At 62.1% G+C, this 57,671-nt stretch carries 44 protein-coding genes and 1 pseudogene (1 of these 45 only partly in view); 25 read left to right on the top strand and 20 right to left on the bottom strand.

Annotation, left to right across the window (positions count from 1 at the left end):
- Positions 1-325: the 5' portion of a serine hydroxymethyltransferase gene (gene glyA, locus PSH78_RS02400; protein WP_030139294.1), read on the bottom strand. It extends 929 nt beyond the left edge of the window; the window shows 325 of its 1,254 coding nt (coding positions 1-325); its start codon is at positions 323-325; the stop codon falls past the left edge of the window.
- Between the two features lie 301 nt (positions 326-626).
- Positions 627-1,331, bottom strand: a complete 705-nt coding sequence (locus tag PSH78_RS02395; protein WP_305498309.1) for a TraX family protein — start codon at positions 1,329-1,331, stop codon at positions 627-629.
- Positions 1,332-1,525: 194 nt separating this feature from the next.
- On the opposite strand from PSH78_RS02395, the gene PSH78_RS02390 reads away from it, so the two are divergent.
- Positions 1,526-2,566, top strand: coding sequence for a low specificity L-threonine aldolase (locus tag PSH78_RS02390; RefSeq protein WP_305498307.1), 1,041 nt, complete (start codon positions 1,526-1,528; stop codon positions 2,564-2,566).
- 181 nt (positions 2,567-2,747) lie between these two features.
- Here the strand turns inward: PSH78_RS02390 and gbcB are convergent, their stop codons facing one another.
- Entirely contained in the window at positions 2,748-3,848 is a 1,101-nt protein-coding gene (gene gbcB / locus PSH78_RS02385) for a glycine-betaine demethylase subunit GbcB (protein ID WP_305498306.1), read from the bottom strand.
- Positions 3,849-4,130: 282 nt separating this feature from the next.
- On the opposite strand from gbcB, the gene gbcA reads away from it, so the two are divergent.
- Positions 4,131-5,426 (top strand): glycine-betaine demethylase subunit GbcA, encoded by a 1,296-nt coding sequence (gene gbcA, locus PSH78_RS02380; protein WP_305498304.1) that lies wholly within the window; start codon positions 4,131-4,133, stop codon positions 5,424-5,426.
- Between the two features lie 120 nt (positions 5,427-5,546).
- Here gbcA and PSH78_RS02375 read toward each other — a convergent pair whose 3' ends face one another.
- From PSH78_RS02375 to PSH78_RS02335, 9 genes are all read right to left on the bottom strand, one after another.
- Positions 5,547-6,791, bottom strand: coding sequence for a metallophosphoesterase (locus PSH78_RS02375; protein WP_305498303.1), 1,245 nt, complete (start codon positions 6,789-6,791; stop codon positions 5,547-5,549).
- 27 nt (positions 6,792-6,818) lie between these two features.
- A complete protein-coding gene (locus PSH78_RS02370; RefSeq protein WP_305498301.1) occupies positions 6,819-8,687 on the bottom strand; it encodes a hypothetical protein in 1,869 nt (622 codons plus the stop codon).
- A 155-nt stretch (positions 8,688-8,842) separates the two neighbouring features.
- Positions 8,843-12,295: a GMC oxidoreductase gene (locus PSH78_RS02365; RefSeq protein WP_305498300.1), complete on the bottom strand. Its 3,453-nt coding sequence runs from the start codon at positions 12,293-12,295 to the stop codon at positions 8,843-8,845.
- A gap of 1,134 nt (positions 12,296-13,429) precedes the next feature.
- Positions 13,430-14,200, bottom strand: coding sequence for an electron transfer flavoprotein subunit beta (locus PSH78_RS02360; protein ID WP_305498298.1), 771 nt, complete (start codon positions 14,198-14,200; stop codon positions 13,430-13,432).
- Between the two features lie 15 nt (positions 14,201-14,215).
- Positions 14,216-15,436 carry an electron transfer flavoprotein subunit alpha/FixB family protein gene (locus tag PSH78_RS02355; protein WP_305498297.1) on the bottom strand — a complete coding sequence of 407 codons (1,221 nt, stop codon included), beginning with the start codon at positions 15,434-15,436 and terminating at the stop codon, positions 14,216-14,218.
- A complete protein-coding gene (gene dgcB / locus PSH78_RS02350) occupies positions 15,436-17,385 on the bottom strand; it encodes a dimethylglycine demethylation protein DgcB (RefSeq protein WP_305498295.1) in 1,950 nt (649 codons plus the stop codon). Before dgcB ends, PSH78_RS02355 begins: the two co-directional genes overlap by 1 nt.
- A gap of 163 nt (positions 17,386-17,548) precedes the next feature.
- Positions 17,549-19,609 carry a dimethylglycine demethylation protein DgcA gene (dgcA, locus tag PSH78_RS02345; protein WP_305498294.1) on the bottom strand — a complete coding sequence of 687 codons (2,061 nt, stop codon included), beginning with the start codon at positions 19,607-19,609 and terminating at the stop codon, positions 17,549-17,551.
- 15 nt (positions 19,610-19,624) lie between these two features.
- Entirely contained in the window at positions 19,625-20,155 is a 531-nt protein-coding gene (locus tag PSH78_RS02340) for a DUF5943 domain-containing protein (RefSeq protein WP_018612374.1), read from the bottom strand.
- Between the two features lie 79 nt (positions 20,156-20,234).
- Positions 20,235-21,212, bottom strand: coding sequence for a dipeptidase (locus tag PSH78_RS02335; RefSeq protein WP_305501166.1), 978 nt, complete (start codon positions 21,210-21,212; stop codon positions 20,235-20,237).
- Positions 21,213-21,444: 232 nt separating this feature from the next.
- On the opposite strand from PSH78_RS02335, the gene PSH78_RS02330 reads away from it, so the two are divergent.
- The 4 genes from PSH78_RS02330 (at position 21,445) to PSH78_RS02315 (ending at position 22,987) form a co-directional block, all read left to right on the top strand.
- The gene (locus tag PSH78_RS02330; RefSeq protein ID WP_305498293.1) at positions 21,445-21,846 is read left to right on the top strand and encodes a lysozyme inhibitor LprI family protein; all 402 of its coding nucleotides are present in this window, start codon (positions 21,445-21,447) and stop codon (positions 21,844-21,846) included.
- Positions 21,847-21,939: 93 nt separating this feature from the next.
- On the top strand, positions 21,940-22,194 hold the full coding sequence (locus PSH78_RS02325; RefSeq protein ID WP_305498292.1) for a type II toxin-antitoxin system RelE/ParE family toxin: 255 nt from the start codon (positions 21,940-21,942) through the stop codon (positions 22,192-22,194).
- Positions 22,178-22,501: a helix-turn-helix domain-containing protein gene (locus PSH78_RS02320; protein WP_305498291.1), complete on the top strand. Its 324-nt coding sequence runs from the start codon at positions 22,178-22,180 to the stop codon at positions 22,499-22,501. Before PSH78_RS02325 ends, PSH78_RS02320 begins: the two co-directional genes overlap by 17 nt.
- Positions 22,502-22,570: 69 nt before the next feature.
- On the top strand, positions 22,571-22,987 hold the full coding sequence (locus PSH78_RS02315; RefSeq protein ID WP_305501164.1) for a DUF3010 family protein: 417 nt from the start codon (positions 22,571-22,573) through the stop codon (positions 22,985-22,987).
- Between the two features lie 184 nt (positions 22,988-23,171).
- On the opposite strand, the gene PSH78_RS02310 is transcribed toward PSH78_RS02315, so the two are convergent.
- Complete coding sequence (locus PSH78_RS02310) at positions 23,172-24,131, bottom strand: GlxA family transcriptional regulator (RefSeq protein WP_305498290.1); 960 nt, start codon at positions 24,129-24,131, stop codon at positions 23,172-23,174.
- Positions 24,132-24,324: 193 nt separating this feature from the next.
- On the opposite strand from PSH78_RS02310, the gene PSH78_RS02305 reads away from it, so the two are divergent.
- From PSH78_RS02305 to PSH78_RS02280, 6 genes are all read left to right on the top strand, one after another.
- Complete coding sequence (locus PSH78_RS02305) at positions 24,325-25,269, top strand: choline ABC transporter substrate-binding protein (protein ID WP_305498289.1); 945 nt, start codon at positions 24,325-24,327, stop codon at positions 25,267-25,269.
- A gap of 71 nt (positions 25,270-25,340) precedes the next feature.
- Complete coding sequence (locus tag PSH78_RS02300; protein WP_305498288.1) at positions 25,341-26,228, top strand: 3-keto-5-aminohexanoate cleavage protein; 888 nt, start codon at positions 25,341-25,343, stop codon at positions 26,226-26,228.
- A 143-nt stretch (positions 26,229-26,371) separates the two neighbouring features.
- The gene (locus PSH78_RS02295; protein ID WP_305498287.1) at positions 26,372-27,337 is read left to right on the top strand and encodes an L-carnitine dehydrogenase; all 966 of its coding nucleotides are present in this window, start codon (positions 26,372-26,374) and stop codon (positions 27,335-27,337) included.
- Positions 27,338-27,470: 133 nt separating this feature from the next.
- Complete coding sequence (locus PSH78_RS02290; protein ID WP_305498286.1) at positions 27,471-27,947, top strand: thioesterase family protein; 477 nt, start codon at positions 27,471-27,473, stop codon at positions 27,945-27,947.
- Positions 27,948-27,969: 22 nt separating this feature from the next.
- Positions 27,970-29,133 carry a gamma-butyrobetaine dioxygenase gene (locus tag PSH78_RS02285; RefSeq protein WP_305498285.1) on the top strand — a complete coding sequence of 388 codons (1,164 nt, stop codon included), beginning with the start codon at positions 27,970-27,972 and terminating at the stop codon, positions 29,131-29,133.
- Positions 29,134-29,514: 381 nt separating this feature from the next.
- On the top strand, positions 29,515-29,778 hold the full coding sequence (locus PSH78_RS02280; protein ID WP_305498284.1) for a hypothetical protein: 264 nt from the start codon (positions 29,515-29,517) through the stop codon (positions 29,776-29,778).
- Between the two features lie 127 nt (positions 29,779-29,905).
- Here the strand turns inward: PSH78_RS02280 and PSH78_RS02275 are convergent, their stop codons facing one another.
- Together PSH78_RS02275 and PSH78_RS02270 are read right to left on the bottom strand one after the other, a co-directional pair.
- Positions 29,906-31,009 (bottom strand): GlxA family transcriptional regulator, encoded by a 1,104-nt coding sequence (locus PSH78_RS02275; protein ID WP_003177576.1) that lies wholly within the window; start codon positions 31,007-31,009, stop codon positions 29,906-29,908.
- A 565-nt stretch (positions 31,010-31,574) separates the two neighbouring features.
- Positions 31,575-32,951: an L-serine ammonia-lyase gene (locus PSH78_RS02270; RefSeq protein WP_305498283.1), complete on the bottom strand. Its 1,377-nt coding sequence runs from the start codon at positions 32,949-32,951 to the stop codon at positions 31,575-31,577.
- 434 nt (positions 32,952-33,385) lie between these two features.
- Here PSH78_RS02270 and PSH78_RS02265 point away from each other — a divergent pair, with 434 nt between their 5' ends.
- From PSH78_RS02265 to choV, 3 genes are all read left to right on the top strand, one after another.
- Positions 33,386-34,333: a choline ABC transporter substrate-binding protein gene (locus PSH78_RS02265; RefSeq protein ID WP_305498281.1), complete on the top strand. Its 948-nt coding sequence runs from the start codon at positions 33,386-33,388 to the stop codon at positions 34,331-34,333.
- Between the two features lie 64 nt (positions 34,334-34,397).
- A complete protein-coding gene (choW, locus tag PSH78_RS02260) occupies positions 34,398-35,243 on the top strand; it encodes a choline ABC transporter permease subunit (RefSeq protein WP_305498280.1) in 846 nt (281 codons plus the stop codon).
- Complete coding sequence (gene choV, locus PSH78_RS02255) at positions 35,240-36,418, top strand: choline ABC transporter ATP-binding protein (RefSeq protein ID WP_305498278.1); 1,179 nt, start codon at positions 35,240-35,242, stop codon at positions 36,416-36,418. Before choW ends, choV begins: the two co-directional genes overlap by 4 nt.
- A 233-nt stretch (positions 36,419-36,651) precedes the next feature.
- Here choV and PSH78_RS02250 read toward each other — a convergent pair whose 3' ends face one another.
- On the bottom strand, positions 36,652-38,187 hold the full coding sequence (locus PSH78_RS02250; RefSeq protein WP_305501163.1) for a BCCT family transporter: 1,536 nt from the start codon (positions 38,185-38,187) through the stop codon (positions 36,652-36,654).
- Between the two features lie 364 nt (positions 38,188-38,551).
- On the opposite strand from PSH78_RS02250, the gene betI reads away from it, so the two are divergent.
- The 9 genes and pseudogenes from betI (at position 38,552) to yccS (ending at position 52,849) form a co-directional block, all read left to right on the top strand.
- Complete coding sequence (betI, locus tag PSH78_RS02245; RefSeq protein WP_305498277.1) at positions 38,552-39,172, top strand: transcriptional regulator BetI; 621 nt, start codon at positions 38,552-38,554, stop codon at positions 39,170-39,172.
- Positions 39,173-39,251: 79 nt separating this feature from the next.
- Positions 39,252-40,724 (top strand): betaine-aldehyde dehydrogenase, encoded by a 1,473-nt coding sequence (gene betB / locus PSH78_RS02240; RefSeq protein WP_305498275.1) that lies wholly within the window; start codon positions 39,252-39,254, stop codon positions 40,722-40,724.
- A gap of 141 nt (positions 40,725-40,865) precedes the next feature.
- Positions 40,866-42,570 (top strand): annotated as a pseudogene (gene betA / locus PSH78_RS02235) (choline dehydrogenase).
- A gap of 407 nt (positions 42,571-42,977) precedes the next feature.
- The gene (locus PSH78_RS02230) at positions 42,978-44,420 is read left to right on the top strand and encodes a TldD/PmbA family protein (RefSeq protein WP_305498273.1); all 1,443 of its coding nucleotides are present in this window, start codon (positions 42,978-42,980) and stop codon (positions 44,418-44,420) included.
- The gene (locus PSH78_RS02225) at positions 44,420-45,757 is read left to right on the top strand and encodes a TldD/PmbA family protein (RefSeq protein WP_305498271.1); all 1,338 of its coding nucleotides are present in this window, start codon (positions 44,420-44,422) and stop codon (positions 45,755-45,757) included. Before PSH78_RS02230 ends, PSH78_RS02225 begins: the two co-directional genes overlap by 1 nt.
- Positions 45,758-45,965: 208 nt before the next feature.
- The gene (gene mdtD / locus PSH78_RS02220; RefSeq protein WP_305498269.1) at positions 45,966-47,393 is read left to right on the top strand and encodes a multidrug transporter subunit MdtD; all 1,428 of its coding nucleotides are present in this window, start codon (positions 45,966-45,968) and stop codon (positions 47,391-47,393) included.
- 332 nt (positions 47,394-47,725) lie between these two features.
- On the top strand, positions 47,726-49,063 hold the full coding sequence (gene dbpA / locus PSH78_RS02215) for an ATP-dependent RNA helicase DbpA (RefSeq protein WP_305501161.1): 1,338 nt from the start codon (positions 47,726-47,728) through the stop codon (positions 49,061-49,063).
- 150 nt (positions 49,064-49,213) lie between these two features.
- The gene (locus PSH78_RS02210; protein ID WP_305498267.1) at positions 49,214-50,392 is read left to right on the top strand and encodes an NAD(P)/FAD-dependent oxidoreductase; all 1,179 of its coding nucleotides are present in this window, start codon (positions 49,214-49,216) and stop codon (positions 50,390-50,392) included.
- A gap of 273 nt (positions 50,393-50,665) precedes the next feature.
- Entirely contained in the window at positions 50,666-52,849 is a 2,184-nt protein-coding gene (gene yccS, locus PSH78_RS02205) for a YccS family putative transporter (RefSeq protein WP_305498265.1), read from the top strand.
- A gap of 115 nt (positions 52,850-52,964) precedes the next feature.
- On the opposite strand, the gene PSH78_RS02200 is transcribed toward yccS, so the two are convergent.
- A complete protein-coding gene (locus tag PSH78_RS02200) occupies positions 52,965-53,702 on the bottom strand; it encodes an ABC transporter substrate-binding protein (protein ID WP_305498263.1) in 738 nt (245 codons plus the stop codon).
- Between the two features lie 260 nt (positions 53,703-53,962).
- On the opposite strand from PSH78_RS02200, the gene PSH78_RS02195 reads away from it, so the two are divergent.
- Complete coding sequence (locus PSH78_RS02195; RefSeq protein ID WP_305498261.1) at positions 53,963-54,415, top strand: GNAT family N-acetyltransferase; 453 nt, start codon at positions 53,963-53,965, stop codon at positions 54,413-54,415.
- A gap of 124 nt (positions 54,416-54,539) precedes the next feature.
- Here the strand turns inward: PSH78_RS02195 and PSH78_RS02190 are convergent, their stop codons facing one another.
- From PSH78_RS02190 to PSH78_RS02180, 3 genes are read right to left on the bottom strand one after another with little or no spacing between them, the layout of a single operon-like run.
- The gene (locus PSH78_RS02190) at positions 54,540-54,836 is read right to left on the bottom strand and encodes a winged helix-turn-helix domain-containing protein (RefSeq protein WP_305498257.1); all 297 of its coding nucleotides are present in this window, start codon (positions 54,834-54,836) and stop codon (positions 54,540-54,542) included.
- 4 nt (positions 54,837-54,840) lie between these two features.
- Positions 54,841-55,344 (bottom strand): M48 family metallopeptidase, encoded by a 504-nt coding sequence (locus PSH78_RS02185; RefSeq protein WP_305498256.1) that lies wholly within the window; start codon positions 55,342-55,344, stop codon positions 54,841-54,843.
- A 42-nt stretch (positions 55,345-55,386) separates the two neighbouring features.
- Positions 55,387-57,510, bottom strand: a complete 2,124-nt coding sequence (locus PSH78_RS02180; protein ID WP_305498254.1) for a bifunctional diguanylate cyclase/phosphodiesterase — start codon at positions 57,508-57,510, stop codon at positions 55,387-55,389.
- Between the last annotated feature and the right edge of the window lie 161 nt (positions 57,511-57,671).

Genomic DNA, 57,671 nt, shown 5'->3' with positions numbered 1-57,671 from the left:
AGGCCAGGTACACGGCGCTGTTGGCCGATGAACCGGAATGCGGCTGGACGTTGGCGTAATCGGCGCCGAACAGTTGTTTGGCGCGCTCGATGGCCAGGGCTTCGACCTTGTCGACGTGCTCGCAGCCACCGTAGTAGCGCTTGCCCGGGTAACCTTCGGCGTACTTGTTGGTCAGGCCGCTGCCCTGGGCCTGCATCACGCGCTTGCTGGTGTAGTTCTCCGACGCGATCAGTTCGATGTGATCTTCCTGGCGTTGCTCCTCGGCATTCATCGCCGCCAGCAGTGCATCGTCGTAACCCTGGATTTGGTCTTGCTTGCTGAACATCGCGTCTCTCCCAGCGGCGGCGGTGCGCCTTTCGTCTCGGTGAGGCACGGACCGTTTCGGTCGTGCCCTTTGGATGCGATGGTATGGCCGGCGCAGGCAGGTCAAATGCCTATGGACGCCACGCAAAGGTGCGTTTACGACATGGGATAGGACGCGGTTAGTGTGGCGAGGGGATTTATCCCCGCTGGGGCGCGAAGCGGCCCTGAAACCTGCAGGCGCGGCGTGTCAGGCTGACCGAGTTTGCTGCCTTGGGGCTGCTTCGCAGCCCAACGGGGATAAATCCCCTCGCCACAGGTTCAGTTCAAGCCACCCAGTTGCGAACCGCGAGCAACAAAAGAAAATGCGCGGGGTACAGCGTGTATGCCCAGCGCCGCATTGCCGGTGGACGGAAAGAGCCCGCGTGGCGCAACAGCATCAGCCCAAGCCATGGCGCAATCAGGCAAGCCACCAGCCCCCAGACCGCCACCGTGTCACCCAGCCATGCCGCGCCATACAACACCCGCCATTGATTGGCCGCCACGCAGACCGTTCCCGGCAGCAACGCGAAATACCAAGGCCGGCGATGCACCAGCAACATCGCCAACGGCAGCAGCACGCCGTAAAACCCGAACATCAACTGTGACGAGCACAGCGCTGCCAGCAGCAGCGCCGCCACCGCCAGGCATCGAGCCTGCAAGGTGGGGGTTTGCCAACAGCGCGCCACCAACAATCCCAGCACCAGCGTCGGCATCACGTTCAATGTCGTGGGGTTGGGAACGAACAAGCGGTAGGGGATTTCACTGATGGCGCTGAACAGCAACAGCCAGCCCAGGTAACGCCATGGAAGGGAGCTGGCGCCGTTGCGTGCGAGGTTGGCCGCCATCGCCAGACAGAACCAGGGAAATGCCAAGCGTCCCGGCACATAAAGCCAATCGGCGGAAAAACCGACATATCGCAGATGATCGAAGACCATCGACAACAGTGCCAGCCACTTGAGCAAGTCCAGCGCAGCGTCGCGCTGACTCATGTGTACAGCGGCCCGCTGATTCTGTGATTTTCTGACCGAAACATCCCGTGTGCTCCCTCGCTAATCTTGGGTAAAGTGCGCACCACTATCGACCACGGCGCTGTGGACCCAAACACGCCGAACCATGGAACCCCTCACCCGGGAATTCCACCAGGGATCTCTTACCCAGGACTCTCTATTCAAGGAGCAAGGCCATGACCGACAAGAGCCAACAATTCGCCAGCGACAACTATTCCGGTATTTGCCCCGAAGCCTGGGCGGCCATGGAAGAAGCCAACCAGGGCCACCAGCGCGCCTATGGCGACGATGAATGGACCCACCGCGCCGCGGATGATTTCCGTGCCTTGTTCGAAACCGACTGCGAAGTGTTCTTCGCGTTCAACGGCACGGCCGCCAATTCCCTGGCCCTGTCGTCGTTGTGCCAGAGTTACCACAGCGTGATCTGCTCGGAAACCGCCCACGTCGAAACCGACGAATGCGGCGCGCCGGAATTTTTCTCCAACGGCTCCAAGCTCTTGGTCGCACGCACCGAAAACGGCAAGCTGACCCCCGAGTCGATCCGCGAGATCGCCCTCAAGCGCCAGGATATCCACTACCCCAAGCCGCGCGTGGTGACCCTGACCCAGGCCACGGAAGTCGGCAGCGTCTATACACCGGAAGAGATTCGCGCCATTAGCGTTACCTGCAAGGAACTGGGGCTGAACCTGCATATGGACGGCGCGCGCTTCTCCAACGCCTGCGCCTTCCTCGGCTGCACCCCGGCCGACCTGACCTGGAAGGCCGGCGTCGACGTGCTGTGCTTCGGCGGCACGAAAAACGGCATGGCGGTGGGCGAAGCGATCCTGTTCTTCAACCACGACCTGGCGGAAGACTTCGATTATCGCTGCAAACAGGCCGGGCAACTGGCCTCGAAGATGCGCTTCCTCTCCGCGCCCTGGGTCGGCTTGCTGCAGAACGACGCCTGGCTCAAGCATGCCCGCCACGCCAACCGTTGCGCGCAGTTGCTGGCGCAACTGGTCAGTGATATTCCCGGCGTCGAGTTGATGTTCCCGGTCCAGGCCAACGGCGTGTTCCTGCAACTCTCGGAACCGGCCATCGCCGCACTGACCGCACGGGGCTGGCGCTTCTACACCTTCATCGGCAAGGGCGGCGCACGGTTCATGTGCTCGTGGGATACCGAAGAAGCGCGAGTGCGGGAGTTGGCGGCGGATATTCGGGAAGTGATGGCGGCCTAGGAAATATTGCGGGCTCACCTGTGGCGAGGGGATTTATCCCCGCTGGGCCGCGAAGCGGCCCTGAATCTGCGGACACGATGTATCAGATTGATCGAGTTGATTGCTTTAGGGCTGCTTCGCAGCCCAACGGGGATAAATCCCCTCGCCACTAAGGAGCTCATCGCGGACCTGAAAGAACGGGTTAAAACTCGATCCGCACATCCCCCTTCGGCACGCTGCAGCACGACAGGATGTAACCCTCGGCCTCATCGTCCTCGGTGATGCCGCCGTTGTGCTCCATCTCCACTTCGCCGCCGAGCTTCATGACCTTGCAAGTGCCGCAGATGCCCATGCCGCACGCCTTGGGAATCATCAGGCCAAGCTTGGCTGCGGCCGCGTGGACGGTTTCGCCCGGTGCTACGCCGATGCTCTTGCCCGACGCGACGAATTCCACCTGATGCAGGTCCGCCTGGTCGACTTCAGGCGCATCCGCCGCCTGTTCGGCCTGCTCCACCGCATCGGCGCGAGCTTCCGGTGGCGTGGCGCCGAAAGATTCCTCGTGATAGCGCTTCATGTCGTAGCCGGCCGCTTCCAGCAGGCGCTTGACCGCGCTCATGTACGGCGTCGGGCCGCAGCAGAACACTTCGCGCTCAAGGAAATCCGGCACCATCAGTTCCAGCATCTTGTGGTTCAGGTAACCGCGATACCCGGCCCACGGCTCGCCCAAACCATGCTTTTCGCAGATCAGGTGCAAGCTGAAGTTATCGATCCGCGACGCCATGTGCTCCAGCTCGCGGTGGTAGATGATGTCCTTGGGCGAGCGGGCGCTGTGGACAAAGGTCATGTCGACGTTGGCGTTGGTGTCGTAGAACCAGCGGGCCATGGACATGCACGGCGTGATCCCGACGCCACCACTGAGATACAGGACCTTCGGGCTCGGGAAATCCATGGCATTGAACAACCCCACCGGCCCGTGCACCGCCAGTTCCTGGCCTTCATGCAGCGTGTCGTGCAGCCAGTTGGAGACCTTGCCCCCCGGAACGCGCTTGATGGTCACCGAGAAACTGTAGGGCACCGACGGCGAACTGGAGATCGTGTAGGAACGCATGATCGGCTGGCCTTCGATTTCCAGCTCCAGGGTGACGAATTGCCCAGGCTTGAAAAAGAACATGATCGGCTGGTCGGCCATGAAGCAAAAGGTGCGCACATCCCAGGTTTCCTGGATGACTTTGACGCAACGAACGATATGTCGGCCATTGGCCCAGGTCTGGGTGGTGACCGGGTTCAGGAAATTATTGGACATGCTGATCTCCACGGCCGACTGTCGGCCTTCATGTTGGCGATTGTGCGCAGGCGCCTGCACCGCCATTTACCTATCTGCGACATTCACATACTTATCGCGACCAGCCCCTAACTACCGGGGCTCGCGCGTCGGGAACAGATTGGGCCATGTCGCCCATGGATAAGGTTGCGCCCCAGCGCGGCCCCACACTCGCCCCAACAGATAAACAATATTTTCTGCCTTGCGTAGCACCCTTGATTAGCCACTTTCGCCGGCCACAGAGATGGCCATGAGGATAAAACGATGGACGTCACCACTACCCTGAGCCTGGGCGATCCGCTGGAACCCGCACGCAAGGCCACCGCGCAAATGCTGCAAGAGCGCGAGCGGACCTTTTCGCTGCCGCAGCCGTTCTACTCCGATGAGCGCCTGTTTGATATCGACATGCAGGAAATCTTTCAGAAGGAATGGTTGATCGCCGGCATGACCTGCGAAATTCCGGCCAAGGGCAACTACCTGACGCTGCAGGTCGGCAAGAACCCGATCATCGTGATTCGCGGCGCCGAAGGCGTGGTGCACGCGTTCCATAACGTCTGCCGCCACCGTGGCTCGCGGTTGTGCACCAGCGACAAGGGCAAGGTCGCCAAGCTGGTCTGCCATTACCACCAGTGGACCTACGAACTGGACGGTCGCCTGCTGTTCGCCGGCACCGAGATGGGCGCCGACTTCGACATGAAGCAGTACGGCCTCAAGCCCGTGAACGTGAAGACCGCCGGCGGCTACATCTTCATCAGCCTGGCCGAGAACCCACCGGCCATCGATGATTTCCTGTCGACCCTGAACCACTACATGGAACCCTACGACATGGAAAACACCAAGGTGGCGGTGCAAACCACCTTGATGGAAAAGGCCAACTGGAAACTGGTGCTGGAAAACAACCGCGAGTGCTACCACTGCAACGCCTCGCACCCTGAATTGCTCAAGACCCTGCTGGAATGGGACGACGTCACCGACCCGCGGGCCGACCAGGCGTTCAAGGATCATGTGGCCGCTTCCGCCGCTGCCTGGGATGCCGAGAAGATCCCTTACGCCCACGCCAGCTTCGGCCTGCGCAACCGCATCGTGCGCATGCCGCTGCTCAAGGGCACCGTGTCGATGACGATGGACGGCAAGCAGGGCTGCGCCAAGCTGATGGGCCGCATCAAGAACCCGGACCTGGGCTCGATGCGCATCCTTCATCTGCCGCACTCATGGAACCACTGCATGGGCGACCACATCATCGTCTTCACGGTGTGGCCGATCAGCGCCCAGGAAACCATGGTCACCACCAAATGGCTGGTGCACAAGGACGCGGTCGAAGGCGTGGACTATGACGTGGAGCGCATGCGCCAGGTCTGGGACGCCACCAACGACCAGGACCGTCGCCTGGCCGAAGAAAACCAGCGCGGCATCAACTCCACCGCCTACCAGCCGGGTCCGTACTCGAAGACTTACGAATTCGGCGTGGTGAACTTCGTCGACTGGTACAGCGAGCGCATGCTCAACAACCTCGGGGCCGAACCGGCGCCGTACCTCAAGGGCGTGCCAGTCCAGGGCTAAGTCCGAAGCATCGTCGGATCGCCGCCCGGAGCAAGCTCGCTCCCACAAAGGTTCTTTGGCGCACCAAGGATCAAATGTGGGAGCGAGCCTGCTCGCGAAGGCGGCTTTACATTCACCCGATTATTTTGAAGACCACCGCACCGACCCATCCTCCCCATAAAACGTCTCGACAATCTCCTCCCCCGCCAGCCGCACCTTCACATACCCGTTCAACACCCGCTCCGGATACGCCTCGTCCCCCGCCAATTGTGTTTCCGACCACAACACCCGAGGATGCCCGTTCAACTCGCTGGTGGTGCCGTAGGGAATCGCTCCATGCCCGACGCAACGCGCCTGCAGCCCGTCTTGCGGCGCGTAGCAGATGCCGTTGTGCAGATGGCCCCAATACCAGTAATCCGGCTCACGCCCCAGTGCATCGCACACCGGTTGATAGAGCGCGGTCTTGTGGTGTCCGGAAATATCAAAACCCTGGTGATGGCTGAGCACCATCAGTTTCTTGCGCTTGGGCAGGCTTTTCATCCACTCGATCTGCTGGCTGTTGAGGGTGCCGTCCATGTACAGGTTCATCGCGTCCGAGGCATAGGCGCTGTCCAGGCCAACCACCAGCCAGTCGTCGTTGTACAAGGCAAAGTAGCTGGTGCCCTGCTGCACTGGAAAGCGCTTGGCCAATTCCCTGAAATAGCCGTGGCCGCCGCTGTACATCTCATGGTTGGAATTGAGCGTGAACGAGCCGTGCCTGCCCTGGGGCCAGCCGGCCATGTCGACGTCTTCCTGGGAGTGGGTGCCGGCGTAGTAGACATCCCCCAGGTGGATGGTGAAATCGGCCTGGGCCAGTTGCATCTGGTTGGCGACGGCCACGGCGGGTGCGTGACTGTCGAACGGGCCGGTGCCCCAGTCGCCGGCAATGGCCAGCACCACGTCATTGTCCATTTTCACCAGCGCCGGGGTGGTAGCGAACGGTGCGTGGTGACGCAGGTTCTCGATCCACTTGAGCAGCGCCTCGCTCCATAACAGGTCCAGCAGCTCCCATTTGCGACAACCGAGCAAGGTGCCGTCCTTGAGCACTCGGGTTGGCAACTCCTCTTCCTTTTGCGGCAAAGGCGTGGCGTTGCCGATTTTCAGAATCGACAGGCCGTGGGCCAGTTCCCACGGCACGGCCGGTTCATCGTCGGGCAAATCACCATGATCAATGACATGCCGGGCTTGAGCGTGGCCACGCTCGAGCAGCTTGACGATGGCCTGGAACTCCTCGGGCTCCAGGTCATTGACGAGTTTTTTCCAGGACATTTCCAGCCGCGTGACCAACCCGTGCAGGCGGACCTTGACCTTGTCGAACTCATGTTCCCAATGGTGCAGTAATGACATGTGAACGCTCCTTCGTTTTGCCCCGGACTACAGGGTCTTCATGAATTCGATCAAAGCCCGTTTGTCGACGTCCGACAGCTGCGTGCCGTACAGGTGGCCGCCGTTGTGGTTGCCCTCCAGGCGAGTGTCGTATTTGAAATCCGCCGACGCCTTCATCTGCGCGCCACTGGTGATGAAACCAACCTTCTGCGGGTCGTAGATGTCGGAACCGGTGTAGAACACTTGCGGGCGCTGCTCGGGTGTTTGCAGCAGATCCCACAGGGTCGGCACCGAACCGTTATGCAGGTACGGCGCGCGCAGCCAGATGCCGTCAGTGGGCGTATTGCTGTAGCTCTGGGTCTTGCGGTAGGCGCCAAAGTCGAACGGCGGTTTCTTGAAACCGTGGAAGGCCGTCACCAGCCCGGTGGTGAAGGAATTCAGCCGATGGGGATCGGTGCCCAACTGGTCGATGTTGGTGGTGACCTGGCCGGTGTCGCTGCGGCCGAAGTCGTGGCAACCGGCACAGTTCTGCTCCCAGATCGGTTTGCCCTGGGCGACTTTCGCCTGATCCAGGGCGAACGGCCAGGCCGGTGGCTTGTGGCCCAGCAACCAGTTGGTCACCCGGTTGAAGCTCGGCGGCAGCACCGATTCCGGCGTCGCGCCCACGGCCATGGCGGCGGCGTAGTTGCGTTCTTGGATCTTGTTGTTGTTGCCGTCCCAATGCAGGTACATGGACTCGCGGGGTTTCTGGTTCCACACCTGCGGCAAGTCCACGGTGCCGATGGTGGAATCATCCGGGAAGCCGAAGACCACCATCTTGGTCGGGTTGAACGTGTCGGTCCGCCCCGGTCCCTGGGCCGGACGCAGCTTCTGCCAGGCGTACGCCTGTTTCTGCTTGAGCAGCGCGCTCTTGGCCATCGGAATGATCAGGTAGCGGTTATAGAGCTTTTCGAAGAACCCCAGCTGGAACTTGCCGTTGATCGCCGCCATCACCGCGTCCGGGGTGAATTTCGGATCGCTGGCACACTCGTAGGCGAACCACTGGAAGGCTTGCAATTGCAGGGTGTTGGCCGGCGCGGCGGCGACCGGAACCGCTACGTCAGTGGCATTGGCCCGGTAGGAACCGGTGTGGCACAGCGCGCAGTTGGGCTCCACCGTGGGGTAACCGAGCTGCCGCTTGGCCATGCCGATGGGCAGGTCGTTGCCGTTTTCATAGAGGAAGCCGAACACCTCGTAACCGCCTGGCTTGGGCAGTTTTTCCGAGCACATCTGTGGCAGCACGGCGAACAGGTAGTAGGGAATCCGCGCTTCGATGCCCAGGCCGATGGCGGCGTATTTGTAATGATCTTCGTCGGAGGCGAAGTCCGGCTGCGGCACCTCGCGGATCATCTGATACCAGGTCTGGTAGCCGATGAAGCCAAGCACCAGCAGCACAATCAGCGCGCCAACCTTGAAGCCATGGCTTTGCCAGCGATGTGCCCAGCCTTCACGCCATTCACGCCAACCGGCCCGGAGCAAGGCCAGCGGACGATTGGCCGGCGGGCTGCCCAGATACAACAGCACGCCCAGGAGCAGGAACATGCCCAGGTCGCCCATCAACATCGGCACGAACAGTTGGCCCTGGTTGTTGGTGTTGATCAGGTAGATCCAGAACACCACCGCCACCAGGCGCGACAGTACGCACAACCACGAATGCACCACGAAACGCGGCGCGTTGAACCCCGAGGGCATGTAAAACAGGCTGATCCCCACCAGCAACATGCCGGCGTTTTCCAGCCAGGGATCGGACAGCACCGGCGGCAGGCCAAGCATGGAGGTCAGCAACGCCGGCGCGAACAGCGCCGGGATCGCGAAGACCATGTTCATGACGATTCCGATCCAGATGATGCGTTGGAACCAGCGGATACAAGTGTTCATGGCATCCTTTTCCTTAATTCCTGACTCACCACAAAACCCATGTGGCGAGGGAGCTTGCTCCCGCTGGGCCGCATAGCGGCCCCCAAGACTTCAAAAGCGACGACTGCTTCGCAGCCGAGCGGGAGCAAGCTCCCTCGCCACGGGACAGTCATACTTCAACCGAGCGCCGTCTTCTCCAGGTGCCCGAGGATGATCGGATACACATCCACCACCGCGTCCTTGCCGAACATGCAGTCGATGTGGCCGTAGCCGGGGACCTCATGACGGCTGAACAACTGCGGACCGTGCATCTCGCACAACCGCTCGTAGGTCTTGAGGGTGCTCTGCGGCAAGTAGCATTGGTTGTCGGCGCCGCTGATGAAGCAGATCGGCAACTTCAACCGATCGAAATGCGGCATGTAGACGTCGTTGCCCTTGAAGTCCACCAGGTGCCCCTTGCGCACGATCAGCGCCAGGTGCTCGAAGGTCTGGATGTTCGACTCGCCGAACAATTCATGCAGATTGTCGTGCAGGGTTTCGTTGAGGGTGTCGTGGCGGTACAGCGACGCATACATGAACGTGATGCGGTGGCAGACCGGATTGGTGCAGTAACCCTGGGCCTCGATCCGGGCATAGCCGTTGAGGGCCTTGTCGTAGAGTTTGTTGAACCAGCTTTCCTTGGTGTCGGCATAGGCCGTCATGGACTTGATGCCGATGGCATCGAGCATCCCCGGCAAATGCAAACCGGCCTTCAACCCGGTGGCGGTGGCGACCACCGTGTCGGCGGCGATCTGCGAGCAGACCACCGAGCGCACGCCCTGCAGGCCCGCCAGCATCGACATGAAGAACGTCGTCGCGCCGTAGCAATGCACTACGCATTGCACGTCACGAGCCGAGGTCGCCTGCTGTATCTGCCCGATAGCGGCCTTGAAGTCGTATTGGGCGACCTGATCGCCGTTCCATTCGTTTTTGCTGGCCGGCAGCAGGATACTCACCCGCAAATCCAGCAGCCAGACGTCGTACTCGTGCTTGCACAGGTACTCCAACAGGTTGGTGTGGATAGTGTCGGTGGAAAAGATATTCGAGCCCACGCCCAGGCCATGGACCAGCATCACCGGGCCCTTGCTGCCTGCCTGGTAGCGCGTCAGGCGCAGCTCGACGCGGTCTTCGGTCTGGAAAAAATGCACCACCGGGGCCGGTGCATCCAGCGGCCGTTTCAAGCGCGGCGGCGCGTCCGGATTGAAATAGACATCGCCGGCGAACACCCCGCCGTAACTCTCCCACAGGATGCCCGCGAAGAACTTGCCGAATCGCGCCAGCGCCTCCACCCGCTCACGCTCGTTGCGGGCGTTGAGCACTTTCATGGTGGTCATCTGCTTGGCAAAATCCGCCGGCAGGATGTGCATCACCCCCGAGCCGAGCACCGCGCCGGTCTTGTCCGGCCCGCGATAGAGCGTGACGTAGAGGGTGCTGGTGTCGTGCCAGATGTTCAGCACGCCGTTGTCCTCCGGCACCGTCTTGAACGCACTGAAGAAATAGTCGCTGCCGTCTTCGGCGGTCAGTTTCATGTCGTAGTTCATGTGCCGCACGCCGACCTGAGCCTGATACTGCTCGAACAGGTTGAACACGCCGTTGCTGGCGACCAACGGCTTCGCCGACAGCAGAGGCGCATCGAGCGTGCCCACCAGGGTCGCCGCGTGCTCCGGCTCCTTGATCAAACGATCAAGGTCGGCAGCAGTGATGGTCAGCGTAAATTCGATGGGCGAATTGTCAGCCTTGCCGCGCTTGGCAGCCTCCTCGTAAAGCGCCAGGTCGGTGCCCTGGGGTTGGGTGAAGGCGCTGGAAAAATAGCCCTTCATGGTTTCGGTGAACTGCACACCGAGGGTCGGTGCCGCCACTGGTTTGCGCGGGGCCGACGGCAGCGTGTAATCGATCAGCCAACCGCGATCGGCCGCCAGCAGGCCCATGTTGCGTTCACTCACCGCTGAAATGGTCAGCAGCGGATTGACCGCCAGGGACGTCGGGATCACCGAGCCGTCCGTCACGTACAGGCCTGGGTAGACGTCGGTGCCGCTGGCGCCACTGAACACCTGCCCCTTGTGATTGACCACGCCCTGGGCGGCGTCCTCGCCCATCACGCAACCGCCCAGTGGATGGACCGAGACAATGCTGTGCTTGAGCAGCTTGGTCCAGATCGGGTTTTCGACCCAGATCCCGCCCAGGGCCTTGGTGCTCTGGTGCAGACGCTCGTTGCCGAGGGTAACGTTTTCCTGCTCGCCGACACCGGACCAGTCGATGCGCAGCTGGTCCTTGTTGTCGAGGACCATGCGGCCCTTGCCGTTGTCATGGCTCATGATCAGGTAGGTCTGCATGTTATGCAGCGCGCCGTAGTACGGTCCGCGCAGGAAGCTTTCGGCTTCGCGCCCCTTGTACCTGAGGGCGGCACCGAAGCCGGTGTCGGTGGGCACGCCGATCATCTCGGCGAACGCCGCCATGCTCGGCACCATGGCCCGGCCGAGGGCGCCGGGGATCGAGCCTTCTTCGATGACCATGCGGCTGCGCCAGTCGCCTTCGGTGCGCATGTCGATCACCGAGGTGATGCACGGCCCCACCGGCTCCAGCTCCTTGGCCGAATGAGCGCCAAAACCGATGCCGTTGATGACCTGGTCGCAGTTGTGGCCGAAGCCGAGGATGTCACCGTTGCCGCTCATGTTCTCGCCCAACTGGGCAGACATCGACAGGCCCTTGTCCCGCGAGCGCAACATGATCTCGGTGGAGCCCAGGGTGCCGGCGGAGACCACGACGATATCGGCGCGCACGAACAGCGTTGGCGCCGAGAACATTTCGCGACCACTGTCCAGGTACTGGAAATGCACGATCCAGCCGTCGCCATCGCGCTCCAGGTGCCGCACCTCGGCCTGGCAGAAAATCTCCGTGCCATGGTTCCAGGCGTCCGGCAGATAATTCATCAGCGTGGTGTTCTTGGCCTTGTTGTTACAGCCCGAGACGCAGTCGCCACAGCCGTTGCACGGCAACTGCTCGACACCGACGTGGTTGAGGTTGTTCGGCAACTTGTCGAAAGTCACGTTGATCGGCGGCTTGTAGAAATGCGCGCCCTGCTTGAGGTAATCAGCGGATTTTTTATGGGCGTCGAGCTTGGGCAGGTTCGGCGAGGACGCCGGATACGGGTTGGGCTTGAGCATTTCCCGAGCCCGCGCGTAGCCGTCCTGGAGCAACGTGTCGCGGTGCTCGCGCATCGCCAGCGGCCAGCGCGGATCCTCGAACACGCCAGGCTCGGCTTCCAGGGCGACGTTGGCGTTGATCAACGACGTGCCGCCCAGGCCACACCCGACCACCACGTTCTGCTGGGCGTTGACATGCAGGTCGAACAGCCCGGTACGCGAACCGATGTGGCCGTCGGGGTCGTGTACCTGCAACTCCTCGGTGGCGGCGAGCAACGTATTGGGGTATTCGCCCGGCTGGATTTCCCGGCCACGTTCCAGCAGGCAGACCTTGCGCCCGGCCCGGGACAGACGCGACGCGGCAATGCCGCCGCCGTAGCCGGAACCGATGACGATAACGTCGTAGTGTTCCTTGATTTCACTGATGGGGGTCGATATCCGTGTCATGTTCAAGTCCTCTCAGGCAGAAGGGGCAACTCTGCGGTTGCCTGTAGTTTCAAGGCGCACGAACGCCTGGCCGCTATCCCGTTCGGGTTGAAGCGGCAGTCAACGGTGTTGATGGAAGGGAACCTCAGGCGCTATAGGCGTGCACGCTGATTGGCGGCACGCCGACCGTTGCGCCGGGGTAACGAGGTCATGGGGGTGGGCATGCACGTCGGGGTTGAAGCGGGGTACAAATTGGGGGGCTTGCTATCCATCATGCGTTCTCCCTGAACCGGCATGGATAAAGTCGCGCTGTCCTTGTGCCATGAGTGAAGACAGGCGACACCCATACGTCAAGGCGGTTCCTTAGAACTGTATGAAATTTGATCTATCGCGTTCCGCGCTAAGCCCGCCGTGACTTGTAGCGTTCGACGAACAAGTTATCCACATGGCAACCCACAGCTAATGGGGACAAGTATCGGGGTGATCTGGATTTTGTCAGGGCGAATGTGAATAAAATCCGTGACTTATTCGCAAACAGCCGTTTGAAGGCTGATTGACCACTTTTTGATCAATACCCCGTAAGCCCCGCACAGCGTGCCCTGGAGGACAGAGCGAACATGTTATCCACAGAAGCGCCAACAGCGTTTGGGGGTAATTTGACGACTTTGTGGAAAACCGGCTGAGCAGCCACTAACCCGGTGTTATTGCGGTGGTTTTTCTACTTGGAGACTATGATTGATCATTAATCGATCAACTCGATGGAAGCCCCGTACTGCATGGGTTGCAGCGTTGAGCGAACATCTTATCCACAGAAGCGCCAACAGAGATTGGGGGCAAGTCTGGCTTGGAAAGCTGCGTTGCTCGCAGATAAAAGCCAATAAAAACCGCAAGTTAGACTGGTTGTTTTTTGAGCGAAAGTCTACAGAGGCCGATTCACGTGGGATGCAGCGAGGGGCGAACAGGTTATCCACAGTTGGACACACAGGGATTGTGGGTAACCAGGAGATTTCGCCAGGCACAACACTCACATGCGCCGCCGGTCCCTGTGGGAGCGAGCTTGCTCGCGATGGCGGACTATGAGCCCCATCATCGTTAACTGACAGACCGCTATCGCGAGCAAGCTCGCTCCCACAGGGAACCTGGGCGTTCGAGGGATTAGCGAACCACCCCTTCCTCCACCAGCAGCTTCAAAATCGCCTCGGCCCCCGCTTCCGGGGTGACACCCTTGAGCACCTGCCCACCGCCGCCGCTGGCCTTGGCCGTGGCGGCTTTCATGCGGTCGGCGCCGCTCTTGGCCTTGATGACCTTCAGGCGCTTGGGCCGTGGCTTGGCCGGTTGCAGGGTTGCCACCGCCAGCAGGGTGTCGTCGACCACTTCGACTTCCTCCGCCTGCAACGCCCCACGCCGCGCCGGGCCATAAGCGCTCTGCCGTGGTTTCGGCGCGGCGTTATCCACAGTGGCCAGGAACGGCAGGCGCACCTTGAGCCGACGGCGCTGACCGCGGGGCAAGGCTTGCAGCACCAGGGCCACGCCGTTGTCGATGGATTCGACCTGGGCCAACCCCACCACCAACGGCCAACCGAGGTTTTCCGCCAGCAGAAACGGCAACATGCCCGAGCCTTCACCGGTTTCCGCCTGGCTGCCGGTGAGCACCACTTGGGCGCCAGCGTCTCGCAGATATTCGGTCAACGCCGGCAGCGCATCGGCGCCCTCCGGATTATCCAACACGTGCAGCTCATCCAGGCCCATGCCCAGGTAGGCGCGCAGTGCCGGTTCGGCCACGTCGCCGGCATGCAGCACTTGCAGTTCATTGCCGGCCAGTTGCAGGCCCAGCTCCACGGCGCGGGCGTCCTGTTCGGCGCGCCGGGGCCGACCAGAGGTCGGGTGGGCGCCGATGGAGACGAGGCTGATCACTTGGGTACTCATGCACGTTTCCTTAGCTTAAGCCGCATCGCGCCTGGCTTCGTTGCGGTAAGCCTCTACCGCCGCGATCAGGGCCTGGAGAATCGCCGCGCTGTCGCCGATCACCGACAAGTCCGCGCGCTTGATCATGTCGCAGCCCGGATCAAGGTTGATCGCCACCACCTTGTCGCAGGCACCGATGCCTTGCAGGTGCTGGATCGCCCCGGAAATCCCCACGGCCACGTAGACCCGTGCGGTGACCCAGGTGCCGCTGGCGCCCACCTGACGGTCGCGGGCCATGAAACCGTCGTCCACCGCCACCCGCGAAGCGCCTTCGGTCGCGCCCAAGGCCGCCGCGGTTCTGTGGAAAAGCTCCCAGTCCTTGACGCCGTTGCCCCCGGAGAAAATGAATTCGGCCTCGGCCATCGGGATCGCGCCCGGATCCACCGCCACCGCACCAAGATCCTCGATCCGCGACAAGCTGCGCGCCACGCTTGTGGATAACTCCACCGGCAAGGCTTCGTGGCGGGTTTCGCTAACCGGCTCGGCGCATTCGGCCGCTGCCAGGATCAGTCGCGCCAACGGCCGAGCCAGGTCTTGCAGGCCCGCACCGGCACGGCCGATGCACTCTTCGCCCTTGACCTGCCAGACACGAGTGGCCGGGCGTTCGCCCAGGGCCGCGGCGAAGCGCCGGCCCAGTTCGCCGCCACCGCTGCGGCTGTCAGGCAACAGCCAGTGGCGTGGGTTGAACTGGTTATCCACAGCCCGCAGGCCTTGGACCCGTTGTTCCGGTGCATAACCGCTGAATTCCTCGCCCTCAAGCACCAGCAAGCGGTCCACGCCCGCCGTGGCGAATGCATTTTCCTTATGCTCGCCAAAGACCACCGCCAGGACCGCACCTTCGCTGCCGGCCAACTGATGGGCCAGGCCCAACAGGTCGCGGTCGTGACTGCTGAGACGGCCACCGACCATGTCCGGGACCACGCTGATGTAGAACGCCGGTTGCGGCACCTGGTGCAGCGGCAACTGCACTTCAGTGGCCGCAGTGCGCTTGGTTGCGCCGCCCTGCTGGGCACCGCTGCGGTCGATGCGCTTGATGCCGTTGGGGCCGATGAAGCCGACCCCATGGACGTTCTTGCGAATGACGCCGTTAGGGCCCATCCAGCTGTGCTGCACCGGTTGCATGGCCGCGTGCAGCGGGTGCAGCCGGTTACGGGCGATCCACTCGGCGCGAGGGTCGCGGCGGATGATGTCGCTCATCAATGCACCTCCGCAGGTTCACGTTTGGCCGGAGCCACGGGTTTGCTCGGGGTCGTATCCTCGAGCAGCGCATCGGCCACCAGTTCGGCAATGTCCTTGATCATCGGTCGTGGTTCGACCACGCCCTCCAGCATTGCGGTGCACTGTGGACAACCCACGGCCACCAGTTCGGCGCCGGTTTCGCGGATGTCTTCCATGCGCATGTCAGGAATACGCTGTTTGCCCGGAATGTCGGTGATCGGCGCACCGCCACCGCCGCCGCAGCAACGGGAACGGAAACCGGAACGCTGCATCTCCTTGACCTCGATGCCCAGCGCACGCAGCACCTGGCGCGGAGCCTCGTATTCGCCGTTGTAGCGGCCCAGGTAGCAAGGGTCGTGATAAGTCACGCTGTCGCCCTTGTGCTGGCCGAGGTTCAGCGCGCCGGCGTCGATGATTTCCGCCAGGTAGGTGCTGTGGTGCTGCACCAGGTAGTTGCCATCAAAGGCGCCGTATTCGTTTTTCAACACGTGGAAGCTGTGGGGGTCGCAGGTGACGATGCGGTTGAAGCTGTATTTGGCCAGGGTCTGGATGTTGCGCTTGGCCAATAGCTGGAACGTTGCTTCATCGCCGAGGCGTCGGGCCACGTCGCCACTGTCGCGCTCTTCGAGGCCGAGCACGGCGAAATCGATTTTCGCCGCCTTGAGGATTTTGACGAAGGCGCGCAAGGTGCGCTGGTTACGCATGTCGAAGGCACCGTCGCCGACCCAGAACAGCACGTCGGCGGATTTTTTCTCGCTGAGCAGATTCAGGTTCAGGTCCGCCGCCCAGTTCATCCGCCCGCCCGGGGCGAAGCCGCCAGGGTTGTCCGTGGCGATGAGGTTTTCCAGCACCTCGGCGCCCTTGTTCGGCGTGGCGCCTTTTTCCAGGGTCAGGTGCCGGCGCATGTCGACGATGGCGTCGACGTGCTCGATCATCATCGGGCACTCCTCGACACACGCCCGGCAAGTGGTGCAGGACCACAGCGTCTCGGCGTCCACCAGACCATTGACGATCGGCTGGTGCGGATTACCGCCGTGCTCGCCGACGGGTTTGCCTGGGTAAGGACTGCCGGCGAACTTCGCATCGGTGCCGCCGGCCAGGCCGACGACCATGTCCTGGATGAGCTTTTTCGGGTTCAGCGGCTGGCCGGCGGCGAACGCCGGGCAGGCCGCTTCGCACTTGCCGCACTGCACGCAAGCGTCAAAGCCGAGCAGTTGGTTCCAGGTGAAATCCTTGGGTTTTTCCACGCCCAGCGGTGCGGCGGGGTCGGTCAGGTCCAGCGGCTTCAAGCCAGTGGAACGGCCACCACCAAAGCGCTCGGCACGACGGTGCCAGGCCAGGTGCAGGGCACCGGCGAAGGCGTGCTTCATCGGCCCGCCCCAGGTCATGCCGAAGAACAATTCCGACACGCCCCACAACACGCCGACGCCCAGGATCGCCGCCACCAGCCAACCACCGAAGTTTTCCGGCAGGATGCCCGCCACCGGCAAGGTCACCAGGAAGAACGACGCCGAGAAGGCCAGCAGGCTTTTCGGCAGGCGCATCCACGGGCCTTTCGACAAACGCGCTGGCGGGTTGCGCCGACGCAGGTACATGAAGATCGCGCCAACGAACATCACCGCCGACATCAGCAGCAACGCATAGCCGAGGAAGCGGTTATGCAGGCCAAACCCGTGGACCAGGATCGCCAACACAATCGACGCCACCGCACCACCGGCCGTGGCGACGTGGGTGTTGGCAATGTATTTGTCCCGCGCCACCACATGGTGCAAATCCACCATGTAGCGCTTGGGCATGGCAAAGAGGCCACCGATCAGGTCGACCTTGGCCGGTCGTCCCCGGCGCCACATGTTTACCCGCCGCAAGGCGCCAAGGACCGCGAGGCCGATGGCTGCGAACAGCAGGATTGGAAGAAGGGTGTTCAACATAGGTGTTGCTCCCAAAGACCTCAGGGTCTTGCAGGTCGAGATGCCTTACTCGGTGCCTGTGGGAGCGAGCTTGCTCGCGATTGCATTCTGTCAGTCACATTTGCATTGACTGACCCACCGCTTTCGCGAGCAAGCTCGCTCCCACAGGATCATGTGCAAGCCGTTAGAAATCCTTGCACAACCGCAGGGCGTCGTAGATGGCCGCATGGGTATTACGCTGGGCCACGCAGTCGCCGATGCGGAACAGCAGGTAGCCATCGCCACTCTGCTCCAGGCATGGCTGCGGCTTGATCGCGAACAAGGCTTCGACGTCGATCTGGCCCTTGTTGCGCGAACCTTCCTTCAGCGCGTAGTAGATTTCTTCGTCCGGCCGCACGCCGTTCTCCACCACCACCTGGTCCACCACACGTTCTTCCTTGGCGCCGGTGTATTCGTTCTCCAGCACTGCCACCAGCTTGTCGCCTTCGCGGTAGACCTTCTCCAGCATCATGTCCCCGGTCATGATCACTTCCTTGGGGTACATGCTGCGGTAGTAGGTCGGGAACGACGTCCCGCCAATGGCCACGCCTGGCTTGATATCGTCGGTGACGATCTCGACCTGGCTGCCCTTGTCGGCGAGGAAGTCCGCCACCGACATGCCGGTGAACTCGCAGATGGTGTCGTAGACCAGCACGTTCTTGCCCGGTGCAACCTTGCCGTCGAGCACGTCCCAGCTGCTGACCACCAACCCTTCGGCGGCGCCCCAGTGCTCGTTCTGCTCGACGTTCGGGTGGCCGCCAACCGCCAGCACCACCACGTCCGGACGCAAATCCATGATGGTTGGCGCATCCGCCGCCACGCCCAGGCGCAGGTCGACTTTCAGCCGCGCCAGCTCCAGCTGGAACCAGCGGGTGATACCGGCGATCTGGTCCCGTTGCGGGGCTTTCGAGGCGGTGGTGATCTGTCCGCCGATGAACTCCTTCTTCTCGAACAGCGTCACGTCGTGCCCACGCTCGGCGGCCACGCGCGCCGCTTCCATCCCGGCCGGGCCGGCACCGACCACCACGACTTTGCGTTTCGGCCCGGTGGATTTCTCGATGATGTGCGGCACGCCCATGTATTCACGGGAGGTCGCAGCGTTCTGGATGCACAGCACGTCCAGGCCCTGATACTGGCGGTCGATGCAGTAGTTGGCGCCGACGCACTGCTTGATCTGGTCGATCTGGCCCATCTTGATCTTGGCGATCAGGTGCGGATCGGCGATGTGGGCGCGGGTCATGCCGACCATGTCGACGTAGCCGCCCTCGAGGATCCGCGTGGCCTGGTTCGGGTCCTTGATGTTCTGCGCATGCAGCACCGGAACCTTGACCACTTCCTTGATACCGGCGGCCAGGTGCAGGAACGGCTCCGGTGGATAACTCATGTTCGGAATGACGTTGGCCAGGGTGTTATGGGTGTCGCAACCCGAGCCCACCACGCCGATGAAATCGAGCATGCCGGTGTCGTCGTAGTACTTGGCGATCTGCTTCATGTCCTCGTGGGACAAGCCGTCCGGGTGGAACTCGTCACCGCACAGGCGCATGCCCACGCAGAAATCGTCACCCACTTCGGCGCGCACGGCCTTCAACACTTCCAGGCCGAACTTCATCCGGCCTTCGAAACTGCCGCCCCACTCGTCGGTGCGCTTGTTGACCCGTGGGCTCCAGAACTGGTCGATCATGTGCTGGTGCACGGCGGACAGCTCGACGCCGTCCAGGCCACCGGCCTTGGCCCGGCGCGCGGCCTGGGCGTAGTTGCCGATCACCCGCCAGATTTCTTCCGGCTCGATGGTCTTGCAGGTCGCACGATGCACCGGCTCACGCACGCCGGACGGTGACATCAGGGTCGGCCAGTTGAAACCGTCCCAACGCGAGCGACGACCCATGTGGGTAATCTGGATCATGATCTTGGCGCCATGCTTGTGCATGGCGTCGGCCAGGTTCTGGAAGTGCGGGATGATGCGGTCGGTGGACAGGTTCACCGAACTCCACCATTCCTGCGGGCTGTCGATGGCAACCACGGACGAGCCGCCGCAGATTGCCAGGCCGATGCCGCCCTTGGCCTTCTCTTCGTAATATTTCACATAGCGGTCGGTGGTCATGCCGCCGTCGGTGGCGTAGACCTCGGCGTGCGCGGTGCTGAGCACGCGGTTGCGGATGGTCAGCTTGCCGATCTGGATCGGCTGGAACATTGCTTCAAAAGCCATGGCGCGATCCTCGACTTACAACGGCTTGACGATGAACAGGCCGTCGTCGTGGCCTTCTTCGGAACCGCCGTAGACCTGCTCGGCCACGGTGCGGATCTGGCTGCCGCGAGCGGCGAGAATCTGATCCATGGCGCCGGCGAACCAGCCGGTGAACATGTAGTCGACCTTGCGCCCGACCTTGCCGTACACGTAGACGAACGCCGAATGCTCGAGCTTGACGCTGGCGGTGCCTTTGTCCAGGTCGATGTCCTGGATCTTGAACAGGCCCCAGCCACGCTGGGACAGGCGCTTCATGTAATGCTCGAACACCGCGACGCCTTCCAGGCCGTGACATTCGGCTTCTTTTTCACACCAGTGCCAGGCGGATTTGTAGCCGGCCTTGTAGAGGATTTCGGCGTAGGCATCGGCGCCCAGCACTTCCTCGATGCCCATGTGGTTGTTGACGAAGAAGTGACGCGGCACGTACAGCATCGGCAGGGCGTCGGAAGTCCAGACACCGGTTTCGCTGTCGACTTCGATTGGCAGTTGCGGGGCGATCTTGGCCATGAAAACGTGACTCCGGAAATTCGTGATGTGCCTGCGGCGCGAGTGGCCGCAGGTAGAGGATTCGGTGACGCGGCGGGGTTTATTCGCCCCAGACGTCTTTCAAAATGTTCACCCAGTTCTCGCCCATGATCTTGCGCACCACCCGCTCCGGGTGACCGCGCTTGAGCAGCGTCTCGGTGAGATTCGGGAATTCGCCCACGGTGCGGATGCCCAGGGGGTTGATGATCTTGCCGAAGCTGGTCAGACGACGGGCATAACCCTTGTCGTGGGTCAGCATCTCGAAGAAATCCTGGCCATGGCCCTGGGTGAAGTCGGTGCCGATGCCGATGGCGTCTTCGCCGACGATGTTCATGGTGTATTCGATAGCTTCGGCGTAGTCGTCGATGGTCGAATCGATGCCCTTGGCCAGGAACGGCGCGAACATGGTCACGCCGACGAAACCGCCGTGGTCGGCGATGAACTTCAATTCCTCATCGGACTTGTTGCGTGGGTGCTCTTTCAGACCGGACGGCAGGCAGTGGGAGTAGCAGACCGGCTTCTTCGATTCGAGAATGACTTCTTCGGAAGTCTTGGAGCCAACGTGGGACAGGTCGCACATGATGCCGACGCGGTTCATCTCGGCGACGATTTCACGACCGAAGCCCGACAGGCCGCCGTCGCGCTCGTAGCAGCCGGTGCCCACCAGGTTCTGGGTGTTGTAGCACATCTGCACCACGCCGACGCCCAGCTGCTTGAAGATCTCGACATAGCCGAGCTGGTCCTCGAAGGCATGGGCGTTCTGGAAGCCGAAGATGATGCCGGTCTTGCCCTGCTCCTTGGCGCGACGGATGTCGGCGGTGGTCTTCACCGGGATCACCAGGTCGCTGTTTTCGCGGATCAGTTTCTGGCTGGCGACGATGTTGTTGATGGTGGCCTGAAAACCTTCCCACACCGACACGGTGCAGTTGGCTGCGGTCAGGCCGCCCTTGCGCATGTCTTCGAACAGGTCACGGTTCCACTTGGCAATGATCAGCCCGTCGATAACGATGCTGTCGGCGTGCAATTCGGCTGGGCTCATCAGGCAGTCCCCTTGTTGGCGATTCATGCGCCGAATCGTGTGCCGGCGCTTTGGGGCCAGCATATGCCTGAGGGCCGTCGCGACCGGGTGCAAAAACGACAGGGGAATTGCCGAAAGCGTCAATCCGCGACAATGGGCTGCGACAGGCCCACCCTGCCCATCTGTTCTTTACCCGGCGCTTGCGCCAGAATCCGCTGCACCACTGGATTCAACCGGACTCGAGCGACAACCGATGAAATTGATTTTCTTCGCCCTGGCACTGATCAGCACCGTCGCCCACGCGACCGAAGACACCGAACCCAACCCCTGCGACGAAGTTGAAAACGACGTCCAGACCCTGGCCTGTTCGGCCTACGGCAAAGCCGCCGCCGAACAATTGCTCAACGAAAACCTGCAAAGCCTCAACGAACGCCTGCAAACCCGCTACGCCAGCGACAAGGCCCAGCTCAACGACATCAGCGCCAAGATCAAGGCCGCCCAGCAACTGTGGCAAAAGCAGCGCGAAGCCGACTGCGCGATCGCCGCCTTCCCGGCCAAACCCGGCAGCGACGCCTACAAAATCGCCGAAAACGACTGCATGGCCCAGGTGAGCGATGACCGGTCGGAGTTTTTGGAGTCGATTGGGCAGGAATAAATTGGGCGCAACATCCCGACACCGTCCGGCCGTTGGTCCTGGAAGAGATATAAGTCAGGATTCGCAAATCTTATAAAAGACTTATATCCTTTCATGAGCACAATCCTCTGGACCAGAAAGGCCGTTAAACAACTTCTGAAACTGCACTCGGTCCATCAGGTGCAGGTTCGGGACGCCGTGTCGGCACTCGCCCAGATGCCTGACGTGGTGAACGTCAAGGCGCTTGCCGGCCATGACTATGCGTACCGTCTACGGGTAGGCAGTTATCGAGTCATGTTCGATTGGGACGGGGCGATCAAGGTCGTCAGCATTCAAGAGGTCAAGAAACGCGATGAACGTACCTACTGACATTCAGATCATCAACGACGCAGACGGAAATCCTGCTTTTGTGGTCATTCCGTATGCGCAATACGTTGCGCAGAAATTGGAACCCGATCTGATTCCTCATGAAGTCGTTAGCCGCATCGTCGACGGCGCCACGCCCATACGCGCCTGGCGCGAGCATTTGAACCTGACCCAAGACGAAGTTGCCAAGCGTCTCGGTATTTCCCAACCGGCGTTTGCCCAGCAAGAATCTGTGGCCAAACCTCGCCGAGCTACACGAGAAAAGATTGCCTCTGCCTTTGGCATCCATGCTGATCAACTGGAGCTATAGATTCGCGAGGCGTTGAGCCTCAAGGTGGGTAAACTGGCGCTCCAGACCACCCGAATCCAAGGCCCGAGCATGATCATCTGCGGCATCGAAATCAAAGGCAGCGAAGCGATCATCGCCGTTGCCTCGCTGGACCAGCAGGCGTTAAGCCACGTCGCGCTGAGCACCAAGAAAATCGCCCTCGACGACGATGACGAAGCCGCTAACGTCAAGGCCTTTGCCGCGCAGGTTCGAGCGTTCGTGACGGACAACGGCATCGAACGCATCGCCATCAAGAAACGCAGCAAGAAAGGTGAATTCGCCGGCGGGCCGACCACGTTCAAGATCGAGGGCATTTTCCAGTTGCTGGAAGGTTGCGAGGTGACGCTGCTGTCGCCGCAGACCATCAACGCGCAAAGCAAGAAACACGACTTCGCCCTGCCGGCGACGCTGAACAAATATCAGCATGAGGCGTACAAGGCAGCCTGCTCGGCACTGATGAAGAAATAGACCTTTTTCAGGCGACCACAGCCCCCCGTGGCGAGGGAGCTTGCTCCCGCTGGGCTGCGCAGCGGCCCCGAAACCCGGCACCCTGGTGTGTCAGGTTGATTGAGTCGATGACATTAGGACTGCTTCGCAGCCCAGCGGGAGCAAGCTCCCTCGCCACGGTGTACTTCCAGACTATGAAAACCTGTCAAACCACCTCCCGCTCATCCCCCTGCCGTCGCCGATCTTCCCGAGGACACCGGGCAAACCGTGCCCGATAGCTACGGGTGAAGTACGACGGCGACTCGAACCCGCAGGCGATGCTCACCTCCAGCACGCTCATGTCGGTCTGACGCAGCAGTTGCCGGGCCTTTTCCAGGCGCAGCCGCAGGTAGAAGTTGCTCGGGGTATCGTTCAGGTGCAGGCGGAACAGGCGCTCCAGCTGACGCCGCGTCACGTTGATCGACTCGGCCAGGGCCAGGGTGCTCAAGGGCGGTTCGCTATGGGCCTCCATCTCGCCGATGACCTGCACCAGCTTCTTGTTGCGAATGCCGTAGCGCGTGGCGATTTCCATGCGCTGGTGATCCTTGCGCGGACGAATGCGACCGAGCACGAATTGCTCGCTGACCTGGATCGCCAGCTCCGGGCCGTGGGCCTGGCCGATCAGGTCGAGCATCAGGTCGATGGAGGCAGTGCCGCCGGCGCAAGTGATGCGACGGCGATCGATCTCGAACAGTTCCTGGGTCACGCCGAGCTGTGGATAAGATTCCTTGAACGCCTCGATCGCCTCCCAGTGCAGTGTCACCCGGTGGCCATCCAGCAGCCCCGCCTCGGCCAGGACCACGCTGCCGGTGTCGATACCGCCAAGGATCACACCTTCATTGTCGAGTCGATGCAACCAGCGCTCCAACGCCGGGCTGGCAAATTTCAACGGCTCGAAACCCGCCACGACCCACAGCGTCGCCCCCTTCTTCAGCGGCTCCAGCGCGGCGTCGGCGTTGACCGACATGCCGTTGCTCGCCAGCACCGCACCGCCATCGGCGCTCAGTACATGCCAGCGGTACAGCTCGCCGCGAAAACGGTTGGCGACCCGCAAGGGCTCGATGGCCGAGATGAAACCGATGGCCGAGAAACCCGGCATCAACAAGAAATAGAAATCCTGGGACATGGAGCGCACTCGGTTGACGGGCAGCGTGCGGACCTTGATACGCCAGTTGCAAGCGTCCTTCAAGCGCACAGGTCGCTGCAGTGCAAGAGCAGGTCGCCGCTGTGCGTTTTGCCAACGGCCCGGCTGCGTACTTTGGCATCACCGGCGCGCAGATGCCGGAACCCATAACAACAAGCTGCCGAGGAATCTGACAATGAAACACCTGATCAGCTACTGCGTTCTTGCAATCAGCGCCACGTCCCTGCTGAACCAGACTGCCCTCGCAGCCGAGCCCGCCGCCTGCCAGAACGTGCGCCTGGGCGTGGTCAACTGGACCGACGTCATCGCCACCAGCGCCTTGACCCAAGTGATGCTCGATGGCCTCGGCTACAAGACCAAGCAGACCAGCGCCTCCCAGCAGATCATTTTCGCCGGCATCCGCGACCAGCGCCTGGACCTGTTCCTGGGCTACTGGAACCCGCTGATGACCCAGACCATCACCCCGTTCGTCGAGGCGAAGCAGGTCAAGGTGTTGGAGCAGCCGAGCCTCAAGGACGCCCGCGCCACCCTGGCCGTACCGACTTACCTGGCCGACAAGGGCCTGAAGACCTTCGCTGATATCGCCAGATTCGAAAAAGAGTTGGGCGGCAAGATCTACGGCATCGAGCCCGGTTCCGGTGCCAACACCCAGATCAAGGCGATGATCGCCAAGAATCAGTTCGGCCTGGGCAAGTTCCAACTGGTGGAGTCCAGCGAGGCCGGCATGCTCGCGGCGGTGGACCGCGCCGTGCGGCGCAAGGAAGCCGTGGTGTTCTTCGGCTGGGCGCCGCACCCGATGAACGTCAATGTGCAAATGACCTATCTCACCGGCAGCGAAGACGCCCTCGGCCCGAATGAAGGCATGGCCAGCGTCTGGACCGTCACCGCGCCGAACTACGCCGAGCAATGCCCGAACGTCAGCCGCCTGCTGAGCAACCTGACCTTCAGCGCCGAAGACGAGAGCCGGATGATGCAGCCGCTGCTCGACCACAAGGACCCACTGGAATCCGCCCGGCAATGGCTGAAGGACCACCCGCAAGACAAGCAGCGCTGGCTCGAAGGCGTGACCACTTTCGACGGCAAGCCGGCCATCGACAACCTGAAACTGACCAGCAACTGATCAACCGTTATCCCTCTGCGCAGCTCCAAAGGGCTGCGCGGTGACTCACCACGCCTGAAGGAATCCGCACCATGAACCACGACGTCATCATCACCTGCGCACTCACCGGTGCTGGCGACACGACCGCCAAGAGCCCGCACGTGCCGGTCACCCCGAAACAGATCGCCGCCGCAGCCGTCGAGGCCGCCAAGGCCGGCGCCACCGTGGTCCACTGCCATGTGCGCGACCCACAGACCGGCAAGTTCAGCCGCGACGTGGCGCTGTACCGCGAAGTGATGGAGCGCATCCGCGAGGCCGACGTCGACATCATCGTCAACCTCACCGCCGGCATGGGCGGCGACCTGGAAATCGGTGCGGGGGAAAACCCGATGGAATTCGGCCCCAACACCGATCTGGTGGGCCCACTGACCCGCCTGGCCCATGTCGAGGAGCTGTTGCCGGAAATCTGCACCCTGGATTGCGGCACCCTGAACTTCGGCGACGGCGACACCATTTACGTCTCCACCCCGGCGCAACTGCGGGCCGGCGCCAAGCGCATCACCGAACTGGGGGTCAAGGCCGAGCTGGAGATCTTCGACACCGGGCACCTGTGGTTCGCCAAGCAGATGATCAAGGAAGGCCTGCTGGACAACCCATTGTTCCAGCTCTGCCTGGGTATCCCGTGGGGCGCGCCGGCGGATACCACCACTATGAAGGCCATGGTCGACAACCTGCCCGCCGACGCGGTGTGGGCCGGCTTCGGTATCGGCCGCATGCAAATGCCGATGGCGGCACAGGCCGTATTGCTGGGCGGCAACGTGCGGGTCGGGCTGGAAGACAACCTCTGGCTGGACAAAGGCGTGCTCGCCACCAATGGCCAACTGGTGGAGCGTGCCGGCGAAATCCTCAGCCGCCTCGGGGCGCGTGTGCTTACGCCGGCTGAAGGCCGCAAGAAAATGGGCCTGACCCAGCGCGGCTAACCAAATCTCCACCGTCTTCCCTGTGGGAGCGAGCTTGCTCGCGATAGCGATAGTCCGACCGTCAAAGATGCGTCAGATGCACCGCCGCCATCGCGAGCAAGCTCGCTCCCACAGGTGGTCCTCACCCTTTTCAGGAAACCACCATGAGCTTCATCACCAACATCAGAACCTTCGCCGCCCTGGGCAGCGGCGTCATCGGCAGCGGTTGGGTCAGCCGCGCCCTGGCCCATGGCCTGGACGTGGTCGCCTGGGACCCGGCGCCGGGTGCCGAAGCGGCCTTGCGCAAACGCGTCGCGAACGCCTGGGGAGCCTTGGAAAAACACGGCCTGGCCCCCGGCGCATCGCAGGATCGCTTGCGCTTCGTCGCGACCGTCGAGGAATGCGTGCGCGATGCCGATTTCATTCAGGAAAGCGCTCCCGAGCGGCTGGAGCTCAAGCTTGAACTGCACGGGCAGATCAGCGCCGCCGCCAAGCCGAATGCACTGATCGGGTCGAGTACCTCGGGGCTTTTGCCGAGCGAGTTCTATGCAAACTCCACTCATCCAGAGCGCTGCGTGGTCGGGCACCCGTTCAACCCGGTCTACCTGCTGCCCCTGGTGGAAGTGGTCGGTGGCAAGCACACCGCGCCTGAAGCCGTACAAGCGGCGATGCAGGTCTACGAATCCCTTGGCATGCGCCCGCTGCACGTGCGCAAGGAAGTCCCCGGTTTCATCGCCGACCGCCTGCTCGAAGCGCTATGGCGCGAGGCCCTGCATCTGGTCAACGACGGCGTGGCGACCACCGGCGAAATCGACGATGCCATTCGTTTCGGCGCCGGCCTGCGCTGGTCGTTCATGGGCACTTTCCTGACCTATACCCTGGCCGGCGGCGATGCCGGGATGCGCCATTTCATGGCCCAGTTCGGCCCGGCGCTACAACTGCCGTGGACCTACCTGCCGGCGCCGGAGCTGACCGAGAAACTGATCGACGATGTGGTGGACGGGACGAGCGAGCAACTGGGGCGCCACAGCATTTCGGCGCTGGAGCGCTACCGTGATGATTGTTTGCTGGCTGTGCTGGAGGCGGTGAGGTTCACCAAGGAAAAACATGGAATGACCTTCAGCGAATAACCGGCTGCAGGTCTGGCCTCATCGCGAGCAAGCTCGCTCCCACAGTGATTCAGTATCGTACACAAAACCTGTGGGAGCGAGCTTGCTCGCGATAGCGTCAGCTCAATCGCCACAACAATCGGAACCCACCCTCATGCCCACCCTAACCACCTACCAAACCCCCATCCTCCCTGAATGGGTCGACTACAACGGTCACTTGCGCGATGCCTTCTACCTGCTGATCTTCAGCTACGCGACCGACGCGCTGATGGACCAGCTCGGCCTGGACAGCCAGAACCGCGAAGCCAGCGGCCATTCGCTGTTCACCCTCGAACTGCACCTGAACTACCTCCACGAAGTGAAGCTCGGGGCCGAGGTAGAGGTGCACACACAAATCATCGGCCACGACACCAAACGCCTGCACCTCTACCACAGCCTGCACCTGGTGGGCGGAGACAAAGAGCTGGCCGGCAATGAGCAGATGCTGCTGCACGTCGACCTGGCGGGCCCGCGTTCAGCGCCGTTCACCGAGCAGACCCTGGGCCGACTCAAAGCCCTGCTCGACAGCCAATCCGACCTGCCGGCCCCGAACTACATAGGCCGCGTCATCGCCCTGCCGCCCGCCCGATAAAAGCTTCGAACAGGAGACCGCCATGAACATCGCCGCCGCTATCGCCGACTTCCGACGCTACCCACTTGTCCAGGCATTGAGCGCCGTAACACCCTTGGCCGACCGGGTCCACGTCACGTGGGCCGACGGTCGGATCAGCCCGTTTCACCATCAATGGCTGCGGGACAACTGCCCCTGCGCGCAGTGTGTCTACAGCGTCACCCGCGAGCAGGTCCTGGAGATCGTCGACGTTCCGGAAGACCTGACGCCCGGCGCAATCGACATCGACGGCGCGGGCTGCCTACACGTGGTTTGGCAGGACGGCCATCAGAGCCTTTTCGACCCGGGTTGGTTGCGCGCCCATGCCTATGACGATCAATCCAGGGCCGAGCGACTGGCGGGCAAACCACAACGCCAACTGTGGCAGCACGATCTGTCACTGCCAGTGTTCGAATACCAGGCCCTGATGGAGGACGCCGACACCTTGCTGAAATGGCTACTGGCAGTACGCGACATCGGCCTGACCCAAGTACGGGACGTCCCCACCGAACCCGGCTCGCTGAAACTGATTGCCCAGCGCATTTCCTTTATCCGCGAAAGCAATTTCGGCGTGCTGTTCAACGTGCAGTCCAAGGCCGATGCCGACAGCAACGCCTATACCGCCTTCAATCTGCCGTTGCACAGCGACCTGCCAACACGAGAACTGCAGCCGGGTTTGCAGTTCCTGCATTGCCTGGTGAACGACGCCGACGGTGGCGAGAGCATCTTCGTCGACGGTTTCGCCATCGCCGAGGCGCTGCGTCGGGAAGAGGCCGAAGCCTTCGACGCGCTGTGCCAGATCCCGGTGGAATTTCGCAACAAGGATCGCCACAGCGACTACCGCTGCCTGGCGCCGATCATCGCCCGGGATACGCTGGGGCAGGTCTCGGAGATCCGCATGGCGAATTTCTTGCGCGGACCGTTCGATACATCGGTGGAGCAGATGTCGAGGCTCTATCAAGCATATCGCCGCTTCATTGCCCTGACCCGCGAGCCTCGGTTTCGCCTGGTACAAAGGCTTGAACCCGGCCAGCTCTGGTGCTTCGACAACCGTCGCACCCTTCACGCGCGCAATGCGTTCGACCCAGCCTCCGGGGCGCGGCACTTCCAGGGGTGTTATGTCGATCGGGATGAATTGTTGTCGCGGATTCTGGTGTTGCAGCGGTAAACCTCGTCATCGTTCTTCGCGAGCAGGCTCGCTCCCACAGGGGTTCTGTGTCGATCACAAAATCTAATGTGGGAGCGAGCCTGCTCGCGAAAGCACCCAATCAGACAACGCATTTCCCTTGATTCAAGCAGACAAAAAAATCCCCGATCAAGCCGTGACAGGATCGGGGCAGGAGCGTTACTGGAGGAGCCGTTGCGCGAGGGTGACCAAACCATCGTGATTCAGCTTGGGGCCAGTGTGCCCACTCCCGAGGCGGGCGAGTTAGCCGAAAACGACCCGCTCATAGTCATTCAGGCCAGATCGACGATTTGCCCTTGCCGCCGCTTCGGACGGCTACCAGAATCCAGTCACGACCCCAATCCCTGAACAAGGAAAAGCGTCATGATGTACGCCGATTTGATCGACCAGGAAGACCTGCTGGGCCATCTCAAGGCCCTGGGGTTGCAGATACCCAGCGGCGCGACCGCCGAGCAGGCCTGTGAATGCGCGGTGCGCGGCCTGGACCGGGCGCGCGCCAATGAACTGCGGCGCATGGTCAAGGACATGTACACCAGCAGCGCGACCATCCTGCCGGCGGTGCGCCAGGCAATCGACAAACAGCTGCTGCCAGCGCTGACGGAATACCAGCAGAACCATAGCGGCTGACCTTGTGGCGAGGGAGCTTGCTCCCGCTGGGCTGCGTAGCAGCCCCAAAAAGCTTGGGACCGCTGCGCGCTGGAGCGCCAGCCCGGTCCAGCGGGAGCAAGCTCCCTCGCCACAAAAGCCCTCGGTCCTAGAGCCTCACACTGGCAAACGTCGACTCATTGCGCGCCTGGCTCAATGCCGACAGCGGGCCGGACAATGGCGACAGCACCAGGGCCTGCGGCAACGGCATCATCGCTACCTGCTGGGTGGTGTTGGAACCGACGCGCTCGTCGCGCGGTGGAATGCCGAAGTATTCGCGGTAGCACTTGGAGAAGTGCGGGGTGGAGACGAAGCCGCACACCGAGGCCACTTCGATGATCGACATCGGCGTCTGCTTGAGCAACTGCCGCGCGCGGATCAGCCGCAGCTTGAGGTAGTAGCGCGACGGCGAACAGTGCAGGTATTTCTGGAACAGGCGCTCGAGCTGACGTCGGGACACGGCGACATACACCGCCAGTTCGTCCAGGTCGATCGGCTCTTCGAGGTTGGCCTCCATCAGTGCGACGATTTCCTGCAACTTCGGCTGGTTGGTACCGAGCATGTGCTTGAGCGGCACGCGCTGGTGATCCTGCTCGTTGCGGATGCGCTCATAGACAAACATTTCCGAGATCGCCGCCGACAGTTCGCGACCGTGATCGCGGCTGATCAAGTGCAGCATCATGTCCAGCGGCGCGGTGCCGCCAGAACTGGTGAAGCGATTGCGGTCGAGGGTGAACAGGCGCGTGCTCATCGATACCCGCGGGAAGGCTTCCTGCATGGCCGCCAGGCATTCCCAATGCACGCTGCAATCGAAACCGTCCAGCAGGCCGGCACAGGCCAGGGCCCAACTGCCGGTGCAGACCGCGCCGAGGCGACGGGACTGCCGGGCCTGGCTTTGCAGCCAGGAGACATGCTCACGGGTAACGGTGCGCTGGATGCCGATGCCGCCGCAGACGATGACGGTGTCGAGGGCCGGCGCTTTGTGCATGGAGGCGTCAGGCGTGATCTGCAGACCGTCACTGGCCCAGACTTGCCCGCCATCGACGGTCAGGGTGGTCCAGCGATACAACTCGCGACCGGACAGCTGGTTGGCCATGCGTAGCGGTTCCACCGCGGACGCCAGGGAAATCAGCGTGAAATTGTCCAGCAGCAAAAAGCCGATGGATTGAGGCGCACGGTTCTGGGGTTGAGCCCCAGAGTTGGACGTCGTCATCGCGGTATCTCCTCACACAAAGCGGGTGATGGCCTCAGGCGGAGGCTCTTGTTATTGCCCATCATTCTCTTGCGTGAGACGGGGCTTTATCGGGACAGAGCAATTGCCATGCCTAAATTTGAATGCGCGTTCAATAAATCCTGAAAACGACATGCCGACCTGTCTATTCAAGGGGCCTGTCAGGGCTGGTTTGAAAGTGCCATCAACGGCCCCAGGCACCTGCCACAGTGGGCTGTGAGCAGATCGGTAGCACTTGTGGTAACTGGGCTGCGCCGCTTGCACGGCGGATGTCACCGCAAGCGCGGGGACGGACGGTAGCGCGGCGGACAAAGGTGTGACCGACAAGTCACGGCTTGTCTGTTTGCGACGCGCCAAAACGTGGCGTGTTTTTGCAGCGGTGTTCATTTTACGAGCGGTTTTACAATCCGTGGCGAGGGGATTTATCCCCGCTGGGCTGCGAAGCAGTCCCGAACCGGACATCTCTGCATATCGGCAGGCTGCTGGGGGCGCTTCGCGCCCAACGGGGATAAATCCCCTCGCCACGTGAGTTTGCGCAGGCTTGGGTTCAACATTCCACCGCACTCACCGCCAACCCGCCCCGCGATGTCTCTTTATATTTGTCATGCATGTCGGCGCCGGTGTCACGCATGGTGCGGATCACCCGGTCCAGGGAGATGAAGTGCTGGCCGTCGCCGCGCAGGGCCATTTGTGCGGCGTTGATGGCTTTCACCGCGGCAATCGCGTTGCGCTCGATACAGGGCACCTGGACCAGGCCGCCGACCGGGTCGCACGTCAGGCCAAGGTTGTGCTCCAGGCCGATTTCCGCGGCGTTGCACAATTGCTCCGGCGTGGCGCCGAGGATTTCCGCCAGGCCCGCCGCCGCCATGGCGCAGGCCGAGCCGACTTCGCCCTGGCAGCCGACTTCGGCGCCGGAGATCGAAGCGTTCTTCTTGCACAAAATCCCCACCGCCGCTGCGCTGAGGAAATAATCCACCACGTTGGCGTCGGTCACCGCCTCGCTGAATTTCATGAAGTAATGCAGCACCGCCGGGATGATCCCCGCCGCGCCATTGGTCGGCGCCGTGACCATGCGCCCGCCGGCGGCATTTTCCTCGTTGACCGCCAGGGCGAACAGGTTGACCCATTCCATGGCGCTCAGGGTCGAGCCGATCACGTTCGGTTTGTTCAGTTCCTGCAGGCTGCGATGCAACTTGGCCGCACGTCGCCGCACGTTCAGGCCGCCGGGCAGGATGCCTTCGTGCTTGAGGCCTTGTTCGACGCAATCCTGCATGGCCCGCCAGAGTGTCATCAGGCCGCTACGGATCTCTTCCTCGGAGCGCCAGACCTTTTCATTCGCCATCATCAGCTCGGCCACCCGCAGGTTGTGCGTGCGGCACAGGGCCAGGAGTTCTTCGGCGCTGGAAAAATCGTAAGGCAGTTCGGTACTGTCCAGGTCCACCACGCCGCTGGAAGCCTGGGCCTGGTCAACGACAAAACCTCCGCCAATGGAATAGTAGGTGTCACGGTGCAATTCGCCGCTCGCGCCTTCGGCAACCAACGTCATCGCGTTAGGGTGGAACGGCAGGTTCTCGTCGATCAGGCGCATGTCGCGCGACCAGACAAAAGGCACCGGCAGACGTCCATCCAGCAATAAGGTCCCGGTTTCGCGCAGCAGTTCGATGCGCGTGCCGATCTGCGACGGGTCGATCGCGTCAGGCCATTCGCCCATCAGCCCCATGATCGTGGCGTTGTCGCTGCCATGGCCGATGCCGGTCGCCGACAGCGAACCGTACAACTGCACCTCGACCCGGCGCACATCGTGCAGCAGCGCCTTCGCCCGCAGCGCTTCAACGAACAGCGCCGCGGCGCGCATGGGGCCCACGGTATGGGAACTGGACGGGCCGATACCGATCTTGAACAGGTCGAACACGCTGATAGCCATGCCTTGGATCTCCAGAACGGTCACATCCGGGCGCAGGAGCGCCCGGTGGCGGAGCTGCTACGCTCAACGCCGGGATGGCCGCATCATCCGGCTTTTGAATCGGCTTTCGACGTCTGACACCGACGCAATCATGCCCAGCAGCGCCGCGCCCTTGTCGCCCAGGTTTTACGACGTTTTTTTGCGTGTCAGAAGCCAGCCGAGGGCGGAAAAAATCTGTAAACGACGTCACCAACACTGGATGCGACCCTCCCTGTACTGGATACGACGCACCCTGTAGGCGTCGGATTTGCACTGGTACATGATCGGTTACGGCTCGTTTGCAAGGCCGCGTGTCACCCAGGGTGCCCACGCGCCACCAACCGCAACATTAAAAAAGCAAAAAAGCGCGGTTGTCCCCGACCGGACACTGCCGATAAAACACCAGGAGTCCACCCATGAAAGGTTCCAAGCCGTTGTTGTTGGCCGCCATGCTGAGTCTTCCGATGCTGGCCAACGCTGCAGAGCCCGCTCAGTGCAGCACCGTCAACTTCTCCGATGTCGGCTGGACCGACATCACCGTTACCACCGCTACCACCAGCGTCGTGCTCGACGCCCTCGGCTACAAGACCAAGACCACGATGATCTCCGTACCAGTGACCTACAAATCCCTGGCCGACGGCAAGAACATGGACGTTTTCCTTGGCAACTGGATGCCGACCATGGAAAACGACATCAAGGCCTACCGCGAAGCCGGCACCGTGGAAACCGTGCGCGCCAACCTGGAGAACGCCAAGTACACCCTGGCCGTCCCCGAAGAGCTGTATGAAAAGGGTCTGAAGGATTTCGCCGACATCGCCAAGTTCAAGAAGGAACTGGACGGCAAGATCTACGGCATCGAACCGGGCAACGACGGCAACCGCTTGATCCAGAGCATGATCGACAAGAACGCCTTCGGTCTCAAGGACGCTGGCTTCAAGGTGGTCGAATCCAGCGAAGCCGGCATGCTGTCGCAGGTCGATCGCGCCCAGCGCCGTAACACCGCCGTGGTGTTCCTGGGCTGGGAACCGCACCCGATGAACACCCGCTTCAAGATGAAATACCTCACCGGTGGCGATGAGTTCTTCGGTCCGAACTTCGGCCAGGCAACCATCTACACCAACACGCGCAAGGGCTATGCCCAAGAATGCGGCAACGTCGGCCAACTGCTGAAAAACCTGGTCTTCACCCTCGACATGGAAAGCACGCTGATGGGCAACGTGCTGGACGACAAGATGAAGCCTGAAGCCGCCGCCAAGGCCTGGCTGAAGAAAAACCCACAGGTGCTCGACACCTGGCTCGCCGGCGTCACCACCATCGACGGTAAACCTGGCCTGGAGGCCGTGAAAGCCAAGCTCGCGCAGTAAAGCTTATGCCGGGCGGGTTCACTCGCCCGGGCTGTTTATTCCTTGCATGCGGAAGTTCACTACCATGCTTATTGATCAGAAAATACCCTTGGGCCAGTACATCGCGGGCTTTGTCGAATGGTTGACGCAAAACGGCGCCAACACTTTCGATGCCATCGCGATGTTTCTGGAAACGATGATTCACGGCGTGACGTTTGCGCTGACCTGGTTCAATCCCCTGGCCCTGATCGGCCTCATTGCCCTGCTGGCACATTTCATCCAGCGTAAATGGGGCCTGACGGTTTTTGTCATCGCCTCGTTCCTGCTGATCCTCAACCTGGGTTACTGGCAGGAAACCATGGAAACCCTCGCCCAGGTGCTGTTCGCGACCCTGGTCTGCGTGCTGATCGGCGTGCCGCTGGGCATTGTTGCCGCGCACAAGCCGATGTTCTACACCATGATGCGTCCGGTGCTCGATCTGATGCAGACCGTACCGACCTTCGTCTACCTCATTCCTACCCTGACCCTCTTCGGCCTGGGTGTGGTCCCGGGCCTGATCTCCACGGTGGTGTTCGCGATTGCCGCGCCCATCCGCCTCACCTACCTGGGCATCCGCGACGTTCCGGACGAACTGATGGACGCCGGCAAAGCCTTCGGCTGCTCCCGTCGCCAACTCCTCTCACGCATTGAATTGCCCCATGCCATGCCGAGCATCGCCGCCGGTATTACCCAATGCATCATGCTGTCGCTGTCGATGGTGGTCATCGCGGCGCTGGTCGGTGCCGACGGCCTGGGCAAACCCGTGGTCAACGCACTGAACACCGCCGATATCGCCCTGGGCTTCGAAGCCGGCCTGGCGATCGTATTGCTGGCGATCATGCTCGACCGAATCTGCAAACAACCCGACGCCAAAGTAGGGGGTGACGCATGAGCATAATCCGCTTCGAAGAGGTTGACGTGATCTTCGCCAAAGATCCGCGCGAAGCCCTCAAGCTGCTCGACAAGGGCATGACCCGCAACGAGATCCTGAAGCAGACCGGGCAGATCGTCGGCGTGGAAAAGGCCAGCCTGGATGTCGAAAAAGGCGAGATCTGCGTGTTGATGGGCCTCTCCGGCTCCGGCAAATCCAGCCTGCTGCGCTGCATCAACGGCTTGAACACAGTGAGTCGCGGCAAACTGTTCGTCGAACACGAAGGCCGGCAGATCGACATCGCCTCCTGCACCCCCGCCGAATTGAAGATGATGCGCACCAAGCGCATCGCCATGGTCTTCCAGAAATTTGCCCTGATGCCCTGGCTGACGGTGCGCGAGAACATCAGCTTCGGCCTGGAAATGCAGGGCCGCCCGGAGAAGGAACGCAAGAAGCTGGTGGATGAAAAGCTTGAGCTGGTGGGCCTGACCCAGTGGCGCAACAAGAAGCCCGACGAGCTGTCCGGCGGCATGCAACAACGGGTCGGCCTGGCGCGCGCCCTGGCGATGGACGCCGATATCCTGCTCATGGACGAACCCTTCTCGGCCCTCGACCCGCTGATCCGCCAGGGCCTGCAGGACGAACTGCTGGAGCTGCAGCGCAAGCTGAGCAAGACCATCGTATTCGTCAGCCATGACCTCGACGAGGCCCTGAAACTGGGTAGCCGCATCGCGATCATGAAAGACGGCCGCATCATCCAGTACAGCAAGCCGGAACAGATCGTGCTGAACCCGGCGGATGACTACGTGCGCACCTTCGTCGCCCACACCAACCCGCTCAACGTGCTCTGCGGCCGCAGCCTGATGCGCACCCTGGACAACTGCAAACGCATCAACGGTTCCGTGTGCCTGGACCCGGGCGGCGATTCCTGGCTCGACCTGGCCGAAGGCAATACCATCAAGGGCGCGCGCCAGAACGGCGCCGCGTTGGACCTGCAGAACTGGGCGCCGGGCCAGGCCGTCGAGGGCCTCGGCCGCCGTCCGACCCTGGTGGACTCCAGCATCGGCATGCGCGACGCCTTGCAGATCCGCTACCAGACCGGCAACAAGCTGGTGCTCCACGATAACCAGAAAGTGGTCGGGATCCTCGGTGACAGCGAGCTGTACCACGCCCTGCTAGGCAAGAACCTGGGCTGAGCCCGGGCACACAAAAACGCCGCGAGATGATCGCGGCGTTTTTGTTTGCACAGGAACAAGAATTGAAACGCTCTTGTGGTGAGGGGATTTATCCCCGCTGGAGTGCGAAGCACTCCCAGAGCCAGGCAACTCGGAGTGTCAAATCAGATTGAGTCGCTGCTATTGGGGCCGCTTCGCAGCCCAGCGGGGATAAATCCCCTCGCCACAACAGTGTTTACAACTATCGAACGGGGTCAGTTATAGACCCTACCCAACCCCGCCAACTCCGCCCGCTCCTGCTCAACCCGCACATCCTCGCGCATGGCCTTGTGCAGCCCGAACATGAAGAACACCAAAACCACCGAGAACGGCAGCCCGGCCAGCACTACCATGGTTTGCATGGCTTCGAAGTTACCGGCAAACAACAGGCCGATGGTCACCAGCGTGATCACCACCGACCAGAAGATCCGCAACCAGTGGGGGGCGTCTTCATCGACATTGCCGCCCGTGCACGAGAGATTGGCCATCATCACCGCGCCGGAATCCGCCGGGGTCAGGAACAGCACAAAACCGACAAAGATCGACACGCCGATCACCACTTTCGACGCCGGGTAATATTCCAACAGCTGATAGATCGACATCGACGGCTGCGTCAGTGCAGTCTTGCCCAGCTCCACCGCACCGTGGTTCATCACCAGATCCAGCGCCGAGTTACCGAAAATCGACAGCCAGGCCAGCGTGAAGCCCAGGGGAATCAGCAGCACACCGGCCACCAGCTCGCGCACGGTGCGGCCACGGGAAATCCGCGCGATGAACATGCCGACAAATGGTGCCCAGGAAATCCACCAGGCCCAGTAGAACAGCGTCCACAGGCCCATCCAGCGGCCCGACTTGGCGTTGTCGTCCGCATACACGTACAGGTCGAACGTCTTGAGCACAACGCCGTTGAGGTAGTCGCCAATGTTCTGCACGAAGCCGTTGAGCAGATGCAGGGTTGGGCCGCACAGCAAGACGAAGATCAGCAAGCCGCTGAACAGCACGATGTTCAGGTTGGATAGCCGGCGGATACCGTTCTCCACGCCGGACACGGCGGCGATGGTCGCCACGCTGCTCATCACGATGATCACGATCAGCAGGTTGGTGTTGCTGTGTTCCATGCCGAACAGGTTTTCCAGCCCGGAGGCGACTTGCAGCGAACCGATCCCCAGGTTGGTCACCAGTCCCAGCAACGTCACGAACATGCCGAAGCCGTCCACCGCGTGACCGGCCGCGCCCTTGACCCAGCGTTCGCCCATCAGCGGATACAGGGCCGAACGCAGCGCCAGCGGCTGGTTATGCCGGTAGGCGAAATAGGCCACGGCCAAGCCCACGAGGGCGTAGATCGCCCAGCCGTGCAGGCCCCAATGCAAAAACGTCAGCTGCACCGCCTGGCGCGCAGCCTGATTGCTGCCAGCGACGCCTTCGGGCGGGTTGAAGAAATGGTCCAGTGGCTCGGATGCGCCAAAGTACAACAGCGAAATGCCGATGCCCGAGGAAAACAGCATCCCGGCCCAGGCCCCATAACTGAAATCCGGCGTGTCGTCCTTGCTGCCCAGCTTGAGCTTGCCGTAGGAAGAAAACGCCAGGCCGACCACAAACACCAGGTAGGCGGCGATGACCACCATGTAGTACCAGCCGAAGCTGCGCGATAGCCACGCCTGGGCAATGCCGAGCAACCGGCCGGCCTCCTGCGGGGCGATGATCAGGATGGCCGTCAACAACAGAATCAGCGCGGTGGAGGTGTAGAACACCCAACCGTTGACCGTCACCTTCTGCGGCGGGGTCTTTATTAGCAAGGCAGAACTCATTGCACGGATGCTCCAGGCAGTGCGAGAGAAGGACTAGGCAACGCAATACCCGCCCGATCGATGAGTTGGCAGCCGACCGGCGGGTGTTATAAAGACACCCTGGAAGCCTTGCCCCCGCGATGCGTGGGTGTGGGGCCCGTGATGTCCGTTTATTTGCGCCATTTACGCGTAGGAAATTTCGTAAATCGCGACGATTTGTCGCAGAGCTTATTCTTTGTTGATTGAACGTTCAATCAAAACAAAATAGACTGGCCCTCATGAAGGCAGGCGAAGACTCGTCCGCCCGATGGCCTAAGGAGATGTGCAGATGCCCAAGGTCGGTATGCAACCCATCCGCCGCCAGCAGTTGATCGAAGCCACTTTGCAGGCTGTCGACCAGGTCGGAATGGGGGACGCCAGCATTGCGCTGATCGCCCGTTTGGCCGGTGTTTCGAACGGCATCATCAGTCACTACTTTCAGGACAAGAATGGCCTGATCGCGGCCACGGCCCAGTACCTGATGAGTGTCTTGAGCGAGAACGTCACCGCGCGGCGTCAAGCGCTGACGGACCCGAGTCCGCGAGCTCACCTGAAGGTGATCATCGAAGGCAACTTCGACGCCAGCCAGGTCAACGGCCCGGCAATGAAAACCTGGCTGGCCTTCTGGGCCACCAGCATGCACCACCCGTCATTGCACAGGTTGCAGCGGATCAACGATCACCGCCTGTATTCCAACCTGTGTTGCCAGTTCCGCCGCGTCTTGCCCGTTGACCAGGCACGCAGCGCGGCACGGGGCCTGGCCGCTCTGATTGACGGTTTGTGGCTGCGCGGGGCGCTGTCGGGAGACGCGTTCGATACCGCCCAGGCACACCAGATCGCTTACGAATACATGGATTTCCAACTGGCCAAGGCAGGAGCGCCAGAGCACACAGAACCGCTCGACTCCTGAACCGTCACCGCAGCGCGTAGTCAGCTATAAACGACACGCTCGGTGGCCAGCCAACCACTCATGCACTTGCGAGGACTTTATGGCCCGTTTCGAACTGCAAAAACTCTACATCGATGGCGCGTACAGCGATGCCAGCGGCGACGCCACTTTCGAAGCCATCAACCCGGCCAACGGTGAAGTTCTCGCCCTGGTGCAGCGCGCGACGTTCGAGGACGTCGAGCGCGCCGTGGTCAGTGCTGAAAAGGGCCAGAAAGTCTGGGCCGCGATGACCGCCATGCAGCGCTCGCGCATCCTGCGCCGCGCCGTCGACATCCTGCGCGAGCGCAACGATGAGCTGGCCGCCCTGGAAACCCTGGACACCGGCAAATCCTTCTCTGAAACCAAATACGTCGACATCGTCACCGGCGCCGACGTGCTGGAATATTACGCCGGCCTGGTGCCCGCCATCGAAGGCGAGCAGGTTCCGCTGCGCAGCACTTCGTTCATCTATACCCGTCGCGAGCCCCTGGGCGTGGTGGCCGGTATCGGCGCGTGGAACTACCCGATCCAGATTGCCTTGTGGAAGTCCGCCCCGGCCCTGGCAGCCGGCAACGCGATGATCTTCAAGCCCAGCGAAGTTACCTCGCTGACCACCTTGAAACTGGCCGAGATCTACACCGAGGCCGGTGTTCCAGCGGGCGTATTCAACGTGCTGACCGGCAGTGGCCGTGAAGTCGGCACCTGGCTGACCGAGCACCCGCGCATCGAGAAAATCTCCTTCACCGGCGGCACCGACACCGGCAAGAAAGTCATGGCCAGCGCTTCGAGCTCTTCGCTCAAGGACGTGACCATGGAGCTGGGCGGTAAGTCGCCGCTGATTATCTTCGACGACGCCGACCTGGATCGCGCCGCCGACACCGCGATGATGGCCAACTTCTACAGCTCCGGCCAGGTCTGCACCAACGGCACCCGCGTGTTCGTGCCAAGCCACCTGAAGGCGGCGTTCGAAGCCAAGATTGCCGAGCGCGTGGCGCGCATCCGCATCGGCAACCCGGAAGACGAAAACACCAACTTCGGCCCGCTGGTGAGCTTCGCCCACATGGAAAGCGTGCTGGGCTACATCGAGAAGGGCAAGGCCGAGGGCGCGCGCCTGTTGTGTGGCGGCGGTCGCCTGACCGAGGGCGATCTGGCCAAGGGCGCATTCGTCGCACCGACCGTGTTCACCGATTGCACCGATGACATGACCATCGTGCGTGAGGAAATCTTCGGCCCGGTAATGAGCATCCTCACCTACGACACCGAAGAAGAAGTGATCCGCCGCGCCAACGATACTGACTTCGGCCTGGCCGCCGGCGTCGTGACCCGCGACCTGAACCGCGCCCACCGCGTGATCCATCAGCTCGAAGCCGGCATCTGCTGGATCAACGCCTGGGGCGAGTCCGCGGCGGAAATGCCGGTCGGTGGCTACAAGCAATCGGGCGTGGGTCGGGAGAATGGCATCAGTTCGCTGACCAACTACACGCGGATCAAATCGGTACAGGTCGAAATGGGCGATTACACGTCGGTGTTCTAAACCTGCGTCGCCTCTGCGGCCGCCATCGCGAGCAAGCTCGCTCCCACAGGAGTTCCCATTCCAATGTGGGAGCGAGCTTGCTCGCGATCGAGTGCGAAGCACTCGCCAGGCCTGAACCCAATTCAAAAGAGGGTGCATTTCATGTCCCAAGAATTCGATTACATCATCATCGGTGCCGGCTCGGCCGGTAACACCCTGGCCACCCGCCTGACCGAAGACGAAGGCGTCACCGTCCTGCTGCTCGAAGCCGGCGGCCCGGACTATCGCCTGGACTTCCGCACGCAAATGCCCGCCGCCCTGGCGTTCCCGCTGCAAGGCCGACGCTACAACTGGGCCTACGAGACCGACCCGGAGCCGCACATGAACGGCCGCCGCATGGAGTGCGGTCGCGGCAAGGGCCTGGGCGGATCTTCGCTGATCAACGGCATGTGCTACATCCGCGGCAACGCCTTGGACTATGACAACTGGGCCAAGCTGCCAGGCCTGGAAGACTGGACCTACCTGGACTGCCTGCCGTATTTCCGTAAAGCCGAAACCCGCGACATCGGCCCGAATGACTACCACGGCGGCGACGGTCCGGTCAGCGTGACCACGCCCAAGCCCGGCAACAACCCGCTGTTCCACGCCATGGTCGAAGCCGGCGTACAAGCCGGTTACCCGCGCACCGAAGACCTCAACGGCTACCAGCAGGAAGGCTTCGGCCCGATGGACCGCACCGTGACGCCCAATGGTCGCCGCGCCAGTACCGCGCGCGGTTACCTGGACATCGCCAAGAAGCGCTCCACCCTGACCATCGTCACCCACGCCCTGACCGACAAGATCCTGTTCGAAGGCAAGCGTGCGGTCGGCGTGCGTTACCTCGTTGGCGCCGCTGAAGAGCGCGTCGAAGCGCGGGCCCGCAAGGAAGTGCTGCTGTGCTCCGGCGCCATCGCTTCGCCGCAGATCCTGCAACGCTCCGGCGTCGGTCCGGCAAAATTGCTCGAAAGCCTCGACATCCCGGTGGTCCACGACCTGCCGGGCGTAGGTGAAAACCTCCAGGACCACTTGGAGCTGTACCTGCAATACGCTTGCACCCAGCCGGTTTCGCTGTACCCGTCGCTGCTCTGGTACAACCAGCCGGCCATTGGTGCCGAGTGGTTGTTCAACGGCACCGGCATCGGCGCCAGCAACCAGTTCGAGGCCGGCGGTTTCATCCGCACCCGCCCGGACTTCGAGTGGCCGAACATCCAGTACCACTTCCTGCCGGTGGCGATCAATTACAACGGCAGCAATGGCGTTGAAGGAACACGGCTTCCAGGCGCACATGGGCTCCATGCGTTCGCCGAGCCGTGGCCGGATCCAGGCCAAGTCCAAGGACCCGCGCCAGCACCCGAGCATCCTCTTCAACTACATGGCCACCGAACAGGACTGGCAGGAATTTCGCGATGGTATCCGCCTGACGCGCGAGATCATGCAACAGCCGGCACTCGACCCGTTCCGCGGCCGCGAGATCAGCCCGGGCATCGAAGTGCAGACCGACGAGCAACTGGACCAGTTCATCCGCGAGCACGCCGAAACCGCATTCCACCCGTCCTGCTCGTGCAAGATGGGCACCGATGACATGGCAGTGGTCGACAGCGAAGGCCGTGTGCATGGCATGCAAGGCCTGCGGGTAGTCGATGCCTCGATCATGCCGATCATCACCACCGGCAACCTGAACGCGCCGACGATCATGATGGCCGAGAAAATCGCCGACAGGATCCGCGGTCGCCAGCCATTGCCGCGCAGCACCGCGCCGTACTACGTGGCCGGCGATGCGCCGGTGCGTGGCAAGCCGTTGCGTGAAGTGGCGACAGCCGCCCAGTAAGGTTCAAGACCCAGGGGCGGCCTTCGTCGGAGCGCCGCCCGGAGCAGGCTCGCTCCCACACCGGTTCCAAGGCGGACACAGGTTTTGTATCCACCAAAGATCCCACTGTGGGAGCGAGCCTGCTCGCGAAAGCGGTGGGTCGGCTTGCATCAATGTTGGATGTGCCGCCGTCTTCGCGAGCAAGCTCGCTCCCACAGGGGATTGGTGGTGAAACAAAGATTTCGTAACCGCTGAAGACCCAATGTGGGAGCGAGCTTGCTCCGGGCGGCGATCCGACGATTGCGCCCTACGGGCCACCGCAAAATTCCCATCTGCCTTGATCCCTCCCCCACCCCAGGCCTACTCTAGAGCCGCCCGCGTCAACGCGCCGCACCTCGCTGCACCGTCACTCCAGACAAGGAGGTTTCATGTTCGATTTCCATCCCCAGCTCAAGCAGCGGTTTGCTGCATTGCGCACGGGCGCTGAATTCTTTTCCCTGCGTTACGTCCGAGAGTCCGGTCAGCACCTGTCGGTGCGCAAGAATGTCGCCGAGCCGCCCAGCCTGAGCCGCGACGAAGGTGCGATGCTCACCGTGCGGGTCAATGGCGTCGAAACCTATGCGGCCACCAACGATTTGTCCCAGGCCGGCCTGCAAGCGGCGCTCGAACGCGCCGAGCAACAGGCCCGCCGGCTAAAGCCCCACGCTTTGCTCGACTTGCGCGAGCAGCCGGTCTCCAGCGACCGCGCCGATTATTTCTCACCGCATTTCGACCAGGCGTTCCCTCCACTGAGCGATTGCTACCAACTGCTCGGCGACGAATCGGCAGCGGTGCCGACGGACGAGCGCCTGGTGAACTGGCAGGCCAGTATCGGCCTGACTCAGGTCGAGCAGATCTACCTCAACAGCGCCGGTGCCGAACTGCGCCAGGCCCAGCGCTTCATCTACCCGGCCCTGGACGTCACCGCCTTCGACGGGCACGACAGCCAGACGCGCACCCTGGGCCGCGAAAACTTCGGTCAGCAGGGCGGCTTCGATGTGATCAACCGCTGCGGCCTGATCGGTGCCGGGCCGAAGATTGCCGACCAGGCCCTGCAATTGCTGATGGCGCCAAACACCCCGCAAGGCCCACGCGACCTGTTGCTGATGCCCGACCAGATGATGCTGCAGATCCACGAATCCATCGGTCACCCGCTGGAACTGGACCGCATCCTCGGCGACGAGCGCAATTACGCCGGCACCAGTTTCGTCAAGACCAGCGATTTCGGACACCTGCAATACGGCTCCAACCTGCTGAACGTGACGTTCGACCCGGACATCCCGGAAGAACTGGCCAGCTACAGCCATGACGACGACGGCAGCGCTGCCAGCAAACAGTTCCTGATCCGTGAAGGCTTGCTGCTGCGCCCCCTGGGCGGTGCGCTGTCGCAGTTCCGCGCCGGCCTCGACGGGGTCGCCAACAGCCGCGCCTGCAGTTGGAATCGTCCGCCCATCGACCGCATGGCAAACCTGAACATCGAGCCCGGCGACCAACCCCTGGAGCAACTGATCCAAGGCATCGAGCACGGCGTGCTGATGCGCACCAACCGCTCCTGGTCCATCGATGACGCCCGTAACAAATTCCAGTTTGGCTGCGAATGGGGCCAGTTGATTGAAAACGGCGAGCTCAAGGGCGTGGTGAAAAATCCCAACTACCGGGGCATTTCCGCGCAGTTCTGGAAGAGCTTGAGGGCGATGGGCGACGCCAGCACTTCCCAGGTCCTCGGCACGCCGAACTGTGGCAAGGGTGAACCGAACCAGGTCATCCGCGTCGGCCATGCTTCGCCGGCCTGTGTGTTCAGCAACGTTGACGTATTTGGGGGAGATGCCTGATGAGCACCGTCACTAATGAGGCCGGGGCGTTCAAGGCGTTGGTCGATTGGCTGCGCAATGCCTTGCGTGAGCCCGAACAGTTCACCCTCGGCTATGCCGCCGAATCCTCGGCTTTCGTGCGCTTCAACCACGGCAAGGTTCGCCAGGCCGGGCAGGTCCAACAGGCCAATATCAACCTCAAGCTGATCAACGACGGCCGCCATGCCGACTTGCAGATCACTTTGTCCGGCGACACCGCGACCGATCTGCAACGCCTGGGCGAAGGCCTGCAACAGTTGCGCGAGACGTTGCCGTTGCTGCCCGCCGATCCCTACCTGCTACTCAACCACAACCACTGGCAGAGCAACAATGTGCAGGATCACCCATTGCCCGAGACAGAGCAGGCGGTCGGCGAAATCACCCGCGCCGCAGAAGGCCTGGACCTGGTGGGGTTCTATGCGGCCGGGCCGATCAGCCGGGGCTTTGCCAGTTCCTCGGGTGCCTTCGGCTGGCATCAGGCCAACAGTTTCAATTTCGACTTCAGCTTGTTCCATGAGAACGGCCAGGCCGTGAAGGCCAGTTATGCAGGCCACGCCTGGAGCAGCGAAGGGTTCGCCCAACGTTTCGAACAGGCACGCGAACAGCTGCAATTCCTCGGCCGACCACTGCGCACGCTGCCGCCCGGTGAATACCGCGCCTACCTGGCGCCAGCCGCGCTGGAAGAAATCATGGGCATGCTCAGTTGGGGCGGGTTCTCGGCTCGTGCAATCGCCAGCAAGCAAAGCCCGCTGCAAAAGTTCTACGCCGGCGAAGCCCACTTCAGCCCCAACGTCTGGTTGACGGAGCAGGTCAGCGGCTCCCTGAGCCCGGCATTTTCCGACGAAGGTTATCCTCGCGATGACCTGGGGCTGATCGCCAAGGGCACGGCCAACGCACGGCTGGTCAATTCCCGCAGCGCCGCCGAATACGGTCTGACCGCCAACGGCGCCAGCAGCTATGAATACCCTACCGCGCTGGAGATGAAAGAGGGTCATCTGGCGCTAAGGCACGTTCTCGAAGAACTCGGCACCGGCTTGTACATCAGCAACCTCTGGTACCTGAACTACTCGGACCAACCGGCGGCGCGCCTGACCGGCATGACCCGTTTCGCCACGTTCTGGGTCGAGGATGGCCAGATCCAGGCGCCGGTGAGCACCATGCGTTTCGACGATAGCGTCTACAGCCTGCTCGGCTCGCAACTCGAAGGCCTGACCCGGGAGCGGGAACTTCTGCTTTCGGCCAGTACCTACAGCCAGCGGGCCACGGCTTCGATGTTGCTGCCGGGGGCGTTGGTGAAGAGGCTGACGCTGACCCTTTGAACCCCAACCCTACGCAGGCTGCGCAGAACTCTACTTGTGGCGAGGGGATTTATCCCCGCTGGGTTGCGCAGCAACCCCTAAAAGGCTGACCGAGTTCTGCCTGACTCACCGAGGTGACTGTTCTGGGGCTGCTTCGCAGCCCAGCGGGGATAAATCCCCTCGCCACAACGGCGCCCGCCCTTGATCAACCTGTCACACAAGAGGTCCCATGCCCAACCGCGCCCCGCTCGACGCCGTCACCGCCCGCTGGCTTCCGTGGGTCGTGGCAATCGCTTTCTTCATGCAGTCCCTGGACGGGACCATCCTCAACACCGCCCTGCCTGCCATGGCCAGCGACCTGGCGGAAAACCCGCTGCGCATGCAGGGCGTAATCATCGCCTACATGCTCACTGTGGCCCTGCTGATCCCGGCCTCGGGCTGGATCGCCGACCGCTTTGGCACCAAGAAGATTTTCTTCGGCGCGATCCTGCTGTTCAGCTTCGGCTCGTTGCTGTGCGCCTTGTCCAATTCGTTGAGCATGCTGATCGGCGCCCGGGTCGTCCAGGGCCTGGGCGGTGCGCTGATGCTGCCGGTGGGCAGGCTGGTGGTTCTACGGGCGTACCCGCGTTCGGAGCTGGTGCGGATCATGGGTTTCATCACTATCCCCGGCCTGCTCGGCCCGCTGATAGGCCCGACCATGGGCGGCTGGATGGTCGAGTACCTGACCTGGCACTGGATTTTCATCATCAACCTGCCGGTGGGGGTAATCGGCTGCTATGCCGTCTGGAAATTCATTCCGGACCTGCGCGGCAGCGAGCGCACGCGGTTCGATGGGCTGGGGTTCCTGCTGTTCGGCGCGGCGATGGTCTTGATCACCATCGCCATGGAAGGCCTGGGTGAACTGCATCTGCCACACCTGCGGGTGATGTTGCTGTTGTTCGGCGGCATGGCCTGCCTGGCGGCCTATTGGCTGCGGGCCGGGCATGTCGAGAATGCGCTGTTCCCGCCGTCACTGTTCAAGACCCGGACGTTTGCCGTGGGCATTCTCGGCAACCTGTTCGCGCGCCTGGGCAGCGGCGCTTTGCCGTTCCTGGTGCCGTTGCTCTTGCAAGTGGCGCTGGGCTATTCGCCTTCCCAGGCCGGGATGAGCATGCTGCCCCTGGCGGCGGCGGCGATGGTTGCCAAATCCGTGGCCCGGCCGCTGATCGAACGCTTCGGCTATCGCATCGTCCTCACTGCCAACACCCTGGCCCTGGGCGTGATGCTGGCGAGCATGGGCCTGGTCAGCGAACAGACGCCGTACTGGCTGTTGTTGGCCCATCTGGCGGTGCTGGGAGCAATCAACTCGCTGCAATTCACCGCGATGAACACCGTGACCCTGATCGACCTGGACGACGCCAGCGCCAGCAGCGGCAACAGCTTGCTGTCGGTGGTGGCGCAACTTTCCCTGAGCCTCGGCGTAGCCTGCGCCGGCGCCCTGCTCGGCGGCTTTACCGCCCAGGTCGGCAACGATGGGGTGGAGACGGTACTGGGCGCGTTCCAGTTGACCTTCGTGACCGTAGGCATCATGGCGATGCTGGCGGCGACGATTTTTTCCCAGCTGTCCAAGCAGGACGGACGGCGGGTGAAGCGGCCGGATGAGCATATCGAGCACTAGATGGGACTCAGGCGGCTTTAGGGCTCTGAGGGCATTTAGAGCTTTTGTGGCGTGGGAGCTTGCTCCCGCTCGGCTGCGCAGCAGACGCAATCCAGGCGACGCGATACTTCAGGCGCACCGTGTTGGCCGGTTTTGGGGGCGCTTCGCACCCCAGCGGGAGCAAGCTCCCTCGCCACAGGGAAATCTTTCCGCTTCGGAGCTGCGCCACAGCTCGTCCAGAACTTTCGAAGAAAGTGGCACGAGGCTGCTACACTGCGCGACATTTTGTTTTGCAGGCCAGTCCCGTGACCACCATTGCCACCGCTTTTAATACTTTGCCGCTGTCCGCCGCCATGCTGGCTAACCTCGAATCACTCGGTTATGCCCAGATGACGCCGATCCAGGCGCAAAGCTTGCCGGTGATCCTCAAGGGTATGGACCTGATCGCCCAGGCCAAGACCGGCAGCGGCAAGACCGCGGCCTTCGGCATCGGCCTGCTGAACCCGATCAACCCGCGCTTCTTTGGCTGTCAGGCCTTGGTGATGTGCCCGACCCGTGAGCTGGCCGACCAGGTCGCCAAGGAAATCCGCCGGCTGGCCCGCGCCGAAGACAACATCAAGGTCCTGACCCTGTGCGGCGGCGTGTCCTTCGGCCCGCAGATCGCCTCCCTCGAACACGGTGCCCACATCATCGTCGGCACGCCGGGGCGCATCCAGCAGCACCTGCGCAAAGGTTCGCTGGTGCTCGACGGCCTCAACACGCTGATCCTCGACGAAGCCGACCGCATGCTCGACATGGGCTTCTACGACGCCATCGAAGACATCATCCAGCAGACCCCGGAACGCCGCCAGACGCTGCTGTTCTCGGCCACTTATCCGGTGGGCATCAAGCAACTGTCGTCCAAGTTCATGCGCAATCCACAGCAGGTCAAGGCCGAGGCGCTGCATTCCGACGCCCAGATCGAGCAGCGCTTCTACGAGATCTCTCCCGAGGAGCGCATGGACGCGGTGGTCAAGGTGCTGGCGCATTTCCGCCCGGCCTCCTGCGTGGCGTTCTGCTTCACCAAGCAGCAGGTCCAGGAAACCGTCGATCACCTGACGTCCAAGGGCATCTCCGCCGTCGGCCTGCACGGTGACCTGGAGCAGCGCGACCGCGACCAGGTCCTGGCGATGTTCGCCAACCGCAGCACCTCGGTATTGGTCGCCACCGACGTGGCGGCCCGCGGCCTGGACATCGATGCCCTGGACATGGTGATCAACGTCGAGCTGGCCCGGGACTCGGAGATTCATATCCACCGCGTCGGCCGTACCGGGCGCGCCGGGGAGAAAGGCATCGCCATCAGCCTGGTCGCGCCGTCCGAAGCCCATCGCGCCCAGGCCATCGAGCAACTACAGAAATCGCCGTTGAGCTGGGACCAGTTGGACAACCTCAAGCCCCAGGGCGGCGGTCCGCTGCTGCCGGCCATGAGCACCCTGTGCATCGGTGCCGGACGCAAGGACAAGGTGCGCCCCGGCGACATCCTCGGCGCCCTGACCGGCGAGGCCGGCATCCCCGGCGCCCAGGTCGGCAAGATCGCGATTTTCGATTTCCAGGCCTATGTGGCAGTGGAGCGCGGGATCGCCAAACAGGCCTTGCAGCGCCTGAACGATGGCAAGATCAAGGGACGCTCGTTGCGGGTGCGGATCCTGTAAACGGTCGTCGCCCCAACAAAGATCAAACTGTGGGAGCGAGCTTGCTCGCGATGGCGTCAGTTCTGTCATATGGATATTGACTGGACTACCGCTATCGCGAGCAAGCTCGCTCCCACATTCCAGTATGTGGAAAGCTGAGAGGACACCGTTTTGCGCTCTACCGAAGTCGTGATCATTGGCGCTGGCGCCGCGGGGTTGATGTGCGCGCTGACCGCCGCCGGGCGCGGGCGGCGGGTGATGTTGCTGGACCACGCCAACAAGGCCGGCAAGAAAATCCTCATGTCGGGCGGTGGACGTTGCAATTTCACCAACATGTACACCGAACCGGCCAATTTCCTCTCGCAGAACCCGCACTTCTGCAAGTCGGCCCTGGCCCGCTATACCCAATGGGATTTCATCGCGTTGGTAGCCAAGCACGGCGTGCCCTATCACGAGAAAAAACTCGGCCAGTTGTTCTGCGATAACAAATCCAGCGACATCCTCGGCCTGCTGCTGGACGAGTGTGACCAGGCCGGCGTCGAGCTGCACCTGGACACCTCGATCGAGCAGATCGAGAAAAGCGCCGACGGCTACCGGCTGCAAACCACCCTCGGGCCCATTGCCTGCCAATCCCTGGTGATCGCCACGGGCGGGCTGTCGATCCCGACCCTGGGCGCGACTGGCTTCGGCTATCAGGTGGCCAGGCAATTCGGCCATCAGCTGCTGCCGACCCGGGCCGGACTGGTGCCGTTCACCATCACCGATCAGTTAAAGAGCCTGTGCACCGAACTGTCGGGCACGTCGGTGGACTGTCTGGTGAGCTGCAACGAGCAGAGTTTTCGCGAGAACATCCTGTTCACCCATCGCGGCTTGAGCGGTCCGGCGATCTTGCAGATCTCGTCGTTCTGGGAGCCGGGCAACACCGTGCAGATCAACCTGCTGCCCGACCACGACGTGCCGCAGTGGCTGCAACAGCAACAGGCCGAACGCCCGAACAGCGAACTCAAGACCCTGCTGGGCGAGTTGTTCACCAAGAAAATGGCCAACCTGCTGGCCGACACCTGGTTCATCTCCAAGCCGATGAAGCAATACACCCACGCGGAACTCGCGGACATCGCCGAGAAGCTGGCGAGCTGGAACGTCGTCCCCGCCGGCACCGAAGGCTACCGCACCGCCGAAGTGACCCTGGGCGGCGTCGACACCCGGGAAGTTTCTTCCAAGACCATGGAGTCGCTGAAAAGCCCGGGACTATATTTCATTGGCGAAGTGCTCGACGTCACCGGTCACCTGGGCGGCTTCAACTTCCAATGGGCCTGGGCTTCGGGGTATGCGGCGGCGCAGTACGTCTGATTCCACCCTGTTTCGAGCCCGCTTTTGTGGCGAGGGAGCTTGCTCCCGCTCGACTGCGCAGCAGTCGCAAAACAGCCATCGCACTCGGTCTGAATTAACGTAACGCATGGGGGAAGGGGCCGCTTCGCAGCCCAGCGGGAGCAAGCTCCCTCGCCACAGGGGGTGTTCTTTGCATGCCGGAACACTTTTTGCTGCCGGATGTGATCGTCGCCATTGCATCGGCGTCATTACTGCCTCAATTTAGCGTCATTGCCCGTCAGGCCCTTGCACTTCATGTCATCGACCTCGTTCAGCCAGTCTCTGCGTCGCCTTTGGGCGTTGGATAAATTCAGCTATAGCGTGCGGGTGTTCATCGCCCTGACCGGCAGCATGGTGCTGTGTTGGTACCTGGATCAGATGGCGCTGCTGATTCCGCTGTTCCTCGGCATCATCGCCAGCGCATTGGCCGAGACCGACGACAGCTGGCAAGGCCGTCTCAACGCGCTGGCCGTGACGCTGGTGTGCTTCAGCATCGCCGCGCTGTCGGTGGAGTTGCTGTTTCCCTATCCCGTCCTGTTCATCGTCGCCCTGGCCCTGGCGGCTTTCGGCCTGACCATGCTCGGTGCGTTGGGCGAGCGCTATGGCGCGATTGCCTCGGCCACGCTGATTCTTTCGGTCTACACCATGATCGGCGTGGACCAGCGCGGCGGTGCGGTCACGGACTTCTGGCATGAGCCGGTGTTGCTGGTGGCCGGCGCCGCCTGGTATGGCCTGCTCTCGGTGTTGTGGCATGCGCTGTTTTCCAACCAGCCGGTGCAGCAGAGCCTGGCGCGGCTGTTCCGCGAACTGGGGCGCTACCTGAAACTCAAGTCGTCGCTGCTGGAGCCGATCCGTCAGCTGGACATCGAGGCCCGACGCCTGGAGCTGGCCCAGCAAAATGGCCGGGTGGTGGCCGCGCTCAACAGCGCGAAGGAAATCATCCTGCACCGCGTCGGCAATGGCCGGCCGGGTTCGAAAGTCAGCCGCTACCTGAAGCTGTACTTCCTTGCCCAGGACATCCACGAGCGCGCCAGCTCCTCGCACTATCCCTATAACGCCCTGGCCGAGGCGTTCTTCCACAGCGACGTACTGTTCCGCTGCCAGCGCCTGCTGCGCCAGCAAGGCAAGGCTTGCCTGGCACTGGCCGAGTCGATCCAGTTGCGCCAGCCGTTCGTCTACGACGACAGCTTCGCCGAAGCCCTGAACGACTTGCATGCGTCCCTGGAACACCTGCGCATCCAGAGCAACCCGGCCTGGCGCGGACTGTTGCGTTCACTGCGGGCATTGTCGGTCAACCTCGGCACCCTGGACCGGCTGCTCAGCGACGCGAGCAACCCCGACGCCCTCGCCGACGCCACCGACAGCAGCCTGCTGGACCGCTCGCCACGCAACCTCAAGGACGTCTGGGTCCGCCTGCGCACGCAGCTCACGCCGACCTCGCTGCTGTTCCGTCATGCCCTGCGCCTGCCCCTGGCGCTGAGCGTGGGCTACGCGATGGTGCACCTGATCCACCCCTCCCAGGGCTACTGGATCATCCTCACCACACTGTTCGTCTGCCAGCCCAACTACGGCGCCACGCGGCGCAAGCTCGGCCAGCGGATCATCGGCACCGCCATCGGCCTGACGGTGGCCTGGGCGCTGTTCGACCTGTTCCCCACCCCGCTGGTGCAATCGTGCTTCGCCATTGCCGCCGGGGTGGTGTTCTTTACCAACCGCACCACCCGCTACACGTTGGCGACTGCCGCGATCACCGTCATGGTGCTGTTCTGCTTCAATCAGGTCGGCGACGGCTACGGGCTGCTGCTGCCACGGCTGTTCGATACCTTGCTCGGCAGCCTGATCGCCGGGCTGGCGGTGTTCCTGTTCCTGCCGGACTGGCAGGGTCGGCGACTGAACAAGGTGCTGGCCAACACGCTGACCTGCAACAGCATCTACCTGCGCCAGATCATGCAGCAATACGCCGCGGGCAAAAGCGACGACCTGGCCTATCGCCTGGCCCGGCGCAACGCCCATAACGCCGACGCGGCGCTGTCCACGACGCTGGCGAACATGCTGATGGAGCCGGGCCATTTCCGTAAGGAGGCCGACGTGGGGTTCCGCTTCCTGGTGCTGTCCCACACCCTGCTCAGTTACCTGTCGGGGCTCGGGGCCCACCGGGGCACCGAACTGCCGACCGAGGTGCGCGAGCAGCTGATCGACGGCGCCGGAGCAAGGCTGGCGACCAGCATCGATGAAATCGCCCAGGGCCTGGCGAGCAAACAGCCGATCGCGATCCAGAGCGACGAAGAAGAAGCCCTCGCCAGCGAGCTTGAGCTGATGCCCGATGAAATCGACGAGGGCCAGCGGCTGGTGCAGACGCAACTGGCGTTGATCTGCCGGCAACTGGGGCCGTTGCGGACGCTGGCGGCGCACCTGATCAAGGACACCAGTGAGGCTTGAGGATTGGTGGCGACCATGCCATCGCCTTCGCGAGCAGGCTCGCTCCCACAGGGCAGGCATTTTTCAGTGTGGGAGCGAGCCTGCTCGCGAAGGGGCCATCAGCCGAACAGCAGGTTCACATCCCATGCGCCTTCAACAACTTCTGATAACTCCCATCCGCCTTCATCGCCGCGATCTCCCGATCAAACCCGGCGACGATCTGCTCATGCTCGGGGTTCTTCAGGCTGACCAGGATATGCAGGCTGTTTTCACTCAACGGCTTGGGTAGAAATTCCACCGCGTTGCGCACCTTGGCGGATTCGCGGCCCAGGTAATAACGGGCGACGTATTCATCTTCCAGCGTCAGCTTCACCCGGTCTGCGGCGAGCATGCGCACGGCCATCGCAAAATTATGCACAGGGATTTTCTGCATCTTCTCGTCCTCATCGAACGCCTTGGAATAGGCGTAGCCACGAACCACGGCGATGGGATAGGCATACAACTGCTGCAGATTCTCGAAATCGATGGGCGCGTCCTTGCGCTTGATAAAGCGCACGCGGTTGAGCAGGTACTCGGCCGAGAACTGGCCCACATGGGTGCGCTCCTCGGCGTACCAAGCGTTGATCAGCACGTCATACCGCCCTTCGCTGATCCCCAGCATCGCCCGGGCCCAAGGCACCTGCTCGAAATCACTGGCATAACCGGCGCGCGCCAGGGCGGTGGTGACGATATCGGTCGCCAGACCGCCATTGACCAGTGTCGAGTCGGTGAAGGGTGGCCAGGCATCGGCGACCAGACGCAGTTTCTGTGCACAGGCGTTGTGGCTCAGCAACAGCAACCCGACCAAAGCAAGAGCTCGATGCAATCGCGGCATGCCTGACTTCCTTGACGGGTTCAAAGCCCGGTTTGTTTTTAGCCGAAACCCAAGGGACTCCCCAAGGCATCCGGGTCCTGACGTTAGCTCATCGAAACCGCTGCGCAGCGCTGGATTGAAGATTACATAAAGAAGGCAGTACCGCGACAAATCGATGATGGCATTTTGGTCTTTATCACAGATTTTTCGACCGATTGAAAAGAGACTTCCGACGCAAGGACGCCTAATATCGGCAGCAGGTTCTCTGGGAAATTCAAAAAATGGATATCGACTGGGTCTGCAAACATCACACTGACCTGAGCAAGGAACAGCTATATGCCATCCTGAAACTGCGCGCCGAGGTCTTCGTCGTCGAACAGAACTGCGCCTACCCGGACGTCGACGGACTGGACCTGGAAGGCGACACCTGCCATCTGATGGCCTGGCAGGACAACCACCTGGTCGCTTACCTTCGTTTGCTCGATCCGCATTCGCGAAACAGCGATGTGGTGATCGGCCGCGTGGTCATCGCCCCCGAGGCGCGAGGGCAAGGGCTGGGGCATACACTGATGGAAAAAGCCTTGAAGCAGGCCGAAAAGCACTGGCCCGGCGTGTCGATCTCGTTGTCGGCCCAGGCGCATCTGCAGGGGTATTACGGGCGGTACGGGTTTGAAGTGGTGGGTGTGGAATATCTTGAGGATGGGATTCCGCACATCGGGATGCATCGGCCCTGAGGCCCTCTTCGCGAGCAGGCTCGCTCCCACAAGGGACCCAGGTGGCAGCAAATCCTGTGTTTACAACAGGCCTCTGTGGGAGCGAGCCTGCTCGCGAAGGCGTCAGCCCAGCCACCCTCAACGCTCAGGGGTACTCAAGCACCGCCTTGATCCGCTGCAGATTCTGCTCGATCCACCGCCGATCAATCGCCCCCCAATCGCGAATCCGATACCGCCCGGCATGGTTGCGCGCCCCCTCCTGCTGCTCGAATTCACAGAGGATGTCCAGGTCCGCCAGCGCCACGACGGTATCCTGGGCGGTGCGCCGAGGCATGCCGGTAGCTTCGGTGAGCGCGGGAATGTTGCTGGCCAGGCCGCTGTCGATCAGGTAAGCCACGTACAGTCGACGATAGAAGCTGCTCTTGGTCTTGCTGACGTCCATTCGCTCATCCCTTGTCTTGTTGCAGGTCCCGCCAGGTCAGGTACACCCGCAGGTCGAATTCCAGCTGGTGATAGCCCGGCAACATGTGCTCGCACAGCTGGTAGAAAGCCTTGTTGTGGTCCGATTCCTTGAAGTGGGCCAACTCGTGCACCACGATCATTTCCAGGAACTGGGGTGCTGCGTCCTTGAACAACGAAGCAATGCGGATTTCTTTCTTGGCCTTGAGCTTGCCGCCCTGTACCCGTGACACCGCCGTATGCAGCCCCAGCGCGCGATGGGTCAGGTCGAGGCGGTTGTCGAACAGCACTTTGTCGATGGCCGGCGCGTTACGCAGGTAGCGCTGCTTGAGATCCAGCGCATAGCCGTACAACGCCTTGTCGCTCTGGATCGGATGGCGACCGGGATAGCGTTGTTGCAGGTAATCGCCCAGCCGATCCTCGGCAATCAGTTGCTGCACCTGGGCTTGCAGCGAGGCGGGGTACCCCTGGAGGTATTTGAGCACGGTCATCGGACGGCAACACAGTCACTGGAGGCCGCCAGTGTAGCGAATTCAGGCCGGCACCGCGCTCCAGTCGAATGGTCGCGCGAAGGCATCTGTGTCCTCGGCCATCAAGGGCCGCGCCACGAGGAAGCCTTGCACATATTCACAGCCATGGGCCTTGAGCCAGTGATACTGCTGCGGCGTCTCGACCCCCTCGGCGATCACTCGCAAGCCCAATTGCTTGCACAGGTCGATCACCGAGGCGGCCAGCGCGGCGTCCCTTGGCGAGTCTGGCAAGCGGGCGATCAAGTGCCGATCAAGCTTGAGCGTATCGAGTTCGAGATCACGCAGATGCGCCAGCGAGCAAGGCCCCGAACCGAAGTCGTCCAGCGCCACCCGCACGCCCAGGTGGCGCAGCAGGCGCAATTGCTTATGGGTTTCGTCGGGGTTGCGCATCAGCGCGTCTTCGGTGATCTCGACCTCCAGCTGCCGCGGCTTCAACGCATGGCGATCCAGGACCTGGCGCAACTCGGTCACCAGGTTGGGCATGCCGAACTGGGTACTGCTCAGGCTCACGCCCAACACCAGATCGTCGGGAAACAACCGCTCCCAGACTTTGCGCTGGGACGCACTGCGATGGTAAATCCAGCTGCCCAGCCGACTGATCAACCGAGCCTCCTCCAGCAACGGCAGGAACAAGCCCGGCGGTACGTCCCCGACGCTGGGGTGCTGCCAGCGCAGCAGCGCCTCGAACCCTCGGGTCCGTCCGTCGAGGATGCTGACCTGTGGTTGATAGACCATATTGAAGTCGCGGTTTTCGATGGCCGAACGTACGCTTTCCTCAAGCATCAGCCGTGAACGGGCTCGGCCGTTCATTTCGTGATCGTAGAAACGATACTGCTGGCGGCCGGCGCGCTTGGCCTCGTACATGGCGATGTCGGACGCGCGAAGCAACCCGTCGAGGTTGGAGCCGCAGTCCGGGTACGTGGCGATGCCGATACTGGCGCCCAGCGCCACGTCCATGCCTTCGATCTGCTGGCAGACCGAGACGCGCTCGATGAGTTTCTCGGCAATCTTCGCTGCCTGCTCGGGCACCTCAAGATCCAGCAGCGCCGTGAACTCATCGCCGCCGAGCCGCGCGAGGATATCGAACGGCCGCAGGCAGGCCTTCAACTGTTCCGACACCCAGCGCAACACCCGGTCGCCGGCATCGTGGCCCAGCGAGTCATTGACCCGTTTGAAGCCATCAAGGTCCAGGTACAACAGCACCCAGTTGCTTTCCAGCCGTTCGCTGCGCATCAGCAGGTTTTCCGCGGTCTGATAGAACCCCCTGCGGTTGAGCAAACCGGTCAGGGGATCAGTGACGGCCTGGAACTCCAGTTGCTGGTGCAGATGACGAACCACCGACATGTCCTGAAGCGTCACCACCATGGCCTTTTGTTCCGAAGGCAGGGGGGCACAGGACAAGGCCACCGACACTTGCTGGCCGGGCGCGGTGCGCAGCACGGCGTCGTGCAAGCGCCAGGTTTCGCCACGTCGATAGGCGGCATGGATATCCGAATCGATCCACTCGGGAATATGGGGTTTCTGCAGGAAATCCAGAAACGGCATCCCCTCCAATCGGTCTGCGGTGGCGTTGAGCAAACGGCACGTCGAAGGGTTGGCAAAACGGATGCAACCGCTTTCATCCACCACCAGGATGCCTTCGGCAGCGTTATCCAGCACCGAGGCATTGAACGCCCTGGCAGCTTCCAGGTCCTGGCTCAAACGCTGCAAGGCCCGGCGATTGCGCTGGTGCTCGAGTAAAGCGTGGACCTTGGGCTTGAGAATCTGCGGGTCGAATGGCTTGAACAGGTAATCCACCGCGCCGCTGGCGTAACCCTTGATCACCGCATCCTGGGACTGCTCGTTGGCGGTCAGGAAGATGATCGGCGTGAGCCGCGTGCGCTGGCTGCCACGCATCAGACGCGCCACTTCGAAGCCGTCCATGTCCGGCATCTGCACATCCAGCAGCACCAGGTCGATGTCATGTTCGAGCAGCAGGTTGAGGGCCTCGACACCCGAGGACGCGGTCATGACCTGCCAATCCTGACGCTGCAACAACGCTCGCATGCTGAGCAGGTTTTCAGGGTAGTCATCAACAATCAAAAGGACGGAGCTGTCTTCGCCAAACGGGGGTTGCGCGCATTCCATGCTGCTTCTCTTATCGGGACGCCATGTCCGTCCTACGTGGGAAAACGGACAACATACAGTGATCTCACTCTAGACCGGGATTTTGAAAAGCAGTAGGTGTCATGACGCCATCATCCAGACAAAGCCCGAAATAGCCGACTAACGGTCACCCTGCTCAGGCA

The sequence above is a fragment of the Pseudomonas sp. FP198 genome, assembly GCF_030687895.1.
GTDB lineage: Bacteria > Pseudomonadota > Gammaproteobacteria > Pseudomonadales > Pseudomonadaceae > Aquipseudomonas.
This window is presented reverse-complemented; position numbering and strand designations above follow the sequence as displayed.

Bases quoted from the DNA above. Each gene is read 5' to 3' on its own strand.
- PSH78_RS02280 (WP_305498284.1), top strand. From the start codon at position 29,515: ATGATGTACGCCGATTTGATCGACCAGGAAGACCTGCTGGGCCATCTC.
- betI (WP_305498277.1), top strand. From the start codon at position 38,552: ATGCCCAAGGTCGGTATGCAACCCATCCGCCGCCAGCAGTTGATCGAA.
- dgcB (WP_305498295.1), bottom strand. From the start codon at position 17,385: ATGTTGAACACCCTTCTTCCAATCCTGCTGTTCGCAGCCATCGGCCTC.
- PSH78_RS02265 (WP_305498281.1), top strand. From the start codon at position 33,386: ATGAAAGGTTCCAAGCCGTTGTTGTTGGCCGCCATGCTGAGTCTTCCG.
- PSH78_RS02320 (WP_305498291.1), top strand. From the start codon at position 22,178: ATGAACGTACCTACTGACATTCAGATCATCAACGACGCAGACGGAAAT.
- PSH78_RS02225 (WP_305498271.1), top strand. From the start codon at position 44,420: ATGAGCACCGTCACTAATGAGGCCGGGGCGTTCAAGGCGTTGGTCGAT.
- PSH78_RS02310 (WP_305498290.1), bottom strand. From the start codon at position 24,131: ATGTCCCAGGATTTCTATTTCTTGTTGATGCCGGGTTTCTCGGCCATC.
- betB (WP_305498275.1), top strand. From the start codon at position 39,252: ATGGCCCGTTTCGAACTGCAAAAACTCTACATCGATGGCGCGTACAGC.
- choW (WP_305498280.1), top strand. From the start codon at position 34,398: ATGCTTATTGATCAGAAAATACCCTTGGGCCAGTACATCGCGGGCTTT.
- PSH78_RS02290 (WP_305498286.1), top strand. From the start codon at position 27,471: ATGCCCACCCTAACCACCTACCAAACCCCCATCCTCCCTGAATGGGTC.
- PSH78_RS02355 (WP_305498297.1), bottom strand. From the start codon at position 15,436: ATGAGCGACATCATCCGCCGCGACCCTCGCGCCGAGTGGATCGCCCGT.
- PSH78_RS02315 (WP_305501164.1), top strand. From the start codon at position 22,571: ATGATCATCTGCGGCATCGAAATCAAAGGCAGCGAAGCGATCATCGCC.
- PSH78_RS02365 (WP_305498300.1), bottom strand. From the start codon at position 12,295: ATGACACGGATATCGACCCCCATCAGTGAAATCAAGGAACACTACGAC.
- PSH78_RS02285 (WP_305498285.1), top strand. From the start codon at position 27,970: ATGAACATCGCCGCCGCTATCGCCGACTTCCGACGCTACCCACTTGTC.
- choV (WP_305498278.1), top strand. From the start codon at position 35,240: ATGAGCATAATCCGCTTCGAAGAGGTTGACGTGATCTTCGCCAAAGAT.
- PSH78_RS02390 (WP_305498307.1), top strand. From the start codon at position 1,526: ATGACCGACAAGAGCCAACAATTCGCCAGCGACAACTATTCCGGTATT.
- PSH78_RS02375 (WP_305498303.1), bottom strand. From the start codon at position 6,791: ATGTCATTACTGCACCATTGGGAACATGAGTTCGACAAGGTCAAGGTC.
- dbpA (WP_305501161.1), top strand. From the start codon at position 47,726: ATGCTGGCTAACCTCGAATCACTCGGTTATGCCCAGATGACGCCGATC.
- PSH78_RS02190 (WP_305498257.1), bottom strand. From the start codon at position 54,836: ATGGACGTCAGCAAGACCAAGAGCAGCTTCTATCGTCGACTGTACGTG.
- PSH78_RS02275 (WP_003177576.1), bottom strand. From the start codon at position 31,009: ATGACGACGTCCAACTCTGGGGCTCAACCCCAGAACCGTGCGCCTCAA.
- PSH78_RS02230 (WP_305498273.1), top strand. From the start codon at position 42,978: ATGTTCGATTTCCATCCCCAGCTCAAGCAGCGGTTTGCTGCATTGCGC.
- PSH78_RS02195 (WP_305498261.1), top strand. From the start codon at position 53,963: ATGGATATCGACTGGGTCTGCAAACATCACACTGACCTGAGCAAGGAA.
- PSH78_RS02360 (WP_305498298.1), bottom strand. From the start codon at position 14,200: ATGAGTACCCAAGTGATCAGCCTCGTCTCCATCGGCGCCCACCCGACC.
- PSH78_RS02300 (WP_305498288.1), top strand. From the start codon at position 25,341: ATGAACCACGACGTCATCATCACCTGCGCACTCACCGGTGCTGGCGAC.
- PSH78_RS02395 (WP_305498309.1), bottom strand. From the start codon at position 1,331: ATGAGTCAGCGCGACGCTGCGCTGGACTTGCTCAAGTGGCTGGCACTG.
- dgcA (WP_305498294.1), bottom strand. From the start codon at position 19,609: ATGGCTTTTGAAGCAATGTTCCAGCCGATCCAGATCGGCAAGCTGACC.
- PSH78_RS02200 (WP_305498263.1), bottom strand. From the start codon at position 53,702: ATGCCGCGATTGCATCGAGCTCTTGCTTTGGTCGGGTTGCTGTTGCTG.
- PSH78_RS02185 (WP_305498256.1), bottom strand. From the start codon at position 55,344: ATGACCGTGCTCAAATACCTCCAGGGGTACCCCGCCTCGCTGCAAGCC.
- gbcB (WP_305498306.1), bottom strand. From the start codon at position 3,848: ATGTCCAATAATTTCCTGAACCCGGTCACCACCCAGACCTGGGCCAAT.
- PSH78_RS02335 (WP_305501166.1), bottom strand. From the start codon at position 21,212: ATGAGCCCAGCCGAATTGCACGCCGACAGCATCGTTATCGACGGGCTG.
- mdtD (WP_305498269.1), top strand. From the start codon at position 45,966: ATGCCCAACCGCGCCCCGCTCGACGCCGTCACCGCCCGCTGGCTTCCG.
- PSH78_RS02295 (WP_305498287.1), top strand. From the start codon at position 26,372: ATGAGCTTCATCACCAACATCAGAACCTTCGCCGCCCTGGGCAGCGGC.
- yccS (WP_305498265.1), top strand. From the start codon at position 50,666: ATGTCATCGACCTCGTTCAGCCAGTCTCTGCGTCGCCTTTGGGCGTTG.
- PSH78_RS02325 (WP_305498292.1), top strand. From the start codon at position 21,940: ATGAGCACAATCCTCTGGACCAGAAAGGCCGTTAAACAACTTCTGAAA.
- PSH78_RS02305 (WP_305498289.1), top strand. From the start codon at position 24,325: ATGAAACACCTGATCAGCTACTGCGTTCTTGCAATCAGCGCCACGTCC.
- PSH78_RS02330 (WP_305498293.1), top strand. From the start codon at position 21,445: ATGAAATTGATTTTCTTCGCCCTGGCACTGATCAGCACCGTCGCCCAC.
- PSH78_RS02340 (WP_018612374.1), bottom strand. From the start codon at position 20,155: ATGGCCAAGATCGCCCCGCAACTGCCAATCGAAGTCGACAGCGAAACC.
- PSH78_RS02180 (WP_305498254.1), bottom strand. From the start codon at position 57,510: ATGGAATGCGCGCAACCCCCGTTTGGCGAAGACAGCTCCGTCCTTTTG.
- PSH78_RS02370 (WP_305498301.1), bottom strand. From the start codon at position 8,687: ATGAACACTTGTATCCGCTGGTTCCAACGCATCATCTGGATCGGAATC.
- PSH78_RS02270 (WP_305498283.1), bottom strand. From the start codon at position 32,951: ATGGCTATCAGCGTGTTCGACCTGTTCAAGATCGGTATCGGCCCGTCC.
- gbcA (WP_305498304.1), top strand. From the start codon at position 4,131: ATGGACGTCACCACTACCCTGAGCCTGGGCGATCCGCTGGAACCCGCA.